The sequence below is a fragment of the Cryobacterium sp. TmT2-59 genome, from assembly GCF_004403545.1.
GTDB classification, from domain to species: Bacteria; Actinomycetota; Actinomycetes; order Actinomycetales; family Microbacteriaceae; genus Cryobacterium; species Cryobacterium shii.
Genome location: NZ_SOGM01000042.1, coordinates 1 through 56,746 on the forward strand (window position 1 = coordinate 1; position 56,746 = coordinate 56,746).

Sequence of the window (56,746 nt, forward strand, 5' to 3'; positions counted from 1 at the left end):
AACGCATGGCGCGGAAGCTGAAGACGAAGAAGGGCCGCGCGGCCTATGCGCGGCGGAAGGCAATCGTGGAGCCCGTGTTCGGTCAGATCCACACCCGACAAGGAAAATTCGTTCTGCTCCGAGGGTTGGAGCAAGCAGCCCACGAGTGGGACCTGATCGCTGCCTGCCACAACCTGATGAAGCTGCACACCGTGCACACCATGGCTCTCCTCGCCACGCAAGCCGCACTGACAGCCCGCCCGGCAACCTAAGGTCCAGGGCAGAGCCGCCCTGCCGGGCGCCAGCGGCCTCGACCTACTGCCGCCAACGCGGCACTGGCCCTATTCTCAGTCGGCACGAGAACAACGCAGACCCCGAAGTCCACGACGACCGCCACAGCAACGCCCCGCCCGCTGCGGCCAAATCGGCCCGGATCTCGTCGCATCAACTTCGAATAGGCGTTACTGACACACGCTCCTAGTCCTCGGGCGCGGCCTCGCCCGGTTCGGCCTGTTCGCCCGGCTCGAGCGTGCGAACGACGCGGGCCGGGTTGCCGACGGCGATTACTCCCGGCGGCACGTCGCGGGTGACGACGGAGCCGGCGCCGATCACGCTGCCGGCACCGATGGTGACGCCGGGGCACACCACGACGTTGCCGCCGAGCCACACGTCGTCGCCGATATGGATCGGCAGCACCCGCTCGTAGCCGGCCCGTCGCTCGTCGATGTCGAGCGCGTGGATCGGGGTATACAGGCGGGCGCTGGGCCCGATCAGGACGTTCCGCCCGATCGTGATCTCCCCGCCGCCGAGGGTCAGGAAGTCGGCGTTGATGAAGGTGTCGGCGCCCACGTGCAGCCGCGAGCCGTAGTCCAGGTACAGCGGCGGCCGGAAGTCCAGTACGTCCCCGGCCGTGCCGAGCATGTCGACGAACAGCGCCTGGGCTGCATCCCGATCCTCATCGAAGAGAGCGGTGATCCGCCGACAGGTGCGCTGCGTGGCGATGGTCATCTCGGCGAGTTCGGGGCCGGCACGATACCGGTACCAGTCCCCCGCCACCATCTTGTCGTACTCCGAGCGCTCGGGATCCGGCGTGGGACGATTTGTTTGATCCATAAACATAATCCTAATTCTCAGACAGCTCCGACCCCGGCCCACTGCGCTCCGGAGCCCGTCACGTGGTGATCGATGAGCTGTCGCGGCCAATGCGTCGCTTCCGGTGGCGCATCGCCGGGATTTCCCCTAATATGTTTCTAGCTCCAACAAATCATCGACGTCGCTGACAGACAAGGATCACCATGGCACTCACGCCCACCCCCGCAGACAAGTTCTCCTTTGGCCTGTGGACCATCGGCTACAACGGCGCAGACCCGTTCGGTGGGCCGACCCGTCCGCCGCTGGACATCGTCGACGCCGTCGAGAACCTGGCCCGGATCGGCGCTTACGGCCTGACCTTCCACGACGACGACCTGTTCGCCTTCGGCTCCACGGATGCCGCCCGCCAGTCCCAGATCGACCGCGTCAAGCAGGCCTGCGCCGACACCGGCCTGATCATTCCGATGATCACCACCAACCTGTTCAGCGCACCGGTCTTCAAGGACGGCGGCTTCACCTCGAACGACCGCAGCGTGCGCCGCTTCGCGCTCCGCAAGGTGCTGCGCAACCTCGACCTCGCCGCCGAGCTCGGCGCGAAGACGTTCGTGATGTGGGGCGGCCGCGAGGGCGCCGAGTACGACTCGGCCAAGGACATCCGTTCGGCTCTCGAGCGGTACCGCGAGGCCGTCAACCTGCTCGGCGACTACGTCACCGACAAGGGCTACGACATCCGTTTCGCGATCGAACCTAAGCCGAACGAACCCCGCGGCGATATCCTGCTGCCGACGGTCGGGCACGCCATGGCGTTCATCACCACGCTCGAGCGCCCCGAACTGGTCGGCGTGAACCCCGAGGTCGGCCACGAGCAGATGGCCGGGCTCAACTTCGCCGCCGGCATCGCCCAGGCGCTCTACCAGGGCAAGCTGTTCCACATCGACCTCAACGGCCAGCGCGGTATCAAGTACGACCAGGACCTGGTCTTCGGCCACGGCGATCTGCACAATGCGTTCGCTCTCGTCGACCTGCTCGAGAACGGCGGCCCGAACGGCGGCCCCGCCTACGACGGGCCGCGCCACTTCGATTACAAGCCCAGCCGCACCGAGGACATCACCGGCGTGTGGGACTCGGCGTCCGCGAACATCCAGACCTACCTGCTGCTCAAGGAACGCGCCCGGGCGTTCCGCGCCGACCCCGAGGTGCAGCAGATGCTCGCCGCGTCGCTGGTGCCGGAACTGGCCCTGCCGACCCTCGCCGCCGGCGAAAGCTACGACGACCTGATCGCAGACCGCGCCTCCTACGAGGACTTCGACACGGACGCGTACTTCGGCGGCAAGGGCTTCGGCTTCGTGCGGCTGCAGCAGCTGGCCCTCGAACACCTGCTCGGCGCGCGCTAGCCAGCCCCGGCCCCCTGTGGCCAAGTCAGGAGATCCAACGGATGCCGCCGGGCGAGTCCCGGGATCCCGCACCGGGTCCGCGGCGCCCTGGCCCGCGGCATCCGTTTCTCCTGAGTTGGCCCCGCGGCCGCCGCAGCACCGTCTCTCCCGTTTTGCCACCCCACCCCGCGCATAACTCCTGGAATTCGACGGCGCAGGCTCGCCCGCACCCGGAATTCCGCGGCGCAGGCTCGCCCGCACCCGGAATTCCGCGGCGCAGGCTCGCCCGCACCCGGAATTCCGCGGCCTCCGGTTTCCCCGGACAGGAATTGCAGGAGTTATGCACCTGACCAACCACCAACCGAGCGGAGAATATAGCCATGACACTGGTTGCCGGAGTCGATTCCTCGACCCAAAGCTGCAAGGTCGTCATCCGGGATGCCGTAACCGGTGCCCTCGTGCGCAGCGGGCGCGCGGCGCATCCGGACGGCACCGAGGTCGACCCGCAGGTCTGGTGGGACGCCTTGAACTCCGCGCTTCTCGATGCCGGCGGGCTCGAGAACGTGGCCGCGATCTCCATTGCGGCGCAGCAGCACGGCATGGTCGTGCTCGACCGGGCCGGCCAGGTCATCCGCCCGGCCCTGCTCTGGAACGACACCCGCAGCGCCCCTGCCGCCACCGCCCTGATTGCCGAGGTGGGCGCCGGGGAGTACGCGCGCCGCACCGGCGTCGTACCGGTCGCCTCGTTCACGGCCACCAAACTGCGCTGGCTGCGGGATGCCGAACCCGCCAATGCGGCCCGGGTCGCCGCAGTCGCCCTGCCGCACGACTGGCTCACCTGGCGGCTGCTCGGCTACGGCCCGACCGCCACGAGCCCCCTCGGCCCGAACCTCACCGCCCTGACCACCGACCGCTCCGACGCGAGCGGCACCGGCTATTGGTCGCCCCTGACCGGCGAATACGACCTCGACCTGTTCGAACGAGCCCTCGGGCACGCCGCGATCCTGCCGCGGGTGCTCGGACCCGGTGACTCCGCCGGCACGACCGTGAGCCTCACCGTCGCGCCCGTCGCGCCCGTCGCGCCCGTCGCGCCCGTCGCCAACGCCGGTGGCGCAGCCTCTGCGGCAGCGGCAGCGGCAGCGGCAGCGGCAGCGGCAGCGGCAGCGGCAGCGGCAGCGGCAGCGGCAGCGGCAGCGGCAGCGGCAAACGTCGCTGGCCCGAACCAATTCGACGGAGATTTTGACGAATCTGGGTGCGAAACCACCGAGAACGCACCTTTTGCAGCAAAATCTCCGTCGAATTCGATCCCAGCGGGCATCGCGGTTGGCGCCGGCGCCGGAGACAATGCCGGGGCCGCGCTCGGCCTCGGAGCGGCCGACGGCGACGTGATCGTGTCGATCGGGACCAGCGGCACCGTCTTCGCGGTCACCGACCACCCGGTCGCGGATTCCACCGGCACGGTCGCCGGCTTCGCCGACGCCGGCGGGCTCTTCCTCCCCCTGGTCGCGACTCTCAATGCGGCCCGGGTGCTCGACGCCGTGTGCGGGCTGCTCGGCGTGGACCACGACGAGCTCGGCCGGCTCGCGCTCGAGGCCCGACCCGGCGCACACGGGCTCGTGCTCCAGCCATACTTCGAGGGCGAGCGCACACCGAATCTGCCCGACGCAACCGCCTCCCTGTTCGGCCTCACCCTCGCCTCGGCCACCCGGCCCGGACTCGCCCGCGCCGCCATCGAGGGACTGCTCTGCGGCCTCGCCGACGGCCTCGACGCGGTGCGTGCCCAGGGGGTTGAGGTCCGCCGCATCCTCCTGATCGGGGGCGCGGCCCAGAACCCGGCCGTGCGCACGATCGCCGCGGAAGTGTTCGACGCCCGGGTCGTCGTGCCCACCCCCGGCGAATATGTCGCGGACGGCGCCGCCGCGCAGGCTGCCTGGACGCTCACGGGTCATCGGCCGGTTTGGCCGGTCTCCCTCGCCGCCGAGCCGGAATCGGACTTCCGCCCCGTCATCCGTGCCCAGTATGTCGCCCACCGGACACAGCCCTGACTCGGCTCACAGGCGCCTCACAGCCGGTGGCCACCCCCACGCGTTTCTGACCCTCTAACCTTGGAACGACAAGCCAAACGACGAGTCAGTCGCGACGAAACGGTGCACAGAGTCCATGAATAGCAATGCCTACGGCAAGCCAGTCCCCCCGAAAAAAGACCGCCGGGACGCGGCGCGCGAGAGCGCCCGCCTGATGCGCGAGGAACAGCAGAAGCGCGATAAGCGCAAGCGCTGGCTGCTGCGCGGCGGCATCGGCGCCGGCATCATCGCCGCCGCCGTGATCGTCACCCTCGTGATCGTGAACAGCACCGGCCCGGGCTCGGCCGCGGTCCGCCCGGCGAACATGGCGAGCGACGGCATCCTGCTCACCGGCGACGGCACCTCGATCACCGCGGTTACGACCGACGCGCTCGCCGCCGACGCGAAGCCCATCGCGACGGACCAGTCGAAGATGACCGACACCGCCAACATCGCGATCTACGCGGACTACCTGTGCCCGTTCTGCGGCCAGTTCGAGGCGACGAACGGCGAGCAGATCGCCACCTGGGTGTCCGCCGGCAACGCGACCCTCGAATTCCACCCGATCTCGATCCTCGACCAGGGCTCGGCCGGCAGCAAGTACCCGACCCGGGCGGCCAACGCCGCGGCCTGCGTCGCGAACTTCCAGCCGGACTCCTTCCTCGCCGTGAACACGGCACTGTTCAAGAACCAGCCGGCCGAGCAGACCACCGGCCTGACCGACAAGCAAATCGTCAGCCTGGTCACGGATGCCGGGGTCACCGACAAGGATGTGGCCGGCTGCATCACCGACCAGACCTTCACCGACTGGGTCGCCGCGTCGACCGATCGCGCTCTCAAGGGACCGCTGCCCAACGCCGACATCAAGCAGATCAAGGGCACGCCCACCGTGCTCGTCAACGGTGTCGCCTACACGGGTGCCCTCGACGACCCGGCCGCTTTCGAGAGCTTCGTGACCGCCCAGGCCACCGCCGCACCGGCCAAGTAGCAGCCGAGTGGCAGCAGCACTCGAGTTCGCCACTTCCGGTCGAGATCGTCAGGCACACCTGGCGTGATCGACCGGAAGTGGCGAACTCGGCGAACGAGACGAAGCGGAAGGACCGGCATGCACGAGACCGATCCTGAGACCGACCCCGCGACCTCGCGACCGGTGCCCGAAGGGTCGGCGAACGGAAAGGCCGTCGACGACCGCCCGGTGCCCAGCCAAACCGTGCACGGCCGGACCGAGCACGGCCAGCCGGCGCCCGCAGAGCCGGCGCCCGCAGAGCCGGCGCCCGCAGAGCCGGCGCCCGCAGACCCGGCGCAGGAGCATACGGTGCACGGCCAGACCGTCGATGACCAGACGCGCTGCGCGCACTACCGCACCGAGCGGGACGTCGTGGCCATCAAGTTCGTCTGCTGCGAGCGTTTCTACCCGTGCTATCAGTGCCACGCGGCCGCCGAGACGCATCCGGCCCGGCAGTGGCCGGCCGATCGCTGGGCGGAACACGCCATCCTCTGCGGCGCCTGCGGCGACACCCTGTCGATCGCCGACTACCGCGAGACCGACCGGTGCCCCCGGTGCGACGCGGCCTTCAACGACGGATGCCGCACCCACGCCCACCTGTACTTCGACGTCCCCGAGGCGCTCGCCTGACGTTCTCGCCAGGATCCGCGCGGGGCTCATCGCCCGGGCTCATCGCAGGCCCCGCGAGCACCGCACTCGCCACGGTCCTCGCGCCGGCCCCCGGCGGAAGCGCGTGACAGCGCGCGGCAGCAAGCTACATCGCGCCGGCGTACTGCATCAGCCAGGCGTACGGGTCGGTGGGGGTGACCCCGTCGAGCAGGATCTCGAAGTGCAGGTGGGGGCCGGTGCTCTGCCCGGTGCTGCCCACATTGCCGAGGTGCTGCCCGACGGTGATGGACTGGCCGGGAGACACCTGCAGCGAGCCGGCCTGGAAGTGCGCGTAGACGCTGCTCACGAGTCGCCCGTCCACCGTGTGGTCGATCACAACGTGAACGCCGAGGCCGCCGTCATCGGAGGCCGAGGCGGACCGAACCACGCCGTCCGCGACCGCGCCGACCGCAGCGCCCTCGCCGGGGAGCATGTCAAGTCCCTTGTGGAAGGTGGAGCATCCGTCGCAGGGCGCTTCCCTCGGGCCGAAGGTGTCGGACAGGCGCACGGCCGAGGGGAACGGCCAGCGGATGGCAGGCTGCACCGGGGCGGGGGCGGCGGGAGCCGGGGCTGCTGCTGCGCTCGCGGCCGGGGCTGCGACGGGGGCCGGAGCGGCGGCCTCCGTGACGGAGAACCCGTCGCGCTGGATTAGATCCGTGGTCGCCGTGCTGGCGGGCAGGCTCTGTGCCGGCCCGATGGCGACGGCGGGCGGCACGCCGTTGGGCAGGCCCGACGCGTGGTCGAGTTCCGAGGCCTGCGCCGGAATGGCGAGGGTCGCGGTGAGGAGTCCGGCCAGGAGCATGGCGACGGCGGCCGCCGGCGGCAGGGCCCGGAACGGCCGCCGGGCTCGGGTGTCCGTCGCTGCAGGGGCGGGGGCGGGCCCCTTCCGCCGGAGGGCGGTGGGCAGGCGGAATGTGCGAATGGGCATGGTAAAACAACTCTCGTCAGCGCGGCTACGCGGGTCAGGTGAGGATGGATCCTCACTCAGACGGAACAGGCGTTCGCGGCGCGGATCGAGGCCCACGGGAACGACGCTCCCCCAGGGGAAGTGTCCAGGGCGCGTCCGGACGTCGGGGGCCGGGCACGCAAGACTTGAGAATACCTCGCTATCCTGAGAATGCAAGGTCTGGCGTCAAATTAAAAAGTGTGCTCCGGGCTGTTTTATTTCGCCCAGACAACGGGTTCAGAGACCGGCGAGTAACCCCGCCAGCGAGTCGAGAGCCCCGGGAACAAGGCGGTAATACGCCCAGGTGCCGCGCTTGTCGCGGGTCAGGATTCCGGCATCCACCAGCACCTTGAGGTGGTGCGACACGGTGGGCTGGCTGAGTCCGAGCGGTTCGGTCAGGTCGCAGACGCAGGCTTCCTCGTCGGCGTGCGCCGCCACGAGCGACACCAGGCGCAGCCGGGCCGGGTCGGCGACGGCCTTTAGCGACCGGGCGAGCTTCTCGGCATCCGCTGCCCCGATCGCCTCACGGCTGGCCGGCGCGCAGCAGGCGGCGGTGTCCGTGTCGACGGGCGTCGAGTCCGGCGCGGGAGGGGCAACGGTGAACGACATGTGAACAGTATCCCCCATAAATTGACATCCATCGATGCGTTGGTCAGACTCCCTATCGACGCACGTCGATTTTATGCCACGGATGCTGATGGAGCCAGATGCCTTCCCCCGAACCACCCGCCGTTTCCGCACGGCCCTCCCTTCAGCACGACGCCCAGCCGGGCGCACAGCCCGACGCCCCGGCGCAGCTCGGCGCCACCGACCGGCTCCTGCCGGTCTGGATCCTCGCCGCCATGGCCGCGGGACTGCTCCTGGCGGTGTTCGCGCCGGGTGTCGGCGACCTGCTCAGCGCGTTCACGATCGGCTCGGTCAGCGTGCCGATCGCTGTCGGCTTGCTCGTGATGATGTATCCGGTGCTGGCGAAGGTGCGCTACTCGGATGCCCGCGCCGTCGCCGGCGACCGGCGGCTCCTGATCTCGTCGCTGGTGCTGAACTGGCTCGTCGGCCCGGCGCTGATGTTCGCCCTCGCCTGGATCTTCCTGCCGGACCTGCCCGAATACCGCACCGGCCTGATCGTCGTGGGCCTCGCCCGCTGCATCGCCATGGTGCTGATCTGGAACGACCTGGCCTGCGGCGACCGAGAGGCGGCCGCGTTCCTGGTGGCGCTCAACTCCGTCTTCCAGGTGCTGGCCTTCGCCGCCCTGGGCTGGTTCTACCTCCAGGTGCTCCCGGCCTGGCTCGGCCTGTCGACCACGAGCGCGGACTTCTCGATCGGGGCGATCACGGTCAGCGTGCTCGTTTTCCTCGGCATCCCGCTGCTGGCCGGCTATCTGTCCCGCCGGGTCGGCGAGGCCACCCGCGGGCGCGCCTGGTACGAGTCCCGGTTCCTGCCGAAGGTGGGCCCGTTCGCCCTCTACGGCCTGCTGTTCACGATCGTGCTCCTGTTCGCACTGCAGGGCAGCCAGGTGATCGAGCGGCCCTTCGACGTGGCCCGCATCGCCTTGCCGCTGCTGGCCTACTTCGCCATCATGTTCGCCGCCGGATTCGTGACCGGAAAAATCGCCGGCCTCGCCTACGCGCGCACCACGACCCTCGCATTCACGGCGGCCGGCAACAACTTCGAACTGGCGATCGCCGTTGCCATCGGCACCTTCGGCGCCACCAGCGGCCAGGCCCTGGCCGGCATCGTCGGCCCGCTGATCGAGGTCCCGGCCCTGGTCGCCCTCGTCTACGTGGCCCTCTGGCTGCGGCCCCGCCTGTTCCCCAGTGACACCCGGCATCCGTCTGGCGACACCGGACACCCCTCCCCCACAACCGAATTGGAACCGCGATCATGACCGACAAGCCCACCGTTCTCTTCGTCTGCGTGCACAACGCGGGCCGCTCCCAGATGGCCGCCGGCTACATGACGGCTCTCTCCGCGGGCCGCGTCGAGGTGCTCTCCGCCGGCTCGGCGCCCAAGGACCAGATCAACCCAGTCGCGATCGAGGCCATGGCCGAGGAGGGCATCGACATCGCCCACAACGTGCCGAAGATCCTCACCACCGAGGCCGTCAAGGAATCGGATGTCGTGATCACCATGGGCTGCGGCGACACCTGCCCGATCTTCCCCGGCAAGCGCTACGAGGACTGGGAACTCGCCGACCCGGCCGGCCAGGGCATCGAATCCGTGCGCCCGATCCGCGACGAGATCAAGGCCCGCATCCAGGCCCTGCTCGCCGAGATCCTCCCCGCCACGGCCTGACCCCCACGCCACAGTGTGGGCCCCGGCGAAGGGGCCGCTCTACTTGAGCACCAGCTTCGTCACGGTGAAGCCGCCAGCGAGAACGGTCACGGCACCCGTCTTCGACGCCTTCTTGTCGGCCTTCATGTCGGCGCGGGTGGGCGCGATCGGCTTGCCGGTGTTGTCGAAGGCCTGCTGCTCCAGCCGGTGTCCGCGCGGCACGAGCACCGTGCGCACGGTCGGCGCGTTCGCCGCGCTGACGTAGACGGTGGAGTCCCCAGCCGGCCCGGTCACCGAGATCGACGAGATGAGCGGCTGAATCAGCAGCGCGTCAACGGATGCCGCCCCGTCGGCAGCCCCGACGACCGCGGTGTCCGCGGCCGGGAGCGCCTGCTGCAGCGAGAGCGGGAACAGGCGTCCCGGGGCATCCGTGATGCCCTGTGCCCCCGCGCCGCCGTTATCCGTGCTGCCCAGTGTCGCCGTGGCGGAGGACCAGGCCGTTGCGCCGGAAGCCGCCTCGGTCTGGTTCACGATCGGGTACACATTGCGGGTCTGGTCGGCGGCAGGGACGGGGATGCGGAGCGAGTCCCCCGCGGCCAGGGCCACGTAGGCCCCGCCGGAGATGTTGGCCTCGCCGGTCCAGGAGGACGGCGGCCGCACCACGGTTCCGCTGCCGGAGATGGTGCCGGACTCGGCCTCGACGACGCTCAGCCCGACGGTCGCGACGGTCTTGTCGATGCCGAGGGCCTTCGCCTTCAGCACCGGGTTCGCGTCCAGGGTGAGCATGGTCATCAGGGCGTGGATGGTGGATTCAGCGCCCGAGTTGGGGTTGAGACGGCCGTCCTGCTCGATGCCGTCGATGGAGGTTCCCGTGGCCGGGTTGTAGGCCGGGGCGCCGTTGGGGTTGGCGCCGAAGAACCAGCCGGCGGTCACGGCCGCCAGGTCGATCAGACCGGGGGCGTTCGCGGCCTTCGCGGTCGCGACGAGTCCCTGCACGCGGGAGTCCACGCCGTAGGCGATCTGCGCTTCGCCGGGAGTGGGGCTCCAGGCGTTGTCCGGTCCGCCCGCGGCGAGCAGCTGCGGGGTGAACTGGGCGGTGTCCTTGACGGCGGCGGCGAGCAGGTCGGAGCGGCCGAGCACGGTAGAGGCGGTGGCGACGGATGCCGGGGTGAGCCCACCCCACGCGTGCCAGAGGGTCTGCGACTTGTTCCAGGGCATGATCGCGCCGAAGGGCCACTGGCTGGCGGAGCCGGAGGACATCGCGGCGACACCTTCCGTGAGCTGGGTGAGGGCGGTGCGCGCGGATTCGTCGGCCGGGGCGGCCACGACGTAGGCGGAGAGGCCGAGGGCGGCCTCGGCGGAGGCATCCGCCCCGCCCGCGATCAGCCAGGCCGGCACCTTCACGCCGTCGGCGATGTCAAAGGTGTCGTGCTTGCCGAGCGACTGGCGCTCGAGGGAGTCGAGTGAGAGGTGCAGCCGCTCCTGCAGGAACGCGGCGAACTCGGGGTCGGCGTCCTTGAACGCCGCGTAGCCCTCGCCGAGGGCCCAGACGGTGCGGGCCACCCAGTAGGACTCGGCCGAGTCGCTCGGGTCGGGCAGTTCCACCGGGGTGGCGCTGGGCGTCAGGGTGCCGTCGGCCTGCTGCCAGAGCACGACGTTGCCGGCGTTCGGCCCGCTCGCGGTCTGCAGGTAGGTCAGGGAGCGCAGCGTCTGCAGCGCGTGTTCCCGGCTGGCGGCGTCGCCGGTCAGCTGCCAGTGGCGCAGGTAGACGACCGCCGTGCGGGCGATGTCGTCGGCGTTGAACGCACCCTGGCTCCAGTGCCCGGTCGCGGGGTCGAGCGACCCGCCGCCGACCCGGTCGTAGGTTCCGTCCGCCAACTTGTTCGAGTAGGTCCACGGCGCCTGCGCGGTAGGCTGCTCGGCGAGACGGTAGGTCGTGTGCTCCGGCAGGGCGGTCAACGGCACGGTGTCGAGCAAGAAGTCGAGGTGGGACAGGTTGGTCAGCGGCGGGGTCGACGGTTGGGGCGACGGCTGGGTCGACGGCTGGGTCGACGGCGCGGAGGCCGCCGGGGCGGAACGGATGCTGCCGGGCGGCGATGCGGCCGCGGCGGCGGTCCCGGCTCCCATCAGGATCATCGAAACCGCGGCGGCGAGGGCCACGGTCTTCCTGGTCGATCGAGATCGTGTCGTATGTGAGCGAACAGCGTTGTACGTCATGTCTTCTCTCCTGGTTCGAGCGTTGAACCGGTTCAGTAGTCCCAACTAAACCGGTTAAGGTGCGGCCTGTCAAGAGAATCGGTCGATTACGTCCCCCATTCGGGGTCCGACCGGACGCGACCGTGAAAGTGCCCGTTCCGGTCGAGAGTGACTCGCACAGCGGGCACTCTCGACCGGAACGGGCACTGTCGGGCGGGTTCCAGGGGAGAACCTGCGGAACAGATCCGCTCCGCTCAACCCGACCGGACGCATCCGTGTGGCTCAGCTTCGGATGACCGGAACCTTTTTGCTCGACTCCGCCTGCTCGGGCACCGGCACTCGCACCTCGAGCATGCCGTCCCGATAGGAGGCCGTCACTTCCTCTTCCTTGCACCCCCGCGGCAGCGCGATGTCCCGCAGGAACGACCCGTACCGGAATTCGGACCGGTAGCCGTCCTTGCCCTTGTACTCGGATTTTTCCTCCCGCTGCGCCTGGATGTGCAGCACTCCCTCGCTCACGGAGATGTCGACATCCTTCTCCGGGTCGATGCCGGGCATTTCCGCCTTGATCACGAGACTGTTGCCGTCGCGGAACTCCTCCACCCGCATGGTCGGGGTGTCCCAGTCCCCCTCGAAGAAGCGCCGGACGGGCTCCGGCATTTCGAAACGTTCGCGTTTTGCAATGGCAGCCATGATGATGTCTCCTCCATGTTCCTGTGTTGCTCCGGATGCCGCATACAGTACCCCGCGGCACGGCGGCGCGCTCGGCCGTGCCGGTGCGCCTCAGCGCACGATCTTGAAGTTCAGCAAGGGGGTGCCGAGGGCTCCCCACAGCCTCAGCCAGATCGGCAGCAACATTTCCGAGGTCCGCGCGGTCGTGATGTCGCCGAGGTCGATCACATCCGTGTGCCCCAGATCGGTCAGCAGAGCGGTCACCGTCTTCTTCGCCTCGGCGTCGTTGCCCGACACGAAGACGCTGTGCTCGCCCCCGGCCACCAGGCCCGGGTTCATCATCAGAGCGGCGCTCATCGTGTTGAGCGACTTGACCACCTTCGCCGCGGGATAGGCCCGATGGATCTGCTCGCCCAGTGAATCCCGGTTGCAGACCGTGAGCGACGGCGGCATCCCGTGCGAGAAGTCCAGCGGATTGGCGATGTCCAGCAGCACCTTGCCGGCCAGGTTGCCGGCCCCGGTGCGGGCCGGCACGGTGAGCGAGGCCGCGCCGTTGGTGGCGTTCACCACCAGTTCGGTGGCTTCGGCCGCGCGGGCGAAGCGGGCCAGGCCGATCCCGGGATGCGCCGTGAACCACTCCGAGATCGGCGGGCTCTCCATCGCGTCCGCGCCCACCCGGGCCAGTGTGCCGGCCGGGTCCCGGGTGCCGAGCGTGACCTCGTGGCCCTGCCCGGCCAGCGCCGCTCCCAGCATCCGCCCCACGGTTCCCGTACCCAGAAGGGCAATCTTCATGATCGGTACTCCTTCATGTCGTGCAGGTGAGGTTGGGCCGGCTCAGTCCGAGTGATTCTCTCGTGCATTATGACCGCGTTCGCGCCACTGGGGCGAGATGACGCCAACGGATGTGACGCAGCCGGTTCACAGGCACCCGACCTAGCCTGAACGCATGTCCGACACCCTCCAGCGCGAGATCGACCAAGGCAGCGGTTCGCACCATCCCATCCGGCGGTTGCTGCGCCGGTGCCGGGCCTGGGTGGAGCGGTATCCGCGCATCCGCTGGCTGTACCGGCTGGCCGTCGGCCTGCTCGGCGCGTTCGTGGTCACCCTCGGTCTCCTGCTTGTGCCCCTGCCCGGGCCCGGCTGGCTGGTCGTGTTCCTCGGGATCGCCATCCTGGGCACGGAGTTCCCCGCCGCGCACCGCGTCGGCGTGCTGCTCCGGCGCATCCTCACCAGCGTCTGGGGCTGGTGGAAGACCCGGCGAGCCGCGGCCAGGGCCCGGCGCGCCGACCGCTCACCGCGCGCCTACGGAATCGAATCCGCCTAGGCCCGGCACGCCGGGCTCTCTCCGTCGGCGACGAGCGCCACGGCCGAAGCGGGCGCCCCGCTATGCCCGGCCCGGCCCCGCTCCCCTAACGAATTCGACGGAGATTTTGACCAGAACCGGCCGAAACGGGCCCGACACTCCGGCGACAGAGCCCTTTTCCGAAAAATCTCCGTCGAATTGGTTCAGCGCCTCGACGCGTCAGTGCCCCGACGCGTCAGTGCCTCGACGCGTCAGCGCCCCGACGCCCCGACGACAGAGGTGCCGATGGGCGGAACTACGGTCAGCTGGTCGGACGCACGACCAGCACGGGGCACTTCGCGTGCCGCACGCACTGCTCACTGACCGAGCCGAGCAGCATGCCGGCCAGGCCGCCGCGACCTCGGGGGCCCACCACGAGCATCCGTGCACCCTTGGCGATCTCGGTCAGGCACTTCACCGGGCTCGCGTAGACGGCGCGGTAGTCGACCTCGACATCCGGATGCTTCGCCACCTCGGCGCGCACATCGCGGGCAAGTTCGTCGCGCACCGCCTCGGCATACTCCTCGAGGGAGGAGACGTAGCCGAATTCCCAGTTGGCCGGCCGCGAGGCCGTGTCAATGGACCAGGCGCGCACCACCACGACGGGCGCGTGCAACTGCCCGGCGATCTCGAGGGCGGCGCTCAGGGCATGGGTGGCGTAGTCCGACCCATCGTGGCCGACCACGATGCTGTTCGGAGGGAGCGGGGGCTGTTCTGGCTGTAGGTCCGACATGACCCCACGCTACTCCTGGCCGGGCCTTCCCAGCACTCTCCCGCCGCGTGGCGGTAAGGTCTCCCCCATGACGTACCTGCGGACGCCACGTCGCAAACTGCTCGCGCTGGTCACGCTCGTCACGCTGGTCGTGGTGGGCGTGGGGCTGTTCTGGGGCGGAACCGTGCGCAAGATCGAGACCCTCGCCGGCCCCGCGGTCTTCGACCCGGGCGCCATCATCAGCGACTACAACTTCTTCAACCCCGACGCGATGACCGCGAACGAGATCCAGGACTTCCTGGAGGAGCGGCACTGCACCGCATCCGACGGAGTCCCCTGCCTGTGGGAGTACCGCGAGAGCACCGTGACCCAGCCCGCTCAGGGCGCCGGGCACTGCGCCGCCTACCCGGGCGCCGCCGCGGAACCGGCCAGCCGCATCATCGCGAAGGTCGCGGAGGCCTGCACCATCAGCCCGCGCGTGCTGCTGGCGCTGCTGCAGAAGGAGCAGTCCCTGCTGACCCGGCCCACGGCATCCGGTTATCTGCGCGCCACCGGCTACGGCTGCCCCGACACCGCCGACTGCGACGCGCAGTACTTCGGGTTCTTCAACCAGGTCTACCGCGCGGCCTGGCAGTTTCGGCAGTACACCCAGGAGCCCGACCGCACCTACCAGGTGGGCAGCGTCGACGTGAGCTACAACCCGGATGCCGCCTGCGGGGCGTCACCGGTCGAGATCCGCAACCAGGCCACCGCGAACCTCTACAACTACACGCCATACCAGCCGAACCCCGCGGCGCTCGCCCAGCCGGGCTCCGACGGTGACGGATGCTCCACGTACGGCAACCTGAACTTCTGGGTGTTCTACAACAAGTGGTTCGGGTCGTCGGATGCGCTCGGGTACCCGGCGGCGTTCGCGTCCTGCCTCAACCTGGTCGGCGGCCAGCCCTGCCGCGAACAGGGACTGCTGCCCGGGTCCTGAGCGTCGCGCGTTCTCCGCGCAGAGCTTAATCGCCCTGAGCGCCTCGGCTCCACAGGACCCGGGCGCCCGGCCCGGCAAGATCCGGGCCGCGACGAGCTCGATCCCCGGTCAGGCTGCATTTTCTTCAGAGACGCCCTCACACCGGCCAGCACAACTTGCGGTGACACGCCCGCCGGGCGGCGGAGGCCATCCGCCCGGATTCCCAGCCGGCACGGACCGGCCGCCCACTCCACCTGCCTAGACTCCTGGCGATGACTACGAGCGGTCGATCGGGTTTTTCGCCGACCGGCTGCCGCAATCGAAAGGAATCACCTTGAACAAGCACACGATCAACCCGGCATCCGCCACCTCCCGCACCAAGCGCATCGCCCTCGGGGCAGCCTCCGTGCTGACCGCCGGCGCTCTCCTCGGGGTCGGCGCCCAGGGCGCCACCGCCGCTCCCCGCAGCCCCGGCGCCGAGCACAGCGCGAGCACCAGCGGGGACGCCGCCGCCACATCGAATGGCGCATTCCTCGCGTCACTCGCGATGGAGCTCCGCGGCGACCTCTCCCACGGGCAGAGCGGGAACGTTAAGGCCCAGAAGGTGGCTGCCACCATTTCCACGCACGCCGAGCTCTTCGACAGCCTGCCGGCGAACCTGCAGACCGACCTGACCACCCTCAAGGACGCCTCCGGCGCAACCGACCGGGCGGCCGCCGTGGACACCGTGCGCACCACCGCCCTGGCGGGAGGATACGGCGAGGAGATCACGAAGATCGCCGAGGCCGTGCGGGACAACCCGAAGCACCCGCTGACCGCCGCCCTGCGCGCCGCCCTGAGCGGTGACCTCGGGACCAGGTCGGGCACCGCGACGGGCACAACGTCGGCCACCGCATCGGGCACCACGTCGGGCACCGCATCGGGCACCGATCAGGAGGCGGCCGAGGCTGCCGGCCCCTCGGCGACGGAGCTGGCCCTCAAGCTCGCCGACAACCCGGCGCTGCTCTCGAAGTTGCCGGCTGACCTGCAGGCCGACCTGGCCGCGTTGAAGAACGCGCCCGCCGACCAGCAGGAGGCCGCCGCGCAGGCGATCGAAACCGCCGCCCGGAACGGCGACTACGGCACCGTGATCCAGAAGATCGTCGAGCGGGTCCAGGCGCACGCCGCAGCCGGGCCTGACACCGACACCGGTGCCGACGCCGACGCCGACGTTCACGCCGGAAACTAACACCGCAGAACAACGGATGGCCGGAAGCGCACCGCGCTTCCGGCCATCCGTTTCTCCGTGTACTGACCGCCGCCCTACTGCCCGGGGGCCCGGTAGGACGGCCTCTTCTTCGCAGCCTGGTCGAGATCCTCCGGCGTCATGAGCGGCTTCAGCTTCACGGTCACGTTGCCGGTGCCGTTGATCATGAGAGAGAGTGCGGCGACGCTGGCATCGTCCGGCACGTCCAGGACGTCCAGCACATCGGTGTCACCGAAGGCGTAGTAGAAGCATTCCAACGAGCCGCCCACCGATTTGAGGGCGTCGACGAGGGCCTCCCGGCGCTTCGTTCCGCCTTCGCGCATGAGGCCCTTGATGCCCCTGGCCCACGTAGTTCGCTTCGAAAAGAAATTTGGCCATGATCTTTCCTGTCCCGTGACGTTGAGGAGGCGGGCGTGCGACTGTGCCCGACCCCGATGGAGGGAAGGTCCCTGAGGCGGCCCCGGAACGGGACCGCCTCACATCGTAGGTCTGGCCCCACGCTCTGACATCGGTGAGAAGGCCGGGAACCCCTCGGGGTTCCCGGCCTTCTTGTGGGCCGGCTGCTGGTGTGGCTTGTGCTTAGAAGTCCCAGTCCGCGTCTTCGGTGTTGACGGCCTTGCCGATGACGTACGAGGAGCCCGACCCGGAGAAGAAGTCGTGGTTCTCGTCCGCGTTCGGCGAGAGCGCCGACAGGATGGCCGGGTTCACGTCGGTGACGCTCTTGGGGAACATGGCCTCGTAGCCGAGGTTCATCAGCGCCTTGTTGGCGTTGTAGTGCAGGAACTTCTTGACGTCTTCGGTCAGACCGACCTCATCGTAGAGGTCCTGCGTGTACTGCACCTCGTTTTCGTAGAGCTCGTAGACGAGGTTGAAGGTGTAGTCCTTCATCTCGTCGCGACGCTCCTGCGAGGCGGTCTCGAGCCCCTTCTGGTACTTGTAGCCGATGTAATAGCCGTGCACGGCTTCATCCCGGATGATCAGACGGATGAGGTCGGCCGTGTTGGTGAGCTTGGCGCGGCTGGACCAGTACATCGGCAGGTAGAAGCCCGAGTAGAAGAGGAACGACTCAAGCAGGGTCGAGGCGACCTTGCGCTTGAGCGGGTCGTCGCCCTGGTAGTAGTCCATGACGATCGCGGCCTTCTTCTGAAGGTTCACGTTCTCGGTCGACCAGCGGAACGCCTCGTCGATCTCCTTCGTCGAGCACAGGGTCGAGAAGATCGACGAGTAGCTCTTGGCGTGCACGGACTCCATGAACGCGATGTTCGTGTAGACGGCCTCTTCGTGGGGCGTGATCGCATCCGGGATCAGCGAGACGGCGCCGACGGTGCCCTGAATCGTGTCGAGCAGGGTGAGGCCCGTGAACACGCGCATGGTGAGCTGCTGCTCGACCGGAGTGAGCGTGGCCCAGGACTGCACGTCGTTCGAGAGCGGGATCTTCTCGGGCAGCCAGAAGTTGTTGACGAGGCGGTTCCACACCTCGACGTCTTTTTCGTCTTCGATCTTGTTCCAGTTGATCGCGTCAACGTGGGAGACGAGCTTGAGCTTGTCAATCATTGGTTGTTCCTTAGGTGGCAGTTCAGAGTCGATTCAGCAGTCAGGACGCTCACAGCAAACTCACTCAAAGCATGCATGAAACGCAGCCATCAACCTCGGTACCTTCGAGGGCGAGCTGGCGCAGACGGATGTAGTAAATCGTCTTGATACCCTTGCGCCACGCGTAGATCTGCGCCTTGTTGATGTCGCGGGTGGTGGCGGTGTCCTTGAAGAACAGCGTCAGCGAGAGGCCCTGGTCGACGTGCTGGGTGGCCGCCGCGTAGGTGTCGATGATCTTCTCGGCGCCGATTTCGTAGGCGTCCTGGTAGAAGTCCAGGTTGTCGTTGGTCAGGAACGGCGCCGGGTAGTACACGCGGCCGAGCTTGCCTTCCTTGCGGATCTCGATCTTCGAGGCGATCGGGTGGATCGACGAGGTCGAGTTGTTGATGTACGAGATCGACCCGGTCGGCGGCACGGCCTGCAGGTTCTGGTTGTAGATGCCGTGCGCCATGACGGATGCCTTCAGCTCGGCCCAGTCCGCCTGGGTCGGGATGCTGACGCTCGAGGCCTCGAACAGCTCGACGACCCGGGTCGTCGCCGGCGCCCACACCTGGTCGGTGTACTTGTCGAAGAAGGCACCGGAGGCGTAGGTCGAGTCTTCGAATCCGTCGAAGGCGTGGCCGCGTTCGACGGCCAGCTTGTTCGAGGCGCGGAGGGCGTGGAACAGCACCGTGTAGAAGTAGATGTTGGTGAAGTCGATCCCCTCTTCGCTGCCGTAGTACACCCGCTCGCGGGCAAGGTAGCCGTGCAGGTTCATCTGGCCCAGGCCGATGGCGTGCGACTTGTCGTTGCCGTCTTCGATCGACCGCACCGAGGAGATGTGGCTCTGCTCGGAGACCGCGTTGAGGCCACGGATGGCGGTCTCGACGGTCTTACCGAAGTCGGGCGAGTCCATCGACAGGGCGATGTTCATCGACCCGAGGTTGCAGGAGATGTCCTTGCCGATCTTGTCGTACGACAGGTCCTCGTTGTACGTGGTTGGGGTGTTGACCTGGAGGATCTCCGAGCACAGGTTCGACATGTTGATGCGACCCTTGATCGGGTTCGCCGCGTTGACGGTGTCCTCGAACATGATGTACGGGTAGCCGGACTCGAACTGGATCTCGGCGAGCGTCTGGAAGAAGTCGCGGGCCTTCATCTTCGACTTCTTGATGCGCGGGTCGTCGACCATCTCGTGGTACTTCTCGCTGACGGAGATGTCGGCGAACGGCACCCCGTAGACGCGCTCGACGTCGTAGGGCGAGAACAGGTACATGTCCTCGTCCTTCTTCGCCAGCTCGAACGTGATGTCGGGCACGACGACGCCGAGGGACAGCGTCTTGATCCGCACCTTCTCGTCCGCGTTCTCGCGCTTGGTGTCGAGGAAGCGCATGATGTCGGGGTGGTGCGCGTGCAGGTACACGGCGCCGGCTCCCTGGCGTGCGCCGAGCTGATTGGCGTAGCTGAAGGAGTCTTCGAGCAGCTTCATCACGGGGATGATGCCGCTGGACTGGTTCTCGATCTGCTTGATCGGAGCCCCGGACTCACGGATGTTGCTGAGCAGCAACGCGACGCCGCCGCCACGCTTCGACAACTGCAGCGACGAGTTGATGCCGCGCGAGATCGACTCCATGTTGTCTTCGATCCGGAGCAGGAAGCAGGAGACGAGCTCGCCGCGCTGCGCCTTGCCGGAGTTCAGGAAGGTGGGGGTGGCCGGCTGGAAGCGGCCGGCGATGATCTCCTCGACGAGGGAGATCGCGAGCTGCTCGTCGCCCTGGGCCAGGCCCAGCGCGGTCATCACGACGCGGTCTTCGAAACGCTCGAGGTAACGCTTCCCATCGAAGGTCTTCAGCGTGTAGGAGGTGTAGTACTTGAACGCGCCGAGGAAGGTCTGGAAACGGAACTTCTTCGAGTACGCCAGCTGGTTGAGGCTGGTGATGAAGTCGAACGAGTACTGGTCGAGCACGGCCTGCTCGTAGTACTCCTTCTCGACCAGGTAGTCGAGACGCTCACGCAGGGTGTGGAAGAACACCGTGTTCTGGTTGACGTGCTGCAGGAAGAACTCGCGGGCGGCCTCACGGTCCTTCTCGAACTGGATCTCCCCGTTCGGGCCGTACAGGTTGAGCATGGCGTTGAGCGAGTGGTAATCCATCGCCAGGCCGGCTGCCGGGTGAGTCATCGTCTTCACGGCTGTTGCTTCCAAAATTCTTCCAATCCGTCGTGGACGATGCGCACATCATCCGGAGTTCCGAGTACTTCAAATCGATACATGTGCGGGACCTTGCACTTCGCGGCGATGATGTCGCCCGCGACGCAGAAGGCCTCGCCGAAATTCGTGTTTCCCGCGCCGATGACGCCGCGGATGAGCGAGCGGTTGTGCTCGTCGTTGAGGAACCGGATCACCTGCTTGGGCACGGCTCCCTTGGTCTCACCGCCGCCATACGTCGGCACGACCAGGACATAGGGCTCGTCGACCACCAGCGGTTCGTCTCGCGCGTACAGCGGGATGCGCGCGGCGGGGCGCCCGAGCTTCTCGACGAAGCGTTGCGTATTTCCCGATGTGCTCGAGAAGTAGACGATATCGGTCATAGAACACCCCCTGTGTGTGAATCTGAGAAGCTGGCGCGCACACCACCCGGTGCGGAAATCCCTGCGAAAACGACGAGTGGGCCGGCGGCCGGGGCGGTGCTGCTACGCGAGGCGCTGCGCGAGTTCGTTGATCTTGTCGGGGCGGAAGCCCGACCAGTGGTCCTCGTCGGTGATGACGACGGGGGCCTGCAGGTAGCCGAGGGCCTTGACGGCTTCCAGGGCGTTTTCGTCGACCGAGAGGTCGAGGATTTCGTATTCAATTCCCTTGTTGTCCAGAGCGCGATAGGTCGCGGTGCACTGCACGCAGGAGGGCTTGGTGTAGACCGTGATAGCCATGGGAGTGCCTTTCTCGTCGTTCAGGGATCAGTATTCAAACTCAGTATCAAACTCAGTGTCGAACTCAGTGCTTAAAATCGGTTTTCATTGTGAAATCTGAACTTCAAGGCGTGCTGTGTTGAAGTTCAATACTACATCTAGTGATGCGAAATGGGAACGGCCACTACATGCAGTAGTTACAAGTATGTAGTTATCCACCGACATTCCACCGGTTGTACACAGCCCGACGGATGCGAGTGGCCCCACATTACGCGGAGAACGCCGAAGTTATCCACAGGCGGCGGGCCCCCCGAACTGGAGCCTGTGGAAACTCCGGCGGCGTGTCGGAGCGCGTCGGCCGAAGGCCCCGGCCCGCGCGTCGGGGCCCGCGCGGCGGACCGAGCCTCGCGGCGCACCCTGTGGCCGCCGGAGCAGGTTCGAACCTGCGCCGGCGAACCGAACCTGCGCCGCGAGCGGGACGGCTGCCGCAAACGTCAGGCTCTCGGCATCCCCCGCTCCGTGAGGAACCGGTGGAAGCGTTGCGGCGACAGCACCGTCGCCCAGTCCCAGCGGTCGAAACTCCGCACGTGGAAGCGCAGCGCATCCTCACGGCGTTTCTCGGCCCATACGACGTGGCCGGGGTCCCGATCCCCCAGGACCGCGCCGCGCGTATATTTCAGCTTGCCGTCGAACTCGCCGATTTTGCGGATGCGCCGCCAGTAGAAGTCGACCCAGTAGTCGTGTCCCTGCACGTTGGCGAAGCAGGCCTGAAGTTCAGGGACCTCGAACCCCAGCTGGAACATCCGCACCCGGCTGAGCGATTCTCCGGCGTTGGCCGCGAGGCCGTTGCCGAATCTGATGGCCTGCCCCGCCTGGCGGGCCCCGCACCGCGGGTTCACCGCGGCCAGCTCGTCGAACAGGTCCGTCTTGTTCAGGGCGGGCTGCCCACGGATGCCGCGGAGCGCCTCATCCGCGACCCGCTCCTGCTCCACCCGCAGCGCGTGGTCGATCATCGTGACACCCGCCAGGAAGCTCGTGCCGGCCGCGACGTCGACCAGAGTGCGCGCCAGCGAGGTCACCGCGATGCCGTCCCTCACCACCGTGTCCGGGATCGGGGCACCGCGGTGGCTGGTGGTGAACCGGGCCGTGCTGCCTCCCGTGGCGCCCGGATCCATCGTGTGCACCGTGCGGGGCCACGCTCCGATGATCGGCAGCCCGTGCACGACCGCCGCGGACAGGTGGGAGAGCACGAGCGGCCGTTCCGCGGTCGCGGCCGCCGAGAGCACGAACAGGCGGTACCGCTGGTCGGGATCCGCCGTTCGCCACACCTCACCGCGCACATAGATGCCGCGGCGCGTGCGCACCAACTCCCCCGCGCGGGTGAGCGCACCCACCGCACGTGAGGTGAAGCCGGCTTCCCGGAGGGCGGAGTAGGGGATGAGCTCGGCGTGGCCGGCGGTGACGATGTCCAGAAGTCGGGTCATGCCTCACTCTGGGAGCCGCCGGCTGCCGCGCAGGGTCACGGCGCAGCATCCGTGGATAACCCACGGGAATGGCGCCTGTGGATGAATGACCCCCTGGCGGTGCCGGTGCCCGCGCCCGTGGACGGCGGCGCAACCTGTGCTCGCCGGCGCAGGTTCGAACGTGCGCCGGCGACCCGAACCTGCGCCGCGGGATCTTGCGCGCCGCTCGCACCCGGCCACGGACGGCGAAAGGGCCGGCCCCCTGCATGGGAGCCGGCCCTTCCGGGTCTGACTGTTCGTGCTCGCGGTATTGCGGGTGGGTCAGCGACCGCCGGAGCGGCGCTTGTTGTAGACGTCGAATGCGACTGCGGCCAGGAGCACCAGGCCCTTGATCAGCTGCTGGTACTCGGTTCCCACGCCGAGGATGGACATGCCGTTGTTCAGGAGCCCGATGATCAGACCACCGATGATGGCCCCCGTCACGGTGCCGATGCCTCCCGTGACCGCGGCGCCGCCGATGAAGACGGCCGCGATGGCGTCGAGCTCGAAACCGTCACCGGCCTTCGGGTTGGCGAGGTTGAGCTGAGCGGTGAAGATGAGTCCGGCGAGGGCCGCGATCATGCCCATGTTGACGAACAGCAGGAACGTGACCCGCTTGGTCTTGACGCCCGACAACGCGGCGGCGTTGAGGTTGCCGCCGATGGCGTAGACGTGGCGGCCGAAGACGCTGTTCGCCATGACTGCCGCATACACGACGGTCAGGATGCCCAGCACGACGAGCACGATCGGGGTGCCCCGGTAGCTGGCCAGCAGGTACGTGATGTAAAGGATGATCGCGGCGGTGAAGACCAGCTTGACCAGGAACCAGGCGAACGGCTCGTCCTCGACGTCGTACTTCTTGCGGGCGATGCGCGAGCGCACGCCCTGGAGCACGAGCAGCGCCGTCGCCAGCACGCCGATGGCGACCGTCAGCGGTTCGAGCACGCTCGTTCCGCCGCCCAGGTCGGGCAGAAACCCGCTGCCGAGCGCACGGAACTCATCCGGGAAGGGCGAGATCTGCTGGTTCTGCAGTGCGATCTGGGTCAGACCGCGGAACGTGAGCATGCCGGCCAGGGTGACGATGAAGGCCGGTATGCCGAAGTACGCGATCCAGAATCCCTGCCACATGCCGACCGCCGCTCCCAGCACGAGGCACAGGATGATGGCGGCCCACCACGGCACGTTCCACTGGGTGATCATCACTCCCGCCATGGCCCCGGTGAAGGCAACCACGGATCCGACCGACAGGTCGATGTGGCCGGCGATGATGATCATCACCATGCCGACGGCCAGGATCAGGATGTAGCTGTTCTGGACGATCAGGTTGGAGACGTTGATGGGCTTGAGAGTGATGCCGCTGGTCGCCACCTGGAAGAAGATGGTGATCGCGATCAGCGCAATGATCAAGCCAATTTGCCGTAGCTGGCCGCCGAGGTAGTTTAGTGCGGTTTTGAACGCGCTCATCGGTTGTCCTTCGCCCTTTCCTGAGTCATGTGTTGCATAAGGTATTCGGCCGTGGCCTGGCCACGAGGAACGTCGGCCGTGATGCGGCCCTCGAAGATCGTGTAGATGCGATCGCAGATCCCGATCAGTTCGGGCAACTCGGACGAGATGACGATCACGCCCTTGCCTTCATCGGCGAGTTTGTTGATGATGCCGTAGATCTCGTACTTGGCTCCCACGTCGATGCCGCGGGTGGGCTCGTCGAGGATGAGGACATCCGGGTCGGAGAACATCCACTTGGACAGCACGACCTTCTGCTGGTTGCCGCCGGAGAGTTTTCCGGTCAGGGCTTCCACGTTGGGGGCCTTGATGTTCATGCTCTTGCGGTAGCCCTCGGCGATGACCGCCTCCTTGTTGGAGTCCACCCAGCCGTTACGGGCGATCTTCTTCAGGGAGACGAGGGAGATATTGCGCTTGATGTCCTCGATCAGGTTGAGGCCGTAGCGTTTGCGGTCTTCGGTCGCGTAGGCGAGACCGTTGTCGATCGCGGCCGTCACCGTGCTGGTGTTGACCTCGACGCCGTTCTTGAAGACCCTGCCCGAGATGTTGTGACCGTAGCTGTGGCCGAAAACGCTCATCGCCAGTTCGGTGCGCCCGGCGCCCATCAGCCCGGCGATTCCGACGATTTCGCCGGCCCTGACCGTGATGTTGGCACTCTTGACGACCTGGCGCTGGTGGTCGAGGGGGTGGTAGACGTTCCAGTCCGCGACTCGCAGCAGTTCTTCGCCGATGCGGGGCACGTGGTCCGGGTAGCGGCTGCCGAGGTCGCGGCCGACCATGCCCTTGATGATCCGCTCTTCCGAAATGTCATCGGTGTGCATGTCGAGGGTTTCGATCAGCTTGCCGTCACGGATGATCGTGACCTCGTCTGCGACCGCCTTGATCTCGTTCAGCTTGTGGCTGATCATGATCGAGGTGATGCCCTGGCCCTTGAGGTGCTTCATCAGGTCGAGCAGGTTGGCCGAGTCCTCGTCGTTGAGGGCGGCGGTGGGCTCGTCCAGAATGAGGAGCTTGACCTCCTTCGACAGCGCCTTGGCGATTTCCACGAGTTGCTGCTTGCCGACGCCGATGTCGCGCACCTTGGTGATGGGATTGTCCTTGAGACCGACCCGGGCCAGCAGCTTCGCCGCCTCGAGGTTGGTCTTGTTCCAGTCGATCCAGCCGTTGGTCTGCTGCTCATTGCCGAGAAAGATGTTCTCGGCGATGGACAGGTACGGGCTGAGCGCGAGTTCCTGGTGGATGATGACGACTCCGGTGGCTTCGGATTCGTTGATGGATTTGAAGGCGACCGTCTCGTTTTCGAAGACGATCTCGCCGTCGTAGGTGCCGGCCGGGTAGACACCCGACAGCACCTTCATCAGGGTGGATTTTCCTGCGCCATTCTCACCGCAGATTGCGTGAATGTGTCCTCGCTGCACCTCGAGCGACACATCCTGGAGGGCTTTGACTCCGGGGAAGGTCTTCGTGATGCTGCGCATCTCAAGAATATTTGTGGTCACCGTTACTTCTTCTTCCGTGCGGTGAGGAGGAAAGAGGGGGGAGGCAGTGGCGGCGTCTCCGCCGCCACTGCCGGGAGAGAGACCTGCTTACTTGAGGTCTGCCTCGGTGTAGTAACCCGTGTCGACGAGGAGTTCCTTGTAGTTGTCCTTCGTGACGACCTGCGGCGCGAAGAGGAAGGTCGGGACGACCTTCACCTTGTTGTCGTAGCTCGTGGTGTCGTTGACCTCGGGGGTGCGACCGTTGAGCAGGTCGTCAGCCATCTTCACGGCCTCGTCGCCCAGCTGGCGCGTGTCCTTGTAGATGGTGGAGTACTGCTGGCCGGCGATCATGGACTTGACCGATGCAGCCTCGGCGTCCTGACCGGTGACGATCGGCAGGGCGTCGGTGGCGTATCCCGAGCTGGTCAGAGCCGAGATGATGCCGATGGAGAGCCCGTCGTACGGGGACAGGACAGCGTCAACCTTGCTGCCGTCGGAGTACGTGCTGGCGATGAGGTTCTGCATCCGCTTCTGGGCCGTCGCCGGGTCCCAACGCAGCGTGGCAACCTGGGTGAAGCCGACCTGGCCGCTCTTGACCACGAGCACGCCCTTGTCGATGTACGGCTGCAGGGTGTCCATCGCGCCATTGAAGAAGAAGGTCGCGTTGTTGTCGTCGGGGCTTCCGCCGAACAGCTCGACGTTGAACGGGCCGGTCGCGCCGGTTTCCTTGCCGTCCTTGTCCAGAACGCCCAGGCCGGTCAGAAGGCTCGTGGCCTGCTGCACACCGACCTCGTTGTTGTCGAAGGTCGTGTAGTAGTCGACGTTCTTGTTGCCGTTGATCAGGCGGTCGTACGCGATGACCTTGACGCCGGCCTTGCCGGCCTCGTCGAGCTGGTCACTGAGCGCCGTGCCGTCGATCGACGCGATGATGAGAACCTTGGCGCCCTTGGTCAGCATGTTGCTGATCTGCTGCACCTGCTGCGGGATCTTGTCGTCTGCATATTCCAGGTCGACCTTGTAGCCGAGCTTCTCGAGCGAGGCCTTGACGGCGTCGCCGTCCTTGATCCAGCGCTCGCTGGTCTTGGTCGGCATGGCAACGCCGACGAGGGCGCCTTTGCTGGAACCGGCCGAGTCATCCGCGGTGGTTCCGCCGCGGGTTCCGCCGGAGCAGGCGGCGAGGGAGAGTGCGAGTCCGATGGCTGCGATGCCAACGAGGACCTTCTTTGTCTTCACGTAAGTACCTTTCGTGTTTCTGTTATCAGCTTTGATTGCAGGTGAATCCGGAGGGGGACTTCTGGTGGTGCGATGGTGCGTAGTGGTGCTGTGGTGCGGTGGTGCTGTGACTACAGGCCCTGTGCCAGTCGGTAGTAGGCCTGGTTCCAACGCACCTCGCGCGTGAAATCACGCAGGGTGGTGGTCTTATCGATCACGAGAAGCTCGGTGCGAGCGATCTCGGCGAAATCCTGGAACACCTCGATGCCGACGGCTGTCGACATCACGGTGTGGTGGGCGGCGCCGGCCGTGAGCCAGGCCGCAGCGGAGGTGGCGAAGTCCGGTTCCGGGCGCCACACCGCGCGGCCGACCGGAAGCTTCGGCAGCGCCTGGGGCGGCTCGACCACCTCGACCACGTTCGCGGTCAGGCGGAACCGGTCGCGCATATCGCTCATGGCGACCACCACGGCCGGGCCGGGGGCCGCGTTGAAGACGAGGCGCACGGGGTCTTCGCGGCCGCCGATGCCGAGCGGGTGGATCTCCAGCGTCGGCTTCGCGGCGGAGAGTGCGGGGTTGACCTCGAGCATGTGGGCTCCGAGGATGAGCTCCGCGCCGGGAGCGAGATCGTAGGTGTAGTCCTCCATCAGGCTCGCGCCGCCGGGAAGGCCGGACCCCATCACGTTGGCGACGCGCACCAGGACGGCCGTTTTCCAGTCGCCCTCGGCACCGAAACCGTATCCCTGGGCCATCAGGCGCTGCACGGCCAGGCCGGGCAGCTGCTTGAGTGCGCCGAGGTCTTCGAAGTTCGTGGTGAAGGCGCTGAAGCCGCCGGCTTCCAGGAATCCCTTGAGGCCGAGCTCGATCGCCGCGCCGTACCGGAGGGACTCGTGGCGGTCGCCGCCGGCGCGCAGTTCGGGGACCACGTCGTAGAGGTCCTCGTATTCGGCGACGAGGGTGTCGATCGCGGCATCCGTCACCGCGTGCACGGCCTCGGCGAGTTCGTTCACCGGCCAGGTGTTCACCTGCACCCCGAAGCGCAGTTCGGCCTCGGTCTTGTCGCCCTCGGTCACTGCGACGTAGCGCATGTTGTCGCCGAAGCGGGCCAGTTTCATGGTGCGGCTCGCGGCCCAGCCGGCGGCGGCACGGGTCCAGGTGCCGATGCTCCCGGTGACGACCGGGTTGGACACGTGGCCCACGACGGTCTTGCGCGACACGCCGAGCCGGGTCTGGATGTAACCGAACTCCCGGTCGCCGTGCGCGGCCTGGTTCAGGTTCATGAAGTCGAAGTCGATCTCGCTCCAGGGCAGTTCCACGTTCGCCTGGGTGTGCAGGTGCAGCAGCGGCTTGGCCAGTGCGTCCAGGCCCGCGATCCACATCTTCGCCGGCGAGAACGTGTGCATCCACGCGATCAGGCCGATCACGCTGTCGTCCGAGTTCGCGTCCAGGGCGGCGCGGCGGATGGAGTCGGAGTCTTTCAGGACCGGCTTCCACACGACGCGAACCGGGATGTCGCTCGAGGCGTTCAGGGCGTCGGCGATGGCCCGGGACTGCTCGGCGACCTGCCGCAGGGTCTCCTCGCCGTAGAGGTTCTGACTGCCGGTGAGGAACCAGACCTCGTAGGTGTCGAGGGTGTCGGTGAGAGTAGCCATTACGTGAGTGCTCCTTGCGGTGCTTGACCGTAAACGTTCTGATAGCGGTTGAAGAGGGAATCGATCGCCTCTTGGGGGATGGGGATGAGTTCCCCGCCGAGGCGGGCGAGGTGCACGGTGCGGGCGACGTCTTCGACCATCACGGCGGCTTTGACCGCGTCGCGGGCGTCCTTGCCGATGGTGAACGGCCCGTGATTCTGCATCAACACGGCCCGGGACCGGTGACCGGTCAGCGCCTCGACGATGCCGCGGCCGATGGTGTCGTCGCCGATGATGGCGAAGCGTCCCACCGGGATCGGGCCGCCGAATTCGTCCGCCATGGCCGTGATCACGCAGGGGATCTCCTCGCCGCGCGCCGCCCAGGCCGTGGCGTAGGTGGAATGGGTGTGCACGACGCCGCCGACGTCCGGCATGTTGCGGTACACGTAGGCGTGCGCGGCCGTGTCGCTGGACGGCGCACGGTCAGACCCGGGGGTGTCGGGGATGACGTTGCCGTCGAGGTCGCAGACGATCATGTTCTCCGGTGCGAGATCGGCGTAGTCGACGCCGCTGGGCTTGATCACGAACAGGTCAGCGCCCGGGACACGGCCGGACACGTTTCCGCCCGTCCAGACCACGAGCCCGTTGCTGGTCAGCTCGGTGTGCAGGCGCGCGATCTCGTCGCGGACCCGTGCGATGGCAACCTCGATCCGGGGGCCGAAGGAGCTCATGCGGAGACCGCCGAGGTTTCCAGCGAGGCGCCGGCGTCACGCTTGAGGGCCTTGAGTCGGTGCATGACGTCGTTCGTGCCGCGACCGAAGTAGTCGTGCAGGAGCGAGTACTCGGCGAACAGCTTGTCGTACGCCGCGGCCGACTCTTCGTTGGGCGTGTACACGTTCTTGTTGAGCTTGCCCATGGCCTGGCCGGCCGCGCGCACATCGGGATAGGCGCCCGCGGCGACGGCCGCGTGGATCGCCGAGCCCAGCGCCGGGCCCTGCTCGCTGGCGATCGTGGAGATCGGCAGGCGCAGGATGTCGCTGTAGGTCTGCATCAGGAAAGCGTTCTTGAGCAGGCCTCCCGCGACGATGAACTCGGTGACGGGGACGCCGCTCGAGTTGAACGTCTCGACGATCGTGCGGGTGCCGAAGGCGGTGGACTCGAGCAGTGCCCGGTAGATCTCCTCGGTGCGGGTGGTCAGCGTCATGCCGAGAACCAGGCCGGAGAGTTCGTGGTCGACCAGCACCGAGCGGTTGCCGCTGTGCCAGTCGAGGGCGATCAGTCCGTGGCCGCCGACGGGCTGGTCCTTGATCAGTTCGGTCAGGTACTGGTGCACGCTCAGGCCCGCGGCGGCCGCCTCCGTGAAGTACCGGGCGGGAACCTGGTTGTTCACGTACCAGGCGAAGATGTCGCCGACCCCGGACTGGCCGGCCTCGTAACCGTAGAGCCCGGAGACGATGCCGCCGTCGACGACGCCGCACATACCGGGCACCTCGGCGAGGTGGTCGGAGTTCATCACGTGGCAGGTCGAGGTGCCCATGATGGCCACCATCTGGCCGGGCAGGACGGCTTGGGCGGCCGGACCGGTAACGTGCGCGTCGACGTTGCCGACGGCGACGGCGATGCCCTCCGGCAGGCCGGTCCAGGCTGCGGCCTCGGCGGAGAGGGTGCCGGCGGATGCGCCGAGCTGGCCGATCTCGTGCGCCACCTTGTCGGTGGCGAACCGCGTGAACCCGGGGTTCAGCGCGGCGAGGAAATCCTCGCCGGGGTACGCGTCATCCTGCAGAATGCCCTTGTAACCGGCGGTGCACGCGTTCCGCACGTACTGGCCGGTGAGCTGCCAGACGATCCAGTCGGCGGCTTCGACCCAGTGGTCCATCCGGTCGTACAGCTCGGGGTCTTCCTCCAGCAGTTGCAGGCCCTTGGCGAATTCCCACTCGCTCGAGATCAGCCCGCCGTAGCGCGGCAGCCAGCTCTCGCCGCGTTCGGCGGCGAGCTCGTTGATGCGGTCGGCCTGGCGCTGCGCGGCGTGGTGCTTCCACAGCTTCACGTAGGCGTGCGGGCGGTCGGCGTATTCCGGCAGCTCGTTGAGGGGGGTGCCGTCGGCGAGGACGGGAACCATGGTGCAGGCCGTGAAGTCGGTGCCGACACCGATGACGCGGGCCGGGTCGATGCCCGCGTTCGCGACGGCGGCGGGGACGGCGCTCTTGAGCACGTCCACGTAGTCCTGCGGAACCTGCAGGGCCCACTCCGGCGGCAGGGCGGCGCCCGTGGCGGCGAGGGTCGTGTCCATCACGGCGTGCGGGTAGTCCAGGACGGCGGAACCGAGCTCGACGCCGTCGGAGACGCGAACGACGACCGCGCGGCCGGAGAGGGTTCCGTAGTCGATCCCGATGACGTATGAATTGACGTCTGCATGCGCATCCGGCTGCTCGGTGATTCCCACGGAATCGACTCCTTCGTCTCGCTGGTGGTGCTCGTGCCGGAGTCGTTCTCCCGGTCATGTGCCGGTCAAATGTGAACGGTCACATTTGCCTGTCTCATGTTAGCTCTCCCCATGGCGCAGTTGTCAAGTCCCAACCTGGGGCCGATATTCAACCGTTTCCGACGGGCGCGGAGAGGGGCGGCCGGGGCGGGCCGGAGTTACGCGGGAGTTACCGGACGGGCGGGGCCGTCGACGCGCGCACGATGAACCGGGGCATGATCGACTGTTCGGCCACGGGTTCGTGGCCCGCCAGGTCTTCGAGCAGGGCGGCGACGCAGCGTCGGCCCAGTTCGGCGAAGTCCTGGCGCACGGTCGTCAGCGGGGGCCAGAAATGAGCCGCTTCGGGGATGTCGTCGAAGCCAACGATGCTGACATCCCGCGGAAGTTCGAGGCCGGCGTCGCGCGCCGCATGCATCAGACCGAGGGCCATCTGGTCGTTCGAGGAGAAGATCGCCGTGAAATCCAGGCGCCCGAACAACTCGCGTCCGGCGTAGTAGCCGAAGTCCGCGGTCCAGTCGCCGAGGATCGGCGCTGTGGTCGGCACATCCATGGCGCCCATCTCATCGAGGAACCCGCGCATCCGCGCTTCGGCCTCGATCCAGTCCTGCGGGCCGGCGAGGTGGTAGATGCGCCGGTGGCCCAGGTCGATCAGGTGCCGGGTCGCCAGCCGCGCGCCCGCAATCTGGTCGACGGACAGGGCGTGGCCGTCTTGACGGCCCCCCGATTGCAGCGACACGTAGGGAACCGTGATCGACAGCTGCTCGAGAACGTCGAAGACCCGCACCTGGGGCGCGATCACGACCAGACCCTCGATCCCCTGGAGCATCAACTGCACCAGGGCCGCTTCGATCGACTCGTGGTCGTCGGCGGCCAGGTTGGCCGTGTTCACGTAGTAGCCGGCCTCCTGCGCCGCCTCCTGGATCGCGGCGATACTGCTGGCCGGACCGTACTCGGAACTCTGGGCGGTCAGGATGCCGATCGTGCGGGAACGGCCGCGGGACAGGGCCCGCGCGGCCCGGTTCGGCTGGTACTGCAGGTCTTCCATGACCTGCAGCACCTTCGCCCGGGTCGAGTCACGGAGACTGGGGTGGTTGTTGAGCACGCGTGACACAGTCTGGTGGGACACCCCGGCGAGACGTGCGACGTCTCTGATGCTGGGGGCGCGCACTTTGGGTGGCTTGCCTGTCACGTAACGACCTTGTTCACATGTGCACGGTCACAATTGTGATCGCACATCCAGTATGCACGTCCGGCGGGGTTTCAAGTGACTCCGATGTGACAGTCACATGGACCGCCGAGACGGGCCTGGCCCGCGGCAGCACAGGCAAAGCGGGTCAATGCCATCAGCGGCATGCAAGGCGATCAGGGATTCAGCAGCGAGCATGCAGACTCAAGAACAGACGGCCGCCAACGTTGCCGGCGGCCGCCAACAGCTGCCGGATCAGAGTGCGGCGAGGGCCCCGTCGATGTCGTCGATGAGGTCGGCGACGTCTTCGATACCGACGGAGAGACGGATGATGTTGTCCGCCACCTCCAGCTCGGTGCCGCGGACGGATGCGTGCGTCATCTCCGAGGGGTAGTTGACCAGCGACTCGACCCCGCCGAGGGATTCGGCCAGCTGGAAGAGGTGGGTGGACTCGGCGAACGTTCGGGCCGCGGCCGCGCCGCCCGCGAACGCGATCGACAGCATCCCGCCGAAGCCGCTCATCTGCTTCTTCGCCAGCTCGTGGCCGGGGTGGCCGGGCAGGCCCGGGTAGTAGACCCGGTCGATCGCCGGGTGAGCCTGCAGGTGTTCGGCGATGGCCTGGGCGTTGCTGCAGTGGCGGTCCATCCGCACCGAGAGGGTCTTGATTCCGCGCACGGTGAGCCAGGCATCCATCGGGGCCGACACCGGGCCGGCGGCGAACTGCAGGAACTGCGCTTTCTCGGCGAGCTCGTCGTCGTTGATGATCAGGGCGCCGCCGAGCACGTCGGAGTGGCCGCCGAGGTACTTGGTGGTCGAGTGCACGACGACGTCGGCGCCGAAGGCCAACGGATGCTGCAGCGCGGGCGAGGCGAACGTGTTGTCCACGATCACGGTCACGCCGTAGCGGTGCCCGATCTCGGCCAGCGCGGTGATGTCGCTGATCTTCATCAGCGGGTTGCTGGGCGTCTCCACCCAGAGGATCTTCGTCTCGCCCGGAATGATGGCCTCTTCGACGGCGGCGAGGTCGCTCATCTCCACGGTCGAATGGAGGATGCCCCAGGCGCCGTGCACCCGGTTGATCAGGCGGTGGGTGCCGCCGTAGACGTCGTTGCCGAGCACGATGTGGTCGCCCGGAGCCAGGAGCGCGCGCAGGATGGTGTCCTCCGCGGCGAGCCCGCTGGCGAAGGACAGTCCGTGCTTGCCGCCCTCGAGCGCGGCCAGCAGGGTCTCCAGCACGGTACGGGTCGGGTTGCCGCCGCGGCTGTATTCGTAGCCGCCCCGAAGGTGCCCGATGCTCTCCTGCACATACGTGGAGGTCTGGTAGATGGGCGGGATCACGGCGCCGGTCGTCGGGTCGAATTCCTGCCCGGCATGGATGGCGATGGTGTCGAAGTTGGGGGTGCGAGCCATTGGGTCTTCCTTATTCATGCTGTTCGTTTGTCTGACTGTCATGTGTCTGACGGTTGTGTGCCTGTTTACACGCTCAGGTAGGTGAGCAGGTCGTGGCGGGTGATGACGCCCAGGGGCTTGCCGCCGTCGGTGACGAGCAGCGCATCGTGTCCGGTGAAGGCGGCCCGCGCGGTGGCGACCGGCTCGTTCACGCCGATCAGAGGCAGGGAGTCGGCCACGAACTCGCCCACGCGATCGGCCAGCTGCGCCTCGCCGGAGAAGACCAGCTCCATCAGGCGGCGTTCGTCGATCGCGCCGACGACCTCCCCCATCACGACGGGCGGTTTGGCGGTGAGGACCAGCACCCGGGACACACTGGACTCGGTCATCACGCCGATGGCGTCGCGCACGGTCGCGCTCGGGTGCACGTACACGAAGGGCGGCAGCGTGCCGGTCTTGGATTCGAGCAGGTCGGCGACCGTGTTCCCGGCCGGGGCGTTGGTGAAACCGTAGCTGCGCATCCAGCCGTCGTTGAAGATCTTGCCGAGGTAGCCGCGGCCGCCGTCGGGCAGAAGCACCACGATCGTGTCGTCCGCGCTGAGGGTCGTCGCCGCGCGGAGGGCGGCGACGACGGCCATGCCGCTCGATCCGCCGACCAGGATGCCCTCCTCGAGGGCAAGCCGACGGGTCATCGCGAACGACTCGGCGTCGGAGACGGCGATCACCTCGTGCACCACGGACGGGTCGTAGGCGGCGGGCCAGAAGTCCTCGCCCACACCCTCGACCAGGTACGGCCGGCCGGTGCCGCCGGAGTAGACCGAGCCCTCGGGGTCCGCGCCGATGATGCGCACGGTGTCGCCCGACACCTCGCGCAGGTAGCGGCCGGTGCCGGTGATGGTGCCGCCGGTTCCGACGCCCGCGACGAAGTGGGTCACCCGGCCGTCGGTGTCGCGCCAGATCTCTGGCCCGGTCGTCTCGTAGTGGCTGAGCGGCCCGTTCGGGTTCGCGTACTGGTTGGGCTTGAATGCGCCCGGGATCTCACGGGCCAGACGGTCCGAGACGCTGTAATAGGAGTCGGGGTGATCAGGGGCGACGGATGTCGGGGTCACCACGATCTCGGCGCCGTACGCCGTGAGCACGTTGCGCTTGTCCTCGCCTACCTTGTCGGGCAGCACGAACACGCACCGGTAGCCGCGCTGCTGGGCGACGAGCGCCAGCCCCACGCCGGTGTTGCCCGAGGTCGGCTCGACGATGGTGCCGCCGGGCAACAGGTGCCCCTCGCGCTCGGCGGCGTCGATGATGCGCGTCGCGATGCGGTCCTTCGACGAGCCGCCCGGGTTGAGGTACTCGAGCTTGACGAGCACGGTGGCGCTGACGCCGTCGGTCACCTGGTGCAGTTTGACCAGGGGGGTGTCGCCGATGAGGTCGAGGATGGTGTCGGCAATTTTCATGGAGTGTCCTTCGTCATGGTGTCGCGCCGTTTCTCACTCGCCGCGCGGCCAAGGCTGCACGCGCCGGCTGTGCGCAAATCTACGGAAACGCGAGGTCGTGTGGGATTACCGGGGTCGGCCAGCGACGATCACACCGCGGACACGACATCAAAACGAGCACGATCCCAACTCTAGCGAAGCGTGCTCGGGGTCACCAGATGCGGCCGCCGCGTGCCCGGCGCAGGCCGGACGCAGGACGGGCGCAGGCCAGGCGCCTCCGGGCACCAGGCCCACGCGGGCTGCGTAGAATCGCGATCATGATGAAAGCCTCCCGTGCCCGTTGATGATAGTTCGCCGGGCGACGTCGGTGCGCCCATCGTCGATGCGACGGATGCCCCGCGCTCGCCCCACGAACGGAGGCGCCTGGCCTGGAACCGTCGGTTCGGACTCGCCCTGGGCGTGCTCGGCGCCGTGGGCGTGAGCGCCCTGCTCGTCTCGTCGGTGCTCGCCCCCGCGAGCGCGCCGGGAGAGCCGGCCGGCACCACCGGAGCCGGAGCCACCGGAGTCGGTGGCACCGAGACGCCGGGCGCACCCTCGGGCGGCCCTTCCGGTGCCACGACCGAGGCGACCCCGATCGTCGGGCTGGAGACGTACTTCAATGAACCGAGCCACGTCACGACCTCCGTCACCTACCCGCAATCCCCGCCGACCGGCGGCCCGCACAGTCCCGTCTGGCTGGACTGCGGGGCCTACGACCGGGCCGTGCCGAAAGAGAACGCGGTGCACTCCCTCGAGCACGGCGCGGTCTGGGCCACCTACGACCCGGCCCTCGCCCCGGTCGACGTCGCGGCGCTTCGCGCCGCCCTGCCCGGCGACCACGTCATTGTGTCGCCCTACCCCGGGCTGGGCTCACCGATCGTGCTGACCACCTGGAATGTGCAGCTGCGGCTGGAATCGGCCGCCGACCCGCGCATCCCGGCCTTCGCCGCCGCCTACCTGAACGGTCCGACCGCCCCGGAGCCGGGCGAGTCCTGCTCCGGCGCCCTCGCCGCCCCCGGAAAGGTCGGCTAGCCGGCCGCGCTCTCCGCGGGGCGCACCTCTCCGCGGGGCGTATCTCTCCGCGGGAGGCCGACCCCTCCAAGCGCGGCGACACTCGCGGCGCACCTTCGGCACGCGGGCGCACGCTAGAACATGCGCCCGCGGCTCAAGGGTGCGCCGCGAGAACTGGAGAGGGGCGAGTGGCGAGGCGGGAGAGGCGAGAGAGGCGAGAGGGGCGAGTGGCGAGGCGAGAGAGGCGAGAGAGGCGAGGGGCGAGGCGGGCGACGGATGCCGCGGGCCACCCCGCGAGCGCGCCGGGAGAGCCGGCCGGCACCTACTCGGCGAGGAGCGGCGACGACGACGTGCTCTGCTCCGAGTACAGCCGGGCGTAGACGCCGTTCGCCGCAAGCAGCTCGGAGTGGGTGCCGCTCTCCACGATCCGGCCGGCGTCGACGACGAAGATCACGTCCGCGGCCACGATGGTCGAGAGCCGGTGCGCGATGGCGATGGTCGTGCGCCCGCGGGACGCGGTGTCGAGGGCCGCCTGCACGACCCGCTCCGAGATGGCGTCGAGGGCGCTGGTGGCCTCGTCGAGGATGAGCACTTCCGGGTTCTTGAGCAGCACGCGGGCGATCGCGATCCGCTGCTTCTCGCCGCCGGAGAGACGATAACCGCGCTCCCCCACGACGGTGGCGTACCCCTCGGGGAAGGACGCGATCGTGCCGTGGATGCTCGCGGACCGGGCCGCGGCCTCGAGTTCGGCATCCGTGGCATCCGGTTTCGCGTACCGCAGGTTCTCGGCGATGGTCGCGTGAAAGAGGTAGGTCTCCTGGCTGACGATGCCGATGTGGGAGACCAGGGACTCCTGGCGCAGGGCGCGTACGTCGACGCCGGAGAAGAGCACGCGGCCGGCCGACGCCTCGTAGAACCGGGGGATCAGGTAAGAGACGGTGGTCTTGCCGGCCCCGGACGGACCGACGAAGGCCGCGAACTGTCCCGGCTCGATCGCGAAGGATACGTGGTCGAGGGTGGGCCGCGAGTCCGGGGAAGAGTCCGGGTAGGCGAACGTGACGTTGTCGAATTCGACCCGGCCGACATCCGTGCCGCTCGTGGGCACCTCGGCGGCCTCCGCGGCGTCACTGATCGCCGGCTTCAGGTCGAGGTACTGGAAGATGCGGGCGAACAGGGCGCTCGAAGTCTGCAGGTCGAGGGTGACCCGCATCAGCCCCAGCAGCGGGAACAACAGCCGGGACTGCACGGTCGTGAACGCGACGATCGTGCCCGGGGTGATGTCGGTCGTGCCGCCGGCCATCAGCAGGCCCGCGAACAGGTAGACGATCGCGGGGATGCTGGAGAGGAAGATGCTGACCATCGCGAAGAACCACTGGCCGCTCATCTGCTGGCTGACCTGCAGCCTGACCTGGTTGTCGTTCTCGTCGGAGTACCGGCGGATCTCGGTCGGCTGACGGGTGAAGCTCTTGGAGAGCAGGATTCCGGACACGCTCAGCGTCTCCTGGGTGATGGCCGTCATGTCGGACAGCGATTCCTGCGTCTTCGCCGCGATCCGGGCGCGCACCTGGCCGACCCGGCGCTGCGCGATCACCAGGATGGGCATCAGGACGACGGCGACGATGGCCAGCTGCCAGCTCAGCAGGAGCATGGCCACCAGGGACGCGATCACGGTCACGACGTTGCCGAGCAGGCTCGAGATGGTGTTGGTGAGCACGCTCGCGACGCCGCCCACGTCATTCTGCAGCCGGGACTGGATGACGCCCGTCTTCGTCCGGGTGAAGAAGCTCAGCTCCATCGCCTGGAGGTGGGTGAACAGGCGCACCCGGAGCGAACCCATCACGGAGTTGCCGACGGTGGCGGTCAGCCAGGTCTGCCAGACACCGAGCAGCTGCGACCCCAGGTAGATGGCGATCATCAGGCCCACGAGCACGGCGAGCCGCCGCACATCGGGCGCGCCGCCGGGCGGGAAGAGCCCCTCGTCGAAGGCCCTCTGCACCAGCAGGGGCGGCACGACCGAGAGTCCGGCACTGATGAACACCAGCACCACGGTCACGATCAGCGCGGTGCGGTGCGGGGCGAACAGTCCGGCGATCCGGCCGAGCAGGTTCGGGATGCGCGGGGCCTCGGCATTCTCGGCCCGCTGTGCCACGGCGTCCCCACCGCTGACCCGGCCTCGTCGCCCGCCACCACCGCCGTGCATTCCACTCATGGCTTCACTCTAAACTCCCGGCGATCCCCGGCCGCCCCCGGTCGGCGGCTTCACAGTCCCGCCACACGACTGTGCCCGTTCCGGTCGACCGCGGCCGGCAGAACGGGCACAGTCGACCGGAACGGGCACGGTCGGTGATCAGGTGGGGCAGTCGGGCTACCCCTTGGTCGAGCCGGCCAGCAGGCCGCGCACGAAGTAACGCTGCAGGGAGAAGAAGACGAGCAGCGGAACCAGGATGGAGATGAACGCGCCGGCCGTGAGCAGGTGCCAGTCCTGACCCCGGGTGCCGGTGATCTCGGCCAGCAGCTTGGTCATCGGGGCGACCGCGCCGTCCGCGAAGATCAGCGCCACCAGCAGGTCGTTCCAGACCCAGAGGAACTGGAAGATGGCGAAGGATGCGATCGCCGGCATGGTCAGCGGCAGCACGATCCGGAAGAAGATCTGCCCGTGCCCCGCGCCGTCGACCCGCGCCGCTTCGATCACGTCGGCGGGGATCTCCGACACGAAGTTGTGCAGCAGGTAGATGGCCAGCGGCAGGGCGAACATGGTGTGCGCGATCCAGACCTGGGAATAGCCGCCGGCGTCGCTGATCGACGTGACCACGGGGATTCCGAAGATCGAGCCCTGCGAGAAGAACTTCAGCAGCGGCACGAGGGCCATCTGCAGCGGCACGATCTGCAGTGCGAACACGGCGATGAAGAGCACGTTCTTGCCGCGGAAGTCGATCCAGGCGAACGCGTAGGCCGCGAGGCTCGCGATGATCAGCGGCAGCAGCGTGGCCGGGAGGGTGATCGCGATCGAGTTGATGAACGCGCCCGCGAGGTTCAGCTGGCTGTTTCCGGCCTGGAGCACCTGAGAGTAGTTGTCGAGGGTGAGGCCCCAGTTCTGGAAGAGGGTCCACCAGCCGGTGGTGCGCACCTCCTGGGCCGGGCGGAACGACGAGACGAACAGCCCGAAGGTGGGGACGGTCCAGAGCACGGCGATCAGCAGGGCCGCGACCGTCGCACCGCGACTGGTCAGGCGCTTCTTGGTTCGCTTGGCCGGTGCCTCCAGGCGTTTCTCGCCCTGGCGGAGGTGGTTCCTGGTGGTCGGGTCCGGAACTTCAACAGGCAGTACGGCGCTCATCGGATTTCCCTCTGCTTCTGGATCTGGCGGGCGTTGTAGATGACGATCGGCAGCACCAGCAGGAACAGGATCACGGCGAAGGCGGCGGAGCGGCCCTGCTCGAAGTTCTTGAACTGCGTGTACATCTCGTTCGCGATGACGCTGGTGTCGTTGGCGCCTGCCGTCATGGTCCGCACGATGTCGAAGACCTTGAGGGAGGCGATGGAGATCGTGGTCAGCACCACGATCAGGGCGCTACGGATGCCGGGCACGGTGACGTTGGTGAACTTCTGCCACGGGTTGGTGCCGTCGAGTTCCGCGGCCTCCAGCTGCTCGGCCGGCACGCCCTTGATGGCGGCGGAGAGCACGACCATGGCGAATCCGGTCTGCACCCAGATCAGAACGATGATCAGGAAGACCGTGTTCCACGGTTCGTTGGCGAGGAAGTCGACCGGCTGGCCGCCGAACCAGACCACGACCTGGTTGAGCAGGCCGATCTGGTTCTGGCTGGCCGGGCGGGCCGTGTAGACGAAGCGCCAGATGATCGACGCCCCGACGAAGGAGATGGCCATGGGCATGAAGACCATGATCTTGAAGTACTTCTCACCGCGGCTCTTATCGATGAAGACCGCGTAGGCCAGTCCGGCGATCGTCGACACGAGCGGGGCTATGAGCACCCAGACGATCGTGTTGAGCACCGTGCGGATCGCCTCGGGCTGGGTGAACACCCAGATGAAGTTGTCGAATCCGATGAACGCTGTTCCGCGGGAGTTCATGAACGCCTGCACCGTGGTCTGGATGGTCGGGATGACCAGGCCGATGATGAGCAGCAGGATGGCGGGCGAGAGGAAGCCGAAGAGCTGGAAGAGATAGCCGGCGCCGGCCCGTGACCGGTAGTCGACGATGAAGAACACCCCGCCGAGGACGGCGGCGGCGGCGGTGGCCCACCAGTACGAACCGGCGGCCAGCAGGATGAGCATCGGTGCCAGCACACAGACGGCCAGCCGGATGACGGTGTACAGGGTGCCCTTGCGCGGGGCGATTTCGACGAAGAACAGGATCGCCCCCACCAGCGCGACGAACGCGAAGATGATGATCGGGACTTGCGCGAGGGCGGGCAAGCCAGCGAGCCAGGAAAGAAATGCTGACATAGGAAACCTCTCGAGTACGACTGTGGACTCACAGTGTTCGCTGGTGGCGCTGCGAAAACTTAACGCAACGGTACACCGGCACCCGAGCGCGGCCGCCCTTCTGTTGTGAAGGGCGGCCCGCCCTGTTCTGGTTGTTGGTGCAACTGCTGTAGTGCGACTGCTGTGGTGCGGGTGGTGCTAGCGAACGGCCGAGATTAGCTCGACGGCCAGCCGGCTTCGATGCTCGTGAGCACCTCGTCGGTCGGGGTTCCGTTGATCCAGTTGACCATGCCCTTCCAGAACGTTCCCGAGCCGACCGAGCCGGGCATCAGGTCCGAACCGTCGAAGCGGAAAGTGGTCTTCGGGTCCTGAAGGATCTTGATGGCTTCCTGCAGGATCGGGCTCTTCGCGTTGGCCGGGTCAAGACCCGAGTTGGCGCTGATGACCCCACCGAGGCTGACGCGGCTGTTCGCCCAGTCGGCGCTGGAGAGGTACTCCTGCACCTTCTGGGTGTCGGCGTCGTCCGCGAACGCGGCGACGATCTCGCCACCACCGGTCACGGCCTGGCTGCCGGCTTCTTCACCCGGGGTGATGAAGGCCCAGACGTCGCCGTCGGGTCCGACCTTGCCGCCGGCATCCGTGATGAAACCGTCGAAGAAGGATGCCTGGTGGTGCAGGGCGCAGGTTCCGTCGGCGAGCGGGGCTGCCACGTCACCGAACGGAGTGCTGTTGATGGAGCGGACGTCGCCGAATCCGGCGTTGACGTAGGCCGGGTTCTGCAGGATCTCGCCCACGGAGTCGAACGCCTTCTTGATGGCGGGATCCGTGAACGGGATCTCGTTCTTAATCCACTTGTCGTAGGTCTCCGGTCCGGCCTGGCGCAGGACCAGGTCCTCGACCCAGTCCGTTCCCGGCCAGCCGGTGGCGTCGCCGGAGCCGAAGCCCGCACACCACGGGGCGGCGCCGGTCTTCTCCTGGATCGTCTTCGTCACGGCGAGGAGGTCAGCCCAGGTCTTGGGAACCTCGACACCCCACTCCTTGAACTTGGCCGGCGAGTACCAGATGAAGCCCTTGACGCTGGCCATCAGCGGCGCGCCGTACAGGGTGTCCCCGACCGTGCCGTAAGCCTTCCAGTCCGCGGACCAGTACTTGTCGACGTTGGCCTCGACGGCCTTCGGGGCCGGCTTGAGGTAGTCACGGCTGGCGAGGTCCGCCATCAGGCCGGGCTGCGGGAAGATGGCGATGTCGGGAGCGTTGCCGCCCTGGGCCCGGATCGCGATCTGGGTTTCGAACTCTTTCGACGCTTCGTACTGAATGTCGATCTTGTTCTCTTTTTCCCAGCCGGCCCAGGACTCTTCGAGCAGTTTTGCCTCGGTGTCGCCGATGGTCCCGTAGACCGTGACGGTTCCGTCACCGGCTGCGCCCGCATCGGTCGTCGTGCTGCCGGGTCCGCCGGAACAGCCGGCCAGGGTCAGACCGGCGATCGCCGCAATGGCGATTGGTGCTGTGAAACGGCGGTGCAGGGATGACCGCATATTTCCTCCTCATTGAGTGTTGGCGGTGTTCGCGTGGTCTTGCCCAGGGACACCGGGGTGCTGCAGGTGCTGGAAACGGTCAGATAGGGAACCGGTTCCACACCATAAGTTACGGCACCGTTCGGAGAATCGCAAGAGCATTGGGGTTATGAAATGGCAAAGATCGGTCCGATGGGCCACGAAATAGCCCTGAACAGGCCAACAAGCGCCCAAACCCATTCAGCTCAGTTCGATCCCGAATGGAACCGGTTCCATACTGCCCGGGGAGGCGCTAGTCTGAAATCCGGGTCCAAGGACGGAGGCTGGAATGAGATCGATTGCGGATGTCGCGCGTCTCGCCGGCGTCGCCAAAGCCACCGCTTCCCGCGCCCTCAGCGGTCGCGGGTACGTGTCCGAGGAGACCCGGTCGAAGGTCGTCGCCGCGGCCAAGGAGATCGGCTACGTCGCCTCCCCCAACGCGGCCAGCCTGGTCACCGGGCGTACGAAGAGCATCGGCGTGATCATCCCCTTCATCAGTCGCTGGTTCTTCTCCGAGGTGCTCGAGAGCCTGGAACAGGCCCTCCTCGAAGAGGGCTACGACATGACCCTCTACAACCTGCCGGCCGCGTCGAAAGAACGCGACAGCGTCTTCGAGTACTTCCTCGCCCGCAAGCGATTCGACGGGGTGATCTCTGTCGGAGTCGCCCTCAGCGACGCCGAAGTCGACCTCCTGCACCGCCTCGGCCGCCCGCTGGTGGGCATCGGGGGCCCGATCCGTGGCGTGCACACCATCGCGATCGACGACGTGGCCTCGGCCCGGCTCGCCACCGAGCACCTGCTCAGCCTCGGCCACAAGGACATCCTCCACATCGGCGGCAGCGAGGCCGACGAGATGGACTTCAAGGTGCACAGCAACCGCCGCACCGGCTTCGCCTCGGCGATGAACGAGGCGGGTCTGTCCACCGAGGGCAGTTTCTACGCCTGCGAATTCACGCTGCCCGGCGGCTACGGCGTGGGGCTGGCCGTGCTCGGCGACCCCCGCACCCGGCCGACGGCGGTGTTCGCCGCCTCCGACGAGATCGCCATCGGCGTGATCGTCGCCGCCCGGGAACTGGGGATCCAGGTGCCCGCCGACCTGTCCGTGATCGGGATCGACGGGCATCCGTACGCCCAGATGTTCCGGCTGACCACCCTAGAACAGCATCCGCGGCGCCAGGCCCGGCTCGCCGTGGTGTCGCTCCTGGCCGAGCTGGAGAGCCCGACGGACACGGATGAGGCGAATCACCTGACCGTGCTGCCCGTGAACCTGGTCGTCCGTTCGAGCACCAGCGGGCCCCGGCAGCCGCTCGGCGCCTGAGCCGCCCCGCACCCGAGCCGCACCGCGCTCAGCTGTCGCCGGCGCCGATGGCCTCGGCTTCCTCCAGCCGGTCGACGACCCCGTTCGCCCGGTGCAGCTGCGCGCGCCCCAGCAGCAGGATGGCCACGGCCACCAGTACGGCGGCCGCGGCCGCGAAGAACGGCGCCGCCGGCCCGAACGCGGCGGCGAGCAGCGTCGCGGCGGGCGGCGCGAGGGCCCCGCCGAGGAACCGCACGCCGGAATAGGCGGACGACGCGACCGCTCGCATCAGGTCCGTGGCCTCCATCACGCACTCGGTCAGCACCGTGTTCAGCACGCCGAGCAGCAGCCCGCCGACGATGACGCAGACGACCAGGCCGGCCGCCGAGCCGCTCACCAGGGCCGCGGCGACCAGGTCGAGCGCCAGCAGCGGCAGCACGGCCGCCAGCACATGGGTGCGCTTCATCCGTCTGGTCAGCAGCGGCGCCACCCAGACGGAGGTGACCGCGAGGGAGACCCCCCAGCCGAAGAAGACCAGGCCGAGGGTGATCGCGCTGCCGAGGCCCAGCGGCACGAGCGCGAACGGGGTGTACGCCAGCAGCACGAAGAAGCCGATGTTGTAGAAGAACGCGGCCGCGGCGAGGACACCCAGTGCGGGCCGGGCCAGCGCCCGGAACGGAGCCGAGAGCCGGATCGGGACCGGTGCGGGGGCATCCGTCTTCAACATCACCACGATCGCCGCGAAGCCGACGGCCATCAGCGAGGCGCTGCCGAAGAACGGCCCGCGCCAGCTGAGGCTGCCGAGCAGGCCGCCGATCAGCGGGCCGATCGCGATGCCGAGCCCGAGCGCGGCCTCGTAGAGGATGATGGCCGAGGACGTCCCGCCCGAGGCTGCGCCGACGATCGTGGCCAGCGCGGTGGAGATGAAGAGGGCGTTGCCGAGACCCCAGCCCGCCCGGAAGCCGATCACCGCCTCGACGCTCTGGGACATCCCGGAGGCCAGCGCGAACGCGACGATCAGGGCCAGGCCGATCAGCAGGGTGCGTTTGGCGCCGATCCGGCTCGAGATCCAGCTGGTGAAGAACATGGCGACGCCGGTGACCACGAGGTAGCTGGTGAAGAGCATCTCGGTCTCGGTCGGGGTGGCCTCGAGGTCGCGGGTGATGGCCGGCAGGATCGGGTCGACCAGGCCGATGCCCATGAAGGCGATCACGCAGGCGAAGGCCACCGCCCAGACCGCGGTCGGCTGGTGCAGGATGCTGGCGGCCGGTGACCGCGTGGACTGCTGGGACTGCGGCGCGGTGCTCGCGGCCCGGCTCACAGCGCGACCGCCGCGTCGCCCGGTTCGGCCGGTGGGGCCGGTTCGCCGGCATCCACGCGTTCCCGCAGGATGGCGATCGCGCGTTCGAGGACCTCGACGTCGGCGGCGGGCAGGTCGCTGAACAGCGGCAGCAGGGCGGTGGCCAGCTCGGTACGCCAGGCCGCGAGGGCGGCCTCGCCGGAGGCGGTGACCCGGGTGCGGGCCGCCCGGGCGTCGAGCGGATCGGCCAGGCGCTCGGCCCAGCCGCGCTCGGCCAGGTGGCTGACGAGCTTCGTGGCGGTGGGCTGGGAGACGCGGCTGCGCACGGCCAGCTCGCCGAGGCGGATCGGTCCGGTCTGGCGCAGCACGCTCAGCGTCCGCCAGACGGCCGGGGATTCGGTGCCGTTCGCGGCCTGGGCGGCCAGGCGGGTGACCCGGTGGTTGACCGTGATCAGGTCGCCGAGCAGATCGAGGAGTGTCGTGGACATCCGTCAACTATACATAGCTTGGCTATATATAAATCGCGGCTGCGGGGTTAACGACGAACGGGCGCCGCATCCAGTGGATGCGACGCCCGTCAGAGCGCAATCGGCTCGCGCCGATCATTCCTCCGCGTGAGCGAAGAGCGAGAGCCCCGTGAGGGGCGCCTGCTACTTGAGGACTGCGGTGGCGCCGGCAGCTTCGAGAGCAGCCTTGCCCTTTTCAGCGGCCTCCTTGGAGACGCCTTCGAGGACGGCCTTCGGCGCGCCATCGACGACGGCCTTGGCCTCGCCGAGGCCCAGGCTGGTGAGCTCGCGCACAACCTTGATGACCTGGATCTTCTTGTCGCCGACAGCCTCGAGGATGACGTCGAAAGCGGACTGCTCTTCGACCTCTTCAGCGGGTGCAGCAGGACCAGCAGCGCCGGCAACGGCGACCGGAGCAGCAGCGGTGACCTCGAAGGTCTCCTCGAACGCCTTGACGAACTCGGAGAGCTCGATGAGGGTCAGGCCCTTGAACTGTTCGAGCAATTCTTCGGTGGAAAGCTTTGCCATGATTTTTCTCCCTATAGTTTCTTAGTTACTCACCGCGATGCCAGGCCGATGCCTAGTTCGCGGACTCCTGCTTCTCACGCAGCGCCTCGATGGTGCGAACAGCCTTCGACAGCGGTGCGTTGAACAGATATGCGGCTCCGAACAGCGAGGCCTTGAATGCGCCGGCCAGCTTGGCCAGCAGCACTTCGCGGGACTCGAGGTCGGCGAGCTTGCCTACCTCTGCGGCGGTGAGCGGGTTACCGTCGAAGTAACCACCCTTCACTACCAGGAGAGGGTTTGCCTTGGTAAAGGCACGCAGGGTCTTCGCAACGGCGACAGGGTCTCCGTGAACGAATGCGATTGCGGACGGACCGACAAGCTCGTCGTCAAACGACGTGATGCCGGCGTTGTTGGCCGCAATCTTGGTCAGCGTGTTCTTCACCACGGCGTACGTGGCGTCCGCACTGATGGAAACGCGCAGCGTCTTGAGCTGCGCAACAGTGAGACCGCGGTACTCGGTGAGCAGAACGGCGGTCGAGCTCTGGAATTTCTCCGTAAGCTCGGCGACCGTTGCTTCCTTGTTCGCCATGGCGCTCCTCTTGGTTTCATGTGCCGGTAGCCCGGGGAGCAGACATGAAAAAAGCTCCGACGCAGGCGCCGGAGCTGGGAACGCATTCTCGAGGAATGCAGTCTGACTTCGAATCCTGCGCGGGCCGTTCACGTGAATGAACCTTCGATTGCCTGTGCATTTCTGCACAGAGCAATAACCGGCGGTCTTTGGCTTTTCCCTACGTTACGGGATGCCGCGGGCCGGCGCAAATCCGGATCCGTCTGGTTGCTGCGTGGCTGGGGCGCCCGGTCACCCGCTCTGAACCAATTCGACGGAGATTTTGCCCGAAACTGCCGGTTTCGGGCTCAAACCCGCTTTCTAGAGCAAAATCTCCGTCGAATTAGTTCGGGCGGGGGTGGTCGGGGCGGTTTGCGGGCGGCGCGGGATGCGGAGGCTGCGGGCGGGCGCGGGCTGCGGGCGGGCGCGGACTGCGGGCGGGCGCGGACTGCGGGCGCGAGCAACGCAACGGATGCCGCAGCAGCGGGTCGTTCGGTGGCGCCGGGTCCGGGCATCCGTTTGCCACGCTCCTGAACCAATTCGACGGAGATTTTGCCCGAAACTGCCGGTTTCGGGCTCAAACCCGCTTTCTAGAGCAAAATCTCCGTCGAATTCGCACGGAGCCGGGGGCGGTTGAGGGGCGAGTGAGGGGCAGGTCAGGTGAGGGGCAGGGCCACGCGGAAGCGGGTGAAGCCGGGGCGGCTCTCGACCGAGACGTCGCCGTGGTGCGCGGCCACGACGGCCTGGGCGATGGCCAGACCGAGGCCGGTGCTGCCGGTGCCGCGGAAGCGGGAGCTGTCGCCGCGGGCGAAACGCTCGAACAGGGTGGACCGGAGGTTCTCGGGGATGCCGGGGCCGTCATCCGTCACCGTCACGACCGCACGGTCGTCTGCCACCGAGAGAGCCACTTCGACCGTGGTTTCGGGCGGCGTGTGGATGCGGGCGTTGGCCAGCAGGTTCGCGAAGACCTGGTGCAGCCGGGCGGCATCGCCGGCGATCTGCACCGGTTCGTCCGGCAGGTCCAGGTTCAGCACCCGGTCCCGTCCGGCGGCGTGCGCGTCGCTGACGACGTCCACGAGCAGGCTGGTCAGGTCGACCGGGCCGTGCTCGAGCTCCCGGCCCTCGTCGAGCCGGGCCAGGAGGAGCAGGTCCTCGACCAGGCCGGTCATCCGCACGGACTCGGACTCGATCCGGTCCAGGGCGTGCACGGTATCCGCCGGCAGCTCCTGGCCGGAGCGCCGGGTCAGTTCCGCGTAGCCCCGGATCGAGGCGAGCGGGGTGCGCAACTCGTGGCTGGCGTCGGCGACGAACTGGCGCACCTTTCGCTCACTGGCCTGCCGGGTCTCCAGCGCGACGTCGACGTGGTCGAGCATGCGGTTCAGGGCCGCCCCCACCTGACCGACCTCCGTGCGCGGGTCGGTGTCGGCGGCGGGCACCCGCTCGACCAGGGAGACCTCGCCGTGATCCAGCGGCAGCTCGGACACGCGCGTGGCCGTCTGGGTCACGCGGGCCAGCGGCCGCAGGGCCAGCCGCACGATCAGGGTGGCCAGAACGGCGACGATGAGGATGCCGACCAGGGACACCACCGCGACGATGATGCCCAGCTGGGCGACCGTGTTCTGCACTCCGGCCAGGGGCAGGCCGACCAGGTAGAGGGTGCCGTTGCGGTTCGTGTCCGCCCGGATCCGGTAGCTGCCGGCGTCACCGCCGAGGTCGACCGTGACGGCGGTTTTCTCCTGCATCTGATCGGCCAGGAGCTTGACCTGCCCGGCGGTAAGCGCGATGATCGCGCCGCTCTCCTCCTCGGTGTACCCGGCCGTGATGGTCGAGCCGTCGAAGACCAGCGCGAGGGTGCCGGACTGCTGGGCCGGGCCGCTCAAAATCATTTCCGCCGTCGGCGTGAACGCGGGGGCCTCGTCGTCCGAATCCCGGCGGCCGTCGATGACCACGCCGGAGCGCTCGGAGGCTGAACGCAGCTGCTGGTCGAGCCCGTCGATCAGGGACGCGCGCAGAATGGCGACACTGACCAGGCCGATGGCGATGCTGACCAGCGTGAGGAGGCCGACGACCGCGAGCACGAGCCGGCGGCGGAGCGTCCAGGGCGCGCGGGATCGCCGCGCCCTCGTGCTCGTCATCACGCTGTCTTCAGCATGTAGCCGGCACCGCGCACGGTGTGGATCATCGGCTCACGCCCGGCATCGACCTTCTTGCGCAGATAGGAGATATAGATCTCGACGACGGAGGATTTTCCGCCGAAGTCGTAGCTCCAGACCCGGTCCAGGATCTGCGCCTTACTCAGCACCCGCCGGGGATTGCGCATCAGGAAACGCAGCAATTCGAACTCCGTGGCCGTGAGTTCGATCGCGTCTCCCCCGCGGGACACCTCGTAGCTGTCCTCATCGAGGGTGAGGTCGCCGACCGAGATCCGGGGGTCGTTGGAGTCCGCCACGGCGAGGGTGGAACGGCGGATGAGTCCGCGGAGCCGGGCCACCACCTCCTCCAGGCTGAACGGCTTGGTGACGTAGTCGTCGCCGCCGGCCGTCAGGCCCTTGAGCCGGTCGTCGAGGGAGTCCTTGGCGGTGAGGAAGAGGACGGGGGTTTCGTTGCCGTCCGCGCGGACCCGCTGCAGCACCTGCAGCCCGTCGATGTCGGGCAGCATGATGTCGAGCACGATCGCATCCGGCCTGAATTCCCGGGCGATCGTGAGAGCCTGGCGCCCCTCGGCGGCGGTGCGCACCTCCCAGCCCTCGTAGCGGAGCGCCATCGAGAGCAGATCCGTGAGCGTGGGCTCGTCGTCGACCACCAGGACCCGGATCGGGCTGCCATCCGCTTTGTGGAGGCGCGGTCCACGAACCGCCCGATCATTCTCACGAGTGCTCATATTCTCAGTATTCGGAGTTTTCTATGAGAAACCTATGTGCGCCCTCTGGTGCCGCTGTGAAAAGAGTGATCGCGCCCCTCTCAGCGTTTTCACAGGATGGCGATACCCCCGGAATAGACCGCCTCCCTAGCTTCAGACCGGGAGGCCGGACGGCCCCCGGAACTGGAGACTCATGTTTGTCACTTACCTGCGGTGGGAGCTTGCGGGCCGCCGCAAGCAGACCGCGATCGTCGCGATCGGCATGGCGCTGGCCATCGCCCTGGTCATCATCGTGAACGCGGTGTCCAGCGGCGTGCAACTCGCCCAGGCGACCGTGCTCGGCTCGGTCTACGGCGTGGGCACGGACATCACGGTCAACCTAACCCCGACGGCCCCCGCCGAAGGGGATGCCGCCGGCGGGCCACAGAAGTTCGACTTCGGGGCCGCGGACGGCACGACCGCCGACGGAACGACATCCGTCAGCCAGGCCAGGCTCAGCGCCGGCTGGGGCACCTTCACCTTCGACCAGGCCGCGCTCGGCACGGTCAGCGCGGTCGACAACGTCTCCGCCGCTGCCGCGACCCTGTCCCTCAACAACACGACCTTCAACGGGGCCCTGCCCGGCTCCCAGACGCAGGGCACCCCGCCGGCTGGCGGCGCCACTCCGCCCGACGGCGGTCCGGACGGCGCCGGCGGCAGCTCCTTCAATGTCGACTCCTTTTCCGTGCTGGGTCTGGACCCGGCCGATGAGGCCGTCGGCCCGCTCTCCGCGGTCACCCTCACCGACGGTCGCTCCCTGACCAGCACGGATGCCGGCGCGAACGTCACCGTCCTCGACTCCAGCTACGCCACGACCGCGTCCCTGGCCACGGGTGACACCGTCAGCATCGCCGGCACCGACTTCACCGTCGTCGGCCTCGTCACCGCCGCCACCGCCGACGCCGACACCGCCGCGAACGTCTACATCCCGCTGGACGTGGCCCAGACCCTCTCCGGCCTGACCGGGCAGATCTCGACCGTCTACGTGCAGGCGGCCTCGTCGACGGACATCGCCCAGGTGCAGGCCGACATCGAGAAGGCGCTCCCCGCCGCCACGGTCGACACCCAGGCCGACCTCGCATCCAGCGTCTCCGGGTCGCTCGCCAGCGCCTCCGACCTGGTGAAGAACCTCGGTCTGTGGCTGTCGCTGATCGTGCTGGCGGCGGCGGCGTTCCTGATCGCCATCCTGTCCACCATCTCCGGCGTCACCCGGCGCACCCGTGAATTCGGCACGCTCAAGGCCATCGGCTGGTCCAACGGCAAGATCGTGCGCCAGGTCGCGGACGAATCGCTCGTGCAGGGCCCGCTCGGCGGTGCCGCGGGCATCGCCATCGGTCTGCTCGGCATCCTCGTGATCAACCTGGTCGCCCCGACCCTGACCGCGGGAGCCACCAGCGTGGCCGCGGCCGGTCCCGGCGCCGGCTTCGGTGCCGGTGGACCCGGCGGGGCCGGGCCCGGCTTCGGCGGCGCAGCCCAGGCGGCCGCCACCTCCGACATCGTGCTGAGCGCTCCGGTGACGGCCTCGGTCATCCTGCTGGCGGTCGGCCTGGCCGTTCTGGGCGGGCTGCTGGCCGGCGTGATCGGCGGCTGGCGCGCGTCCCGGCTCCGCCCAGCGGAGGCCCTCCGCAGCATCGCCTGACCACTGCCCGCTTCCGGCTGCGACCGCGGCATCACCTCCGACATCCGCATCAGAATCCCGTCACTTTTTCTTCAGAAGGAACACCACATGTATGAACTATCGAACGTCACCAAGACCTACGAGCAGGGCAAGCGCACGGTGACCGCGCTCAGCGACGTCACCCTGTCGATCCCGGACGGCCAGATGGTGGCCATCCAGGGGCCGACCGGCGGCGGCAAGTCCACCCTGCTGCAGATGCGGGGGGCCCTGGACCGGCCCACCGAGGGAACCATCGAACTCGGTGAGGCGAACCTGTCGAAACTCGGCGACGGCAAGCTCGGGCGGATCCGGGCGAGGGAGATCAGCTTCGTCTTTCAGAGCTTCAACCTGATCCCCACCCTCAGCGCGCAGGATAACGTGGAGACCGCCCTCGCGCTGCTCGCGGTGAGGAGCACGCTCCGGAAGGAGCGGGCGGCCGCTGCGCTCGCATCCGTGGGCCTCGGCGACCGGCTCGGCCACCTCCCCACGGAGCTCTCCGGCCGCCAGCGGCAGAGGGTGGCGATCGCCCGGGCCCTGGTCAAGGAGCCGACCGTGCTCCTGGCCGACGAACCCACCGGCAACCTCGACGAGGAAACCCGCGACGAGATCATGGACCTGCTCGAGGGCCTCTGGCAGGCGCAGGGCCTGACCCTGATCGTGGTCACCCACGACACGGCCGTGGCCCGGCGGGCGCGGCGCCGCCTACTGATCAAGAAGGGCGTGTTGACCGAGGGGGCGTAGCGCGCGGGCCGGGCCGGCCTGTGGCGGCCCGGGTTCGGGTTCGCGGGAGCGAGCAGGCAGAATGGAGACGTGACGGATCAGATGCTCTCCCTGTTCGACGAGGAGCAGCATCCGTCACCTCCCGGCGCCCTGCCGGCCCTCCCTCTGACGCTTCCGCCGGCGTTCCCCCCGGCCGTCGCGCCGCACCTGCGGCGGATCGTCGCCGATTCCACCGACCGGGTGGCGTGGCTGCGGGCCCGCGCGCAGGGCATCACGGCCACGGATGTCGCCAAGCTCGCCACCCCGAAATCCCTGCCGAACGCCGTCTACGACAAAGTCAACGGCAGCAGCTTCAGCGGCAACACGTTCACCGACCACGGCCGCGCCCGGGAACCGGAGATCGCGGCCTGGGTGCAGGAGCGCTACGGCATCGAGCCCAGCACTGCCCTCTTCCATGCGGCAGACCACAGGCGGCACCTGGCCACCCCCGACGGGGTCGGCACCGGATCGGGCACCGGTGCGGGCGGCCTCGAACTGGCCGAAATCAAGACGACGAGCAAGGCGTGGCGCAGCATCCCGCGCTCGTATTTGCGCCAGGTCTGGTGGCAGCAGTACGTGCTGGGCGCCGAGCGCACCCTGCTCGTCTGGGAGCAGCACAAGGATTTCGTGCCGATGAACCCGGAGCCCGAGTGCAAGTGGATCGAGCGGGACGAAGAACAGATCGCGATCCTGGTCGGCTACGCGAACGACCTGATCGCACTGCTCAACCAGCAGGCCACGCGGAACCAATAGCCACCGCCGGACGACAGGCCGGGAGAGCCGCCTGGTCGGGGGGGAAACAGGCGGCTCTCCAGCGCCGCTGTCGCGGCCGTGAAGGAACGGAATCGATCGTGCCGCTTCGGGTGCGGCGCGATTCACTCCTGACAAGTGAGTGGCGGCGAGCTGCCTGAGCAGTCCGGGCCGGTCCCCCTTTGTGAGGACAGACTACGTCCACGGGCACCCGGGAATCCAGTCCTCGCAGCCACTGCACAGGGTTCTGCCCACCCCCAGAGAGAGGCACACCCGCCAGGCCACCGAGGTGGGCACGCCGAGGGAGAATGGACAGATGGAATACGCCACGATTCTGCCACCGACCATGCACGCCCTCGTGATCGACCGGCCCGGCGAGGCCGGCGAGCTTCACCTGGCCGAGGTTCCCGCGCCGATCGCCGTGCTCGATGAGCTGATCGTGCGGGTGATCGCCGCCGGAATCAACCCGATCGACGCGAAGACCCGGGCCGGAAAGGGCGTCTCCGCGGCCATCACCGGCTACCCGGCGGTGCTCGGCAACGACTTCAGCGGCATCGTGGTCAGCGCTCCCTACGAACACTTCCCCCTGCAGCCGGGGGACGAGGTGTACGGCATGGCCCGGGTGCCCCGCACCACCGGCAGCTACGCCGAATACCTGCCCGTCTCGGCGCTGAGCGTCACCCGCAAGCCGGCACGGCTCAGTCATGCCGAGGCCGCCGCGGTGCCGGTCGCCGCGCTCACGGCGTGGGGAATGGTCGTGGAGCTGGCCGAGACCGTCCCCGGGCAACGGATGCTCATCCACGCCGGCAGCGGCGGGGTCGGCCACTTCGCCGTGCAGTTCGCCAAGGCCTTCGGCGCGCACGTGACCGCCACCGGGTCCACCCGTAACCTGGAGTTCCTGCGGGAGCTCGGCGCGGACGAGGTCATCGACTACACGACGACGCGTTTCGACGAGGTGGTCTCCGGCCTGGACTCCGTGATCGACCTCATCGGCAACGTGCACGACAACACGGGAACCCGGTCGCTATCCATGCTGCGGCCCGGCGGCATCCTGGTGAACGCGCCGACCGGGAGCTGGCCGACCATGGCCGCGGAGGCCGCGGCGGCCGGCATCCGGGCCACCGGTTACAAGGTCGCCGCCTCCGGCCGCACCCTGGACTTCATCACCGAACTCATCGACGACGGCATCGTGCGGGTGCACGTGGACCGGGTGTTCGACCTGGCCGACGGCGCCGCAGCGCACCGGCTGCTCGAGACCGGCCACACCCGCGGCAAGATCGTGCTGCGGGTCGCGGACGCCGCCGAGACGTCCGAGATGTCCGAGACGTCCGAGACGTCCGAGGCTTCCACCACTTCCGCACCCGCCGGGCCTCGCCCGTGAGCGGCGACGGCCCGTCCCTGGTCTGGTTCCGCGACGATCTGCGCCTCGCGGACAACCCCGCTCTGCAGGCCGCCCTCGAGCGCGGCGAGCCGATCGTGGCCGTGTACGTGCTGGACGAGGAGTCCGCCGGCGTGCGACCGCTCGGCGGCGCGGCCCGGTGGTGGCTTCACGGGAGCCTTCTCTCGCTGGCCGACTCGCTGGAACGCCTCGGCGGCCGGCTGACTCTGCGCCGGGGACCGGCCGAGCGCGTGATCGGCGAGCTGGCGGCATCCGTCGGCGCCGGCGCCGCGTTCTGGAACCGACGCTACGGCCGGGCCGAGCGCGAGGTGGACACCCGGATCAAGGCCGGCCTGCTGGCAGCCGGAACCGAGACCCGCAGCTTCGCGGGCTCGCTCCTGTTCGAACCGTGGACGATCCAGACCGGCCAGGGCGGGTCATACTCGGTCTTCACCCCGTTCTGGCGGGCTTGCACGGCCGGCCCGCCGCCCCGCGCGCCGTACCCCGCGCCGGAGGCGATCCCCGGACTCGCGGCCGACGTCCCCTCCGACGCCCTCGAGGACTGGGCGCTGCTGCCGACCCGGCCAGACTGGGCCGGCGGACTGAGGGAAGCCTGGCAGCCGGGCGAAGAGTCCGCGCACCGCCTGCTCGATACTTTTCTCCGGGACTCGCTCCCCCGCTACGGCGCCGAGCGCGACCAGCCGGCCCAGGCCGTTACCTCGCGCCTGTCGCCCCACCTCCGCTGGGGCGAGATCAGCCCATTCCAAATCTGGCATGCGACCGAATGGGCCCGGACCGGCCTGACCGGGAACGCCCAGTCCAGCGCGACGCGTTTTCTCACCGAGGTCGGCTGGCGCGAGTTCAGCTACCACGTGCTCTTCAACGCCCCCGACCTCGCGACCGAGAACCTGCGGCCCGAGTTCGACGCCTTCCCCTGGCCCTCGCTGGACGAGCGCGCGCTGGCGCGCTGGCAGCAGGGCCGCACCGGCATCCCCCTCGTCGACGCCGGGATGCGCGAACTGTGGCGCACCGGCAGCATGCACAACCGTGTGCGCATGGTGGCGGCGTCGTTCCTGATCAAGAACCTCCTGATCGACTGGCGCCTCGGCGAACAGTGGTTCTGGGACACCCTCGTCGACGCCGACGCGGCCAGCAACCCGTTCGGCTGGCAGTGGGTGGCCGGGTCGGGCGCCGACGCCGCACCCTATTTCCGGGTCTTCAACCCCGAGCTGCAGGCGAAGAAGTTCGATCCCCACGGGGAATACATCCGTCAGAACGTGCCCGAATACGGCACGGATGCCTACCCCGCCCCGATCGTCGACCTCGGTGAGACGAGGCGGGCGGCCCTCGCCGCCTACGAGCAGATCAAGGGGATGAAGGAGCAGGCGATCGCGGCCCGCGCGGCCGCCGGCGCCGAGGCCGAAACCGTCTAGAGCGCCCGCTCGAGCACGAAGTCGTCCTCGTACCGTCCGCCCACCAGGAAGCGTTTCTCGCCGACCGTGGCGAACCCGTTCTTCTGGTAGAACCGGATGGCCCGCGCGTTCTCCTGGTTGACGCCGAGCCAGCTGCCGGCCGCCCCGCGTGCCCGGGCCGCCTCCAGCGTCGCCGCCATCAGGGGCGCGGCCACCCCGCGGCCGTGCGTCTCGGCGCGCAGGTAGCACTTGCTCAGTTCCACGGTGGGACGGATGCCGATGGCCGCGCGCACGTCGGCGTCGGCCGGTTCCGCGAATACGAGCATCGTGTACCCCAGCATCACCCCGCCCTCCTCGGCCACGAGGATCAGGCGCTCGGGATCGGCCAGGTAGGCGTCGAAGTTGCCCTCCGCGAGCACGTCGCGCAGGAACGCGGCGATGGCCTCGGCCGTGGTGTGCGGCGGGCAGGCGAGCCCGAACGTGGCGGCGGCCAGCTCGGCCAGCACCGCGGCATCCGTCGCCGTCGCCGTGCGAATCTCGATCATCGTTCCACCCTATCGACGCCCCCACCGCACGTACTTCACGCGAGAGCGGGTGAATCGTCGGTCTGGCCAGGCCAAAACGACGATTCACCCGATCTCGCGGGAGGGCGATGCCTACAGGTAGCGGACGTACGCGCCGACGGTGAGGAAGGTCGGGAACTCGGGCTCGAGAGCGGATGCCCGGAACACCTCGAGGGCGTCGTCGAACCGGTCGCCCGGCGTGCGCTGCAGTCCCCCGAACACCTCGTCGACCTGCTCGGCGATCCAATCCTCGTCGATCCGGATCCCCTCGGCGGTGACCGAGTTCTCGTGCACCCACTGCCAGATCTGCGAGCGGGAGATCTCCGCGGTCGCGGCGTCCTCCATCAGGTTGTCGATGGCCGCAGCGCCCACGCCGCGCAGCCAGGACTCGATGTAGCGCAGTCCGATCGAGATGTTGCCGCGCACGCCGGCCGCGGTGATCTCGCCGCCGATGGACTCCACGTCGAGCAGTTCGGCCGCCGTGACGCGCACGTCGTCCCTGGTGCGGTCGAGCTGGTTCGGCTTGTTGCCGAGCACCCGGTCGAACTCGGCCTGCGCGGTCGTGATCAGGCCCGGGTGGGCCACCCAGGTACCGTCGAAGCCGTCGCCGGCCTCCCGCTTCTTGTCCTCGGCGACCTGGGAGAGGGCCCGGGCGGTGACCTCGGGGTCGCGACGGTTCGGGATGAACGCGCTCATGCCGCCGATGGCATACGCGCGACGTCGGTGACAGGTCGACACCAGCAGCTCGGTGTAGGCGCGCATGATCGGCACGGTCATCGTGATCTGCTTGCGGTCGGGGAACACGAAGCGGCGCCCGCGCGCGCGGAAGGTCTTGATGATGCTGAAGATGTAGTCCCAGCGGCCGGCGTTGAGCCCGGCGCAGTGGTCGCGCAGCTCGTAGAGGATCTCCTCCATCTCGAATGCCGCCTGGATCGTCTCGATCAGGACGGTCGCCCGGATGGTGCCGTAGTCGATGCCGAGACGGTCTTCGGAGTGGCTGAAGATGTCGTCCCAGAGGCGGGCCTCGAGGTGACTCTCCAGCTTCGGCAGGTAGAAGTACGGGCCGCTGCCGCCCTCGATCAGGCGCTTCGCGTTGTGGAAGAGGTAGAGCCCGAAGTCGACCAGGCTGCCCGACGCGTTCATCCGGCGGTTCGCGCGGTCGACGAAGGTCAGGTTCTTCTCGACCAGGTGCCAGCCGCGGGGACGCATCACGATCGTGGGCGTGGCGCCGGTGGCGTCACCCGTGACGGCGTACTTCTTGCCTTCCGGGGTTT

At 68.0% G+C, this 56,746-nt stretch carries 51 protein-coding genes (1 of these 51 cut by a window edge); 17 read left to right on the plus strand and 34 right to left on the minus strand.

Translation table 11 applies throughout. The features are described 5' to 3' along the window. Positions 1-251, plus strand: a 251-nt coding sequence (locus E3T24_RS06660) for a transposase (RefSeq protein WP_174776540.1), incomplete at its 5' end; no start/stop codon positions are given. A gap of 205 nt (positions 252-456) precedes the next feature. Here the strand turns inward: E3T24_RS06660 and E3T24_RS06665 are convergent. After that, positions 457-1,092 carry a sugar O-acetyltransferase gene (locus E3T24_RS06665; RefSeq protein WP_198415941.1) on the minus strand — a complete coding sequence of 212 codons (636 nt, stop codon included), beginning with the start codon at positions 1,090-1,092 and terminating at the stop codon, positions 457-459. Between the two features lie 182 nt (positions 1,093-1,274). Between E3T24_RS06665 and xylA the strand changes: the two genes are divergently transcribed. From xylA to E3T24_RS18255, 4 genes are all read left to right on the plus strand, one after another. After that, positions 1,275-2,465, plus strand: a complete 1,191-nt coding sequence (gene xylA / locus E3T24_RS06670) for a xylose isomerase (RefSeq protein WP_134410673.1) — start codon at positions 1,275-1,277, stop codon at positions 2,463-2,465. A gap of 359 nt (positions 2,466-2,824) precedes the next feature. Then, positions 2,825-4,489, plus strand: coding sequence for an FGGY family carbohydrate kinase (locus E3T24_RS06675; RefSeq protein WP_134434458.1), 1,665 nt, complete (start codon positions 2,825-2,827; stop codon positions 4,487-4,489). A gap of 115 nt (positions 4,490-4,604) precedes the next feature. Then, positions 4,605-5,495, plus strand: a complete 891-nt coding sequence (locus E3T24_RS06680; protein WP_134365137.1) for a thioredoxin domain-containing protein — start codon at positions 4,605-4,607, stop codon at positions 5,493-5,495. 117 nt (positions 5,496-5,612) lie between these two features. Beyond that, the gene (locus tag E3T24_RS18255) at positions 5,613-6,143 is read left to right on the plus strand and encodes a CHY zinc finger protein (RefSeq protein ID WP_134434459.1); all 531 of its coding nucleotides are present in this window, start codon (positions 5,613-5,615) and stop codon (positions 6,141-6,143) included. A gap of 124 nt (positions 6,144-6,267) precedes the next feature. Here the strand turns inward: E3T24_RS18255 and E3T24_RS06690 are convergent, their stop codons facing one another. Next, complete coding sequence (locus E3T24_RS06690) at positions 6,268-7,089, minus strand: M23 family metallopeptidase (protein ID WP_134451754.1); 822 nt, start codon at positions 7,087-7,089, stop codon at positions 6,268-6,270. Positions 7,090-7,344: 255 nt separating this feature from the next. Continuing rightward, on the minus strand, positions 7,345-7,716 hold the full coding sequence (locus E3T24_RS06695) for a metalloregulator ArsR/SmtB family transcription factor (protein ID WP_134365643.1): 372 nt from the start codon (positions 7,714-7,716) through the stop codon (positions 7,345-7,347). A gap of 98 nt (positions 7,717-7,814) precedes the next feature. On the opposite strand from E3T24_RS06695, the gene arsB reads away from it, so the two are divergent. Together arsB and E3T24_RS06705 are read left to right on the plus strand one after the other, a co-directional pair. Further along, positions 7,815-8,993, plus strand: coding sequence for an ACR3 family arsenite efflux transporter (gene arsB, locus E3T24_RS06700; protein WP_134434460.1), 1,179 nt, complete (start codon positions 7,815-7,817; stop codon positions 8,991-8,993). Then, positions 8,990-9,400 (plus strand): arsenate reductase ArsC, encoded by a 411-nt coding sequence (locus E3T24_RS06705; protein ID WP_134410679.1) that lies wholly within the window; start codon positions 8,990-8,992, stop codon positions 9,398-9,400. Before arsB ends, E3T24_RS06705 begins: the two co-directional genes overlap by 4 nt. 39 nt (positions 9,401-9,439) lie before the next feature. On the opposite strand, the gene E3T24_RS06710 is transcribed toward E3T24_RS06705, so the two are convergent. The 3 genes from E3T24_RS06710 to E3T24_RS06720 all read right to left on the minus strand — a co-directional run bounded on the left by E3T24_RS06710 (position 9,440) and on the right by E3T24_RS06720 (position 13,039). Continuing rightward, positions 9,440-11,596: a hypothetical protein gene (locus E3T24_RS06710; RefSeq protein WP_134434461.1), complete on the minus strand. Its 2,157-nt coding sequence runs from the start codon at positions 11,594-11,596 to the stop codon at positions 9,440-9,442. A 261-nt stretch (positions 11,597-11,857) separates the two neighbouring features. After that, complete coding sequence (locus tag E3T24_RS06715) at positions 11,858-12,268, minus strand: Hsp20/alpha crystallin family protein (protein ID WP_134365646.1); 411 nt, start codon at positions 12,266-12,268, stop codon at positions 11,858-11,860. Positions 12,269-12,358: 90 nt separating this feature from the next. Beyond that, complete coding sequence (locus E3T24_RS06720) at positions 12,359-13,039, minus strand: NAD(P)-binding domain-containing protein (RefSeq protein WP_134405017.1); 681 nt, start codon at positions 13,037-13,039, stop codon at positions 12,359-12,361. Positions 13,040-13,193: 154 nt separating this feature from the next. Between E3T24_RS06720 and E3T24_RS06725 the strand changes: the two genes are divergently transcribed. Then, positions 13,194-13,571 (plus strand): PGPGW domain-containing protein, encoded by a 378-nt coding sequence (locus E3T24_RS06725; protein WP_134365648.1) that lies wholly within the window; start codon positions 13,194-13,196, stop codon positions 13,569-13,571. Positions 13,572-13,851: 280 nt separating this feature from the next. On the opposite strand, the gene E3T24_RS06730 is transcribed toward E3T24_RS06725, so the two are convergent. Then, positions 13,852-14,322: a universal stress protein gene (locus tag E3T24_RS06730; RefSeq protein WP_134365649.1), complete on the minus strand. Its 471-nt coding sequence runs from the start codon at positions 14,320-14,322 to the stop codon at positions 13,852-13,854. Between the two features lie 67 nt (positions 14,323-14,389). Here E3T24_RS06730 and E3T24_RS06735 point away from each other — a divergent pair, with 67 nt between their 5' ends. Both E3T24_RS06735 and E3T24_RS06740 read left to right on the plus strand, forming a co-directional pair. Continuing rightward, positions 14,390-15,280 carry a hypothetical protein gene (locus tag E3T24_RS06735; protein WP_134410685.1) on the plus strand — a complete coding sequence of 297 codons (891 nt, stop codon included), beginning with the start codon at positions 14,390-14,392 and terminating at the stop codon, positions 15,278-15,280. Positions 15,281-15,593: 313 nt separating this feature from the next. Further along, entirely contained in the window at positions 15,594-16,487 is an 894-nt protein-coding gene (locus E3T24_RS06740; protein WP_134365651.1) for a hypothetical protein, read from the plus strand. Between the two features lie 74 nt (positions 16,488-16,561). Here E3T24_RS06740 and E3T24_RS06745 read toward each other — a convergent pair whose 3' ends face one another. The 15 genes from E3T24_RS06745 to E3T24_RS06815 all read right to left on the minus strand — a co-directional run bounded on the left by E3T24_RS06745 (position 16,562) and on the right by E3T24_RS06815 (position 34,812). Continuing rightward, entirely contained in the window at positions 16,562-16,828 is a 267-nt protein-coding gene (locus E3T24_RS06745) for a GYD domain-containing protein (RefSeq protein WP_241978642.1), read from the minus strand. A gap of 256 nt (positions 16,829-17,084) precedes the next feature. Beyond that, positions 17,085-18,059 carry a class 1b ribonucleoside-diphosphate reductase subunit beta gene (nrdF, locus tag E3T24_RS06750; RefSeq protein WP_134365652.1) on the minus strand — a complete coding sequence of 325 codons (975 nt, stop codon included), beginning with the start codon at positions 18,057-18,059 and terminating at the stop codon, positions 17,085-17,087. A gap of 64 nt (positions 18,060-18,123) precedes the next feature. Further along, on the minus strand, positions 18,124-20,256 hold the full coding sequence (gene nrdE / locus E3T24_RS06755; RefSeq protein WP_134365707.1) for a class 1b ribonucleoside-diphosphate reductase subunit alpha: 2,133 nt from the start codon (positions 20,254-20,256) through the stop codon (positions 18,124-18,126). Positions 20,257-20,261: 5 nt separating this feature from the next. After that, the gene (gene nrdI / locus E3T24_RS06760) at positions 20,262-20,666 is read right to left on the minus strand and encodes a class Ib ribonucleoside-diphosphate reductase assembly flavoprotein NrdI (RefSeq protein WP_134365653.1); all 405 of its coding nucleotides are present in this window, start codon (positions 20,664-20,666) and stop codon (positions 20,262-20,264) included. A gap of 102 nt (positions 20,667-20,768) precedes the next feature. Further along, entirely contained in the window at positions 20,769-21,002 is a 234-nt protein-coding gene (gene nrdH / locus E3T24_RS06765) for a glutaredoxin-like protein NrdH (RefSeq protein WP_134363478.1), read from the minus strand. Positions 21,003-21,475: 473 nt separating this feature from the next. Next, positions 21,476-22,465, minus strand: a complete 990-nt coding sequence (locus tag E3T24_RS06770) for a hypothetical protein (RefSeq protein WP_134402777.1) — start codon at positions 22,463-22,465, stop codon at positions 21,476-21,478. A gap of 300 nt (positions 22,466-22,765) precedes the next feature. Then, positions 22,766-23,947, minus strand: a complete 1,182-nt coding sequence (gene mmsB, locus E3T24_RS06775) for a multiple monosaccharide ABC transporter permease (RefSeq protein ID WP_134365655.1) — start codon at positions 23,945-23,947, stop codon at positions 22,766-22,768. After that, positions 23,944-25,485: a multiple monosaccharide ABC transporter ATP-binding protein gene (gene mmsA / locus E3T24_RS06780; RefSeq protein ID WP_134365656.1), complete on the minus strand. Its 1,542-nt coding sequence runs from the start codon at positions 25,483-25,485 to the stop codon at positions 23,944-23,946. The genes mmsB and mmsA overlap by 4 nt, the downstream gene beginning before the upstream one ends. 87 nt (positions 25,486-25,572) lie before the next feature. Further along, positions 25,573-26,697, minus strand: coding sequence for a multiple monosaccharide ABC transporter substrate-binding protein (gene chvE, locus E3T24_RS06785; protein ID WP_134365657.1), 1,125 nt, complete (start codon positions 26,695-26,697; stop codon positions 25,573-25,575). A 110-nt stretch (positions 26,698-26,807) separates the two neighbouring features. After that, positions 26,808-28,325: an L-arabinose isomerase gene (araA, locus tag E3T24_RS06790; RefSeq protein WP_134365658.1), complete on the minus strand. Its 1,518-nt coding sequence runs from the start codon at positions 28,323-28,325 to the stop codon at positions 26,808-26,810. Continuing rightward, entirely contained in the window at positions 28,325-29,035 is a 711-nt protein-coding gene (locus E3T24_RS06795; protein ID WP_134365659.1) for an L-ribulose-5-phosphate 4-epimerase, read from the minus strand. The genes araA and E3T24_RS06795 overlap by 1 nt, the downstream gene beginning before the upstream one ends. Further along, the gene (gene araB / locus E3T24_RS06800) at positions 29,032-30,747 is read right to left on the minus strand and encodes a ribulokinase (protein ID WP_134402778.1); all 1,716 of its coding nucleotides are present in this window, start codon (positions 30,745-30,747) and stop codon (positions 29,032-29,034) included. The genes E3T24_RS06795 and araB overlap by 4 nt, the downstream gene beginning before the upstream one ends. 208 nt (positions 30,748-30,955) lie before the next feature. Further along, positions 30,956-31,975 (minus strand): LacI family DNA-binding transcriptional regulator, encoded by a 1,020-nt coding sequence (locus E3T24_RS06805; protein ID WP_134365661.1) that lies wholly within the window; start codon positions 31,973-31,975, stop codon positions 30,956-30,958. Positions 31,976-32,227: 252 nt separating this feature from the next. Then, positions 32,228-33,382, minus strand: a complete 1,155-nt coding sequence (locus tag E3T24_RS06810) for a cystathionine gamma-synthase (RefSeq protein WP_134365662.1) — start codon at positions 33,380-33,382, stop codon at positions 32,228-32,230. Positions 33,383-33,447: 65 nt separating this feature from the next. Continuing rightward, positions 33,448-34,812 carry a cystathionine beta-synthase gene (locus E3T24_RS06815; protein WP_134434462.1) on the minus strand — a complete coding sequence of 455 codons (1,365 nt, stop codon included), beginning with the start codon at positions 34,810-34,812 and terminating at the stop codon, positions 33,448-33,450. 312 nt (positions 34,813-35,124) lie between these two features. Between E3T24_RS06815 and E3T24_RS06820 the strand changes: the two genes are divergently transcribed. Beyond that, complete coding sequence (locus E3T24_RS06820) at positions 35,125-35,862, plus strand: DUF3105 domain-containing protein (RefSeq protein ID WP_134365664.1); 738 nt, start codon at positions 35,125-35,127, stop codon at positions 35,860-35,862. 301 nt (positions 35,863-36,163) lie between these two features. Here the strand turns inward: E3T24_RS06820 and E3T24_RS06825 are convergent, their stop codons facing one another. The 4 genes from E3T24_RS06825 to E3T24_RS06840 all read right to left on the minus strand — a co-directional run bounded on the left by E3T24_RS06825 (position 36,164) and on the right by E3T24_RS06840 (position 41,819). Beyond that, positions 36,164-38,050 carry an ABC transporter ATP-binding protein gene (locus E3T24_RS06825; protein ID WP_134365665.1) on the minus strand — a complete coding sequence of 629 codons (1,887 nt, stop codon included), beginning with the start codon at positions 38,048-38,050 and terminating at the stop codon, positions 36,164-36,166. 156 nt (positions 38,051-38,206) lie between these two features. Beyond that, positions 38,207-39,175 carry a carbohydrate ABC transporter permease gene (locus E3T24_RS06830; protein ID WP_134365666.1) on the minus strand — a complete coding sequence of 323 codons (969 nt, stop codon included), beginning with the start codon at positions 39,173-39,175 and terminating at the stop codon, positions 38,207-38,209. Beyond that, entirely contained in the window at positions 39,172-40,305 is a 1,134-nt protein-coding gene (locus E3T24_RS06835) for a sugar ABC transporter permease (protein ID WP_134365667.1), read from the minus strand. Before E3T24_RS06835 ends, E3T24_RS06830 begins: the two co-directional genes overlap by 4 nt. A gap of 194 nt (positions 40,306-40,499) precedes the next feature. Then, positions 40,500-41,819, minus strand: coding sequence for an ABC transporter substrate-binding protein (locus tag E3T24_RS06840; RefSeq protein WP_134365668.1), 1,320 nt, complete (start codon positions 41,817-41,819; stop codon positions 40,500-40,502). A 307-nt stretch (positions 41,820-42,126) separates the two neighbouring features. On the opposite strand from E3T24_RS06840, the gene E3T24_RS06845 reads away from it, so the two are divergent. Continuing rightward, on the plus strand, positions 42,127-43,155 hold the full coding sequence (locus E3T24_RS06845) for a LacI family DNA-binding transcriptional regulator (protein WP_134402781.1): 1,029 nt from the start codon (positions 42,127-42,129) through the stop codon (positions 43,153-43,155). Positions 43,156-43,183: 28 nt separating this feature from the next. Here E3T24_RS06845 and E3T24_RS06850 read toward each other — a convergent pair whose 3' ends face one another. From E3T24_RS06850 to E3T24_RS06875, 6 genes are all read right to left on the minus strand, one after another. Continuing rightward, positions 43,184-44,392 (minus strand): MFS transporter, encoded by a 1,209-nt coding sequence (locus tag E3T24_RS06850; protein ID WP_241975915.1) that lies wholly within the window; start codon positions 44,390-44,392, stop codon positions 43,184-43,186. A 59-nt stretch (positions 44,393-44,451) separates the two neighbouring features. Continuing rightward, positions 44,452-44,922, minus strand: a complete 471-nt coding sequence (locus E3T24_RS06855; RefSeq protein WP_134365671.1) for a MarR family transcriptional regulator — start codon at positions 44,920-44,922, stop codon at positions 44,452-44,454. 162 nt (positions 44,923-45,084) lie between these two features. Then, entirely contained in the window at positions 45,085-45,468 is a 384-nt protein-coding gene (rplL, locus tag E3T24_RS06860) for a 50S ribosomal protein L7/L12 (RefSeq protein ID WP_134365672.1), read from the minus strand. Between the two features lie 52 nt (positions 45,469-45,520). Then, positions 45,521-46,036 (minus strand): 50S ribosomal protein L10, encoded by a 516-nt coding sequence (gene rplJ, locus E3T24_RS06865; protein WP_134365673.1) that lies wholly within the window; start codon positions 46,034-46,036, stop codon positions 45,521-45,523. 674 nt (positions 46,037-46,710) lie between these two features. Then, entirely contained in the window at positions 46,711-48,189 is a 1,479-nt protein-coding gene (locus E3T24_RS06870; RefSeq protein WP_134410696.1) for a HAMP domain-containing sensor histidine kinase, read from the minus strand. Further along, positions 48,189-48,935 carry a response regulator transcription factor gene (locus E3T24_RS06875; protein ID WP_134365675.1) on the minus strand — a complete coding sequence of 249 codons (747 nt, stop codon included), beginning with the start codon at positions 48,933-48,935 and terminating at the stop codon, positions 48,189-48,191. Before E3T24_RS06875 ends, E3T24_RS06870 begins: the two co-directional genes overlap by 1 nt. A 172-nt stretch (positions 48,936-49,107) precedes the next feature. On the opposite strand from E3T24_RS06875, the gene E3T24_RS06880 reads away from it, so the two are divergent. The 5 genes from E3T24_RS06880 (at position 49,108) to E3T24_RS06900 (ending at position 54,930) form a co-directional block, all read left to right on the plus strand. Further along, complete coding sequence (locus E3T24_RS06880; protein WP_134365676.1) at positions 49,108-50,592, plus strand: ABC transporter permease; 1,485 nt, start codon at positions 49,108-49,110, stop codon at positions 50,590-50,592. Between the two features lie 87 nt (positions 50,593-50,679). Then, positions 50,680-51,351 carry an ABC transporter ATP-binding protein gene (locus E3T24_RS06885; protein ID WP_134434463.1) on the plus strand — a complete coding sequence of 224 codons (672 nt, stop codon included), beginning with the start codon at positions 50,680-50,682 and terminating at the stop codon, positions 51,349-51,351. 69 nt (positions 51,352-51,420) lie between these two features. Continuing rightward, entirely contained in the window at positions 51,421-52,122 is a 702-nt protein-coding gene (locus E3T24_RS06890) for a YqaJ viral recombinase family protein (RefSeq protein ID WP_241978643.1), read from the plus strand. A 313-nt stretch (positions 52,123-52,435) separates the two neighbouring features. Continuing rightward, positions 52,436-53,500, plus strand: coding sequence for an NADP-dependent oxidoreductase (locus tag E3T24_RS06895; protein WP_241976041.1), 1,065 nt, complete (start codon positions 52,436-52,438; stop codon positions 53,498-53,500). Continuing rightward, the gene (locus tag E3T24_RS06900) at positions 53,497-54,930 is read left to right on the plus strand and encodes a deoxyribodipyrimidine photo-lyase (protein ID WP_134405803.1); all 1,434 of its coding nucleotides are present in this window, start codon (positions 53,497-53,499) and stop codon (positions 54,928-54,930) included. Before E3T24_RS06895 ends, E3T24_RS06900 begins: the two co-directional genes overlap by 4 nt. On the opposite strand, the gene E3T24_RS06905 is transcribed toward E3T24_RS06900, so the two are convergent. Together E3T24_RS06905 and aceB are read right to left on the minus strand one after the other, a co-directional pair. Continuing rightward, positions 54,927-55,454 (minus strand): GNAT family N-acetyltransferase, encoded by a 528-nt coding sequence (locus tag E3T24_RS06905; protein ID WP_134402993.1) that lies wholly within the window; start codon positions 55,452-55,454, stop codon positions 54,927-54,929. The genes E3T24_RS06900 and E3T24_RS06905 overlap by 4 nt on opposite strands. A 111-nt stretch (positions 55,455-55,565) precedes the next feature. Continuing rightward, positions 55,566-56,746, minus strand: partial view of a malate synthase A gene (gene aceB, locus E3T24_RS06910; protein WP_134434464.1) — the 3' portion only. Its footprint extends 487 nt past the window's final position; the window shows 1,181 of its 1,668 coding nt (coding positions 488-1,668); its start codon lies beyond the right edge, outside the window; its stop codon occupies positions 55,566-55,568.

Excerpts from the sequence above, each read along its gene's own strand:
- nrdI (WP_134365653.1), bottom strand. The coding sequence starts at position 20,666 with ATGACCGATATCGTCTACTTCTCGAGCACATCGGGAAATACGCAACGC.
- E3T24_RS06695 (WP_134365643.1), bottom strand. The coding sequence starts at position 7,716 with ATGTCGTTCACCGTTGCCCCTCCCGCGCCGGACTCGACGCCCGTCGAC.
- E3T24_RS06815 (WP_134434462.1), bottom strand. The coding sequence starts at position 34,812 with ATGAAAATTGCCGACACCATCCTCGACCTCATCGGCGACACCCCCCTG.
- E3T24_RS06665 (WP_198415941.1), bottom strand. The coding sequence starts at position 1,092 with ATGGATCAAACAAATCGTCCCACGCCGGATCCCGAGCGCTCGGAGTAC.
- xylA (WP_134410673.1), top strand. The coding sequence starts at position 1,275 with ATGGCACTCACGCCCACCCCCGCAGACAAGTTCTCCTTTGGCCTGTGG.
- E3T24_RS06885 (WP_134434463.1), top strand. The coding sequence starts at position 50,680 with ATGTATGAACTATCGAACGTCACCAAGACCTACGAGCAGGGCAAGCGC.
- E3T24_RS06845 (WP_134402781.1), top strand. The coding sequence starts at position 42,127 with ATGAGATCGATTGCGGATGTCGCGCGTCTCGCCGGCGTCGCCAAAGCC.
- E3T24_RS06705 (WP_134410679.1), top strand. The coding sequence starts at position 8,990 with ATGACCGACAAGCCCACCGTTCTCTTCGTCTGCGTGCACAACGCGGGC.
- E3T24_RS06725 (WP_134365648.1), top strand. The coding sequence starts at position 13,194 with ATGTCCGACACCCTCCAGCGCGAGATCGACCAAGGCAGCGGTTCGCAC.
- E3T24_RS06835 (WP_134365667.1), bottom strand. The coding sequence starts at position 40,305 with ATGTCAGCATTTCTTTCCTGGCTCGCTGGCTTGCCCGCCCTCGCGCAA.
- E3T24_RS06720 (WP_134405017.1), bottom strand. The coding sequence starts at position 13,039 with ATGAAGATTGCCCTTCTGGGTACGGGAACCGTGGGGCGGATGCTGGGA.
- E3T24_RS06870 (WP_134410696.1), bottom strand. The coding sequence starts at position 48,189 with ATGACGAGCACGAGGGCGCGGCGATCCCGCGCGCCCTGGACGCTCCGC.
- araA (WP_134365658.1), bottom strand. The coding sequence starts at position 28,325 with ATGGCTACTCTCACCGACACCCTCGACACCTACGAGGTCTGGTTCCTC.
- mmsB (WP_134365655.1), bottom strand. The coding sequence starts at position 23,947 with ATGAGCGCGTTCAAAACCGCACTAAACTACCTCGGCGGCCAGCTACGG.
- E3T24_RS18255 (WP_134434459.1), top strand. The coding sequence starts at position 5,613 with ATGCACGAGACCGATCCTGAGACCGACCCCGCGACCTCGCGACCGGTG.
- E3T24_RS06745 (WP_241978642.1), bottom strand. The coding sequence starts at position 16,828 with ATGCGCGAAGGCGGAACGAAGCGCCGGGAGGCCCTCGTCGACGCCCTC.
- E3T24_RS06675 (WP_134434458.1), top strand. The coding sequence starts at position 2,825 with ATGACACTGGTTGCCGGAGTCGATTCCTCGACCCAAAGCTGCAAGGTC.
- E3T24_RS06825 (WP_134365665.1), bottom strand. The coding sequence starts at position 38,050 with ATGAGTGGAATGCACGGCGGTGGTGGCGGGCGACGAGGCCGGGTCAGC.
- nrdH (WP_134363478.1), bottom strand. The coding sequence starts at position 21,002 with ATGGCTATCACGGTCTACACCAAGCCCTCCTGCGTGCAGTGCACCGCG.
- E3T24_RS06880 (WP_134365676.1), top strand. The coding sequence starts at position 49,108 with ATGTTTGTCACTTACCTGCGGTGGGAGCTTGCGGGCCGCCGCAAGCAG.
- E3T24_RS06875 (WP_134365675.1), bottom strand. The coding sequence starts at position 48,935 with ATGAGCACTCGTGAGAATGATCGGGCGGTTCGTGGACCGCGCCTCCAC.
- E3T24_RS06830 (WP_134365666.1), bottom strand. The coding sequence starts at position 39,175 with ATGAGCGCCGTACTGCCTGTTGAAGTTCCGGACCCGACCACCAGGAAC.
- E3T24_RS06680 (WP_134365137.1), top strand. The coding sequence starts at position 4,605 with ATGAATAGCAATGCCTACGGCAAGCCAGTCCCCCCGAAAAAAGACCGC.
- rplJ (WP_134365673.1), bottom strand. The coding sequence starts at position 46,036 with ATGGCGAACAAGGAAGCAACGGTCGCCGAGCTTACGGAGAAATTCCAG.
- E3T24_RS06730 (WP_134365649.1), bottom strand. The coding sequence starts at position 14,322 with ATGTCGGACCTACAGCCAGAACAGCCCCCGCTCCCTCCGAACAGCATC.
- E3T24_RS06895 (WP_241976041.1), top strand. The coding sequence starts at position 52,436 with ATGGAATACGCCACGATTCTGCCACCGACCATGCACGCCCTCGTGATC.
- rplL (WP_134365672.1), bottom strand. The coding sequence starts at position 45,468 with ATGGCAAAGCTTTCCACCGAAGAATTGCTCGAACAGTTCAAGGGCCTG.
- E3T24_RS06770 (WP_134402777.1), bottom strand. The coding sequence starts at position 22,465 with ATGACCCGACTTCTGGACATCGTCACCGCCGGCCACGCCGAGCTCATC.
- E3T24_RS06735 (WP_134410685.1), top strand. The coding sequence starts at position 14,390 with ATGACGTACCTGCGGACGCCACGTCGCAAACTGCTCGCGCTGGTCACG.
- E3T24_RS06810 (WP_134365662.1), bottom strand. The coding sequence starts at position 33,382 with ATGGCTCGCACCCCCAACTTCGACACCATCGCCATCCATGCCGGGCAG.
- E3T24_RS06840 (WP_134365668.1), bottom strand. The coding sequence starts at position 41,819 with ATGCGGTCATCCCTGCACCGCCGTTTCACAGCACCAATCGCCATTGCG.
- E3T24_RS06795 (WP_134365659.1), bottom strand. The coding sequence starts at position 29,035 with ATGAGCTCCTTCGGCCCCCGGATCGAGGTTGCCATCGCACGGGTCCGC.
- arsB (WP_134434460.1), top strand. The coding sequence starts at position 7,815 with ATGCCTTCCCCCGAACCACCCGCCGTTTCCGCACGGCCCTCCCTTCAG.
- E3T24_RS06855 (WP_134365671.1), bottom strand. The coding sequence starts at position 44,922 with ATGTCCACGACACTCCTCGATCTGCTCGGCGACCTGATCACGGTCAAC.
- E3T24_RS06710 (WP_134434461.1), bottom strand. The coding sequence starts at position 11,596 with ATGACGTACAACGCTGTTCGCTCACATACGACACGATCTCGATCGACC.
- E3T24_RS06715 (WP_134365646.1), bottom strand. The coding sequence starts at position 12,268 with ATGGCTGCCATTGCAAAACGCGAACGTTTCGAAATGCCGGAGCCCGTC.
- E3T24_RS06905 (WP_134402993.1), bottom strand. The coding sequence starts at position 55,454 with ATGATCGAGATTCGCACGGCGACGGCGACGGATGCCGCGGTGCTGGCC.
- E3T24_RS06690 (WP_134451754.1), bottom strand. The coding sequence starts at position 7,089 with ATGCCCATTCGCACATTCCGCCTGCCCACCGCCCTCCGGCGGAAGGGG.
- nrdF (WP_134365652.1), bottom strand. The coding sequence starts at position 18,059 with ATGATTGACAAGCTCAAGCTCGTCTCCCACGTTGACGCGATCAACTGG.
- nrdE (WP_134365707.1), bottom strand. The coding sequence starts at position 20,256 with ATGACTCACCCGGCAGCCGGCCTGGCGATGGATTACCACTCGCTCAAC.